This window comes from Pseudomonas sp. IT-P4 (assembly GCF_949767755.1).
GTDB lineage: Bacteria > Pseudomonadota > Gammaproteobacteria > Pseudomonadales > Pseudomonadaceae > Aquipseudomonas > Aquipseudomonas monachiensis.
Genome location: NZ_CATKPX010000025.1, coordinates 1 through 57,671 on the forward strand (window position 1 = coordinate 1; position 57,671 = coordinate 57,671).

The 57,671-nt window shown below is 59.2% G+C and carries 51 protein-coding genes (1 of these 51 running past the window's edge); 30 read left to right on the top strand and 21 right to left on the bottom strand.

Annotated elements, in window-relative coordinates; all coding sequences use genetic code 11:
* The coding region (locus ACM6IT_RS09850; protein WP_414917900.1) for a beta strand repeat-containing protein at positions 1-3,499 on the top strand (3,499 nt) is incomplete at its 5' end.
* A 108-nt stretch (positions 3,500-3,607) separates the two neighbouring features.
* Here ACM6IT_RS09850 and lapD read toward each other — a convergent pair.
* The 4 genes from lapD to ACM6IT_RS09870 all read right to left on the bottom strand — a co-directional run bounded on the left by lapD (position 3,608) and on the right by ACM6IT_RS09870 (position 7,373).
* Positions 3,608-5,548, bottom strand: coding sequence for a cyclic di-GMP receptor LapD (gene lapD / locus ACM6IT_RS09855; protein ID WP_414917901.1), 1,941 nt, complete (start codon positions 5,546-5,548; stop codon positions 3,608-3,610).
* Positions 5,549-5,570: 22 nt separating this feature from the next.
* Entirely contained in the window at positions 5,571-6,278 is a 708-nt protein-coding gene (gene lapG, locus ACM6IT_RS09860; protein WP_414917902.1) for a cysteine protease LapG, read from the bottom strand.
* A gap of 101 nt (positions 6,279-6,379) precedes the next feature.
* Positions 6,380-6,775 carry a YbaN family protein gene (locus ACM6IT_RS09865; RefSeq protein ID WP_056721448.1) on the bottom strand — a complete coding sequence of 132 codons (396 nt, stop codon included), beginning with the start codon at positions 6,773-6,775 and terminating at the stop codon, positions 6,380-6,382.
* A 10-nt stretch (positions 6,776-6,785) separates the two neighbouring features.
* Positions 6,786-7,373, bottom strand: coding sequence for a YecA family protein (locus ACM6IT_RS09870; protein ID WP_056721450.1), 588 nt, complete (start codon positions 7,371-7,373; stop codon positions 6,786-6,788).
* 389 nt (positions 7,374-7,762) lie between these two features.
* On the opposite strand from ACM6IT_RS09870, the gene recQ reads away from it, so the two are divergent.
* The 4 genes from recQ to ACM6IT_RS09890 all read left to right on the top strand — a co-directional run bounded on the left by recQ (position 7,763) and on the right by ACM6IT_RS09890 (position 12,129).
* Positions 7,763-9,889 carry a DNA helicase RecQ gene (recQ, locus tag ACM6IT_RS09875; protein WP_056721452.1) on the top strand — a complete coding sequence of 709 codons (2,127 nt, stop codon included), beginning with the start codon at positions 7,763-7,765 and terminating at the stop codon, positions 9,887-9,889.
* 118 nt (positions 9,890-10,007) lie between these two features.
* Positions 10,008-10,442 (top strand): MarR family transcriptional regulator, encoded by a 435-nt coding sequence (locus ACM6IT_RS09880; protein ID WP_007984163.1) that lies wholly within the window; start codon positions 10,008-10,010, stop codon positions 10,440-10,442.
* 127 nt (positions 10,443-10,569) lie between these two features.
* Positions 10,570-11,808: a FimV family protein gene (locus ACM6IT_RS09885; protein WP_414917903.1), complete on the top strand. Its 1,239-nt coding sequence runs from the start codon at positions 10,570-10,572 to the stop codon at positions 11,806-11,808.
* Positions 11,809-11,841: 33 nt separating this feature from the next.
* Positions 11,842-12,129 carry a SelT/SelW/SelH family protein gene (locus ACM6IT_RS09890; RefSeq protein WP_056721456.1) on the top strand — a complete coding sequence of 96 codons (288 nt, stop codon included), beginning with the start codon at positions 11,842-11,844 and terminating at the stop codon, positions 12,127-12,129.
* Here ACM6IT_RS09890 and ACM6IT_RS09895 read toward each other — a convergent pair.
* The gene (locus ACM6IT_RS09895; RefSeq protein ID WP_414917904.1) at positions 12,123-13,016 is read right to left on the bottom strand and encodes a DMT family transporter; all 894 of its coding nucleotides are present in this window, start codon (positions 13,014-13,016) and stop codon (positions 12,123-12,125) included. The two genes, ACM6IT_RS09890 and ACM6IT_RS09895, sit on opposite strands and share 7 nt — an antisense overlap.
* 162 nt (positions 13,017-13,178) lie before the next feature.
* Positions 13,179-13,937, bottom strand: a complete 759-nt coding sequence (locus ACM6IT_RS09900; protein ID WP_414917905.1) for an AraC family transcriptional regulator — start codon at positions 13,935-13,937, stop codon at positions 13,179-13,181.
* Between the two features lie 134 nt (positions 13,938-14,071).
* On the opposite strand from ACM6IT_RS09900, the gene ACM6IT_RS09905 reads away from it, so the two are divergent.
* Positions 14,072-14,887: a UDP-2,3-diacylglucosamine diphosphatase gene (locus ACM6IT_RS09905; protein ID WP_414913077.1), complete on the top strand. Its 816-nt coding sequence runs from the start codon at positions 14,072-14,074 to the stop codon at positions 14,885-14,887.
* 159 nt (positions 14,888-15,046) lie between these two features.
* Here the strand turns inward: ACM6IT_RS09905 and ACM6IT_RS09910 are convergent, their stop codons facing one another.
* Positions 15,047-15,640: an HD domain-containing protein gene (locus ACM6IT_RS09910; RefSeq protein WP_414913078.1), complete on the bottom strand. Its 594-nt coding sequence runs from the start codon at positions 15,638-15,640 to the stop codon at positions 15,047-15,049.
* Between the two features lie 27 nt (positions 15,641-15,667).
* Complete coding sequence (locus tag ACM6IT_RS09915) at positions 15,668-15,979, bottom strand: DUF962 domain-containing protein (protein ID WP_008051185.1); 312 nt, start codon at positions 15,977-15,979, stop codon at positions 15,668-15,670.
* A gap of 159 nt (positions 15,980-16,138) precedes the next feature.
* On the opposite strand from ACM6IT_RS09915, the gene ACM6IT_RS09920 reads away from it, so the two are divergent.
* Positions 16,139-17,200, top strand: coding sequence for an AraC family transcriptional regulator (locus ACM6IT_RS09920; protein ID WP_082562887.1), 1,062 nt, complete (start codon positions 16,139-16,141; stop codon positions 17,198-17,200).
* On the opposite strand, the gene ACM6IT_RS09925 is transcribed toward ACM6IT_RS09920, so the two are convergent.
* On the bottom strand, positions 17,157-18,611 hold the full coding sequence (locus ACM6IT_RS09925; protein ID WP_056721468.1) for a TrkH family potassium uptake protein: 1,455 nt from the start codon (positions 18,609-18,611) through the stop codon (positions 17,157-17,159). The genes ACM6IT_RS09920 and ACM6IT_RS09925 overlap by 44 nt on opposite strands.
* 120 nt (positions 18,612-18,731) lie before the next feature.
* Between ACM6IT_RS09925 and ACM6IT_RS09930 the strand changes: the two genes are divergently transcribed.
* On the top strand, positions 18,732-19,298 hold the full coding sequence (locus tag ACM6IT_RS09930; protein ID WP_056721470.1) for an NAD(P)H nitroreductase: 567 nt from the start codon (positions 18,732-18,734) through the stop codon (positions 19,296-19,298).
* A 143-nt stretch (positions 19,299-19,441) separates the two neighbouring features.
* Here ACM6IT_RS09930 and ACM6IT_RS09935 read toward each other — a convergent pair whose 3' ends face one another.
* The 6 genes from ACM6IT_RS09935 to ACM6IT_RS09960 form a co-directional block, all read right to left on the bottom strand.
* Positions 19,442-20,785, bottom strand: coding sequence for a sensor histidine kinase (locus ACM6IT_RS09935; RefSeq protein ID WP_056721472.1), 1,344 nt, complete (start codon positions 20,783-20,785; stop codon positions 19,442-19,444).
* 111 nt (positions 20,786-20,896) lie between these two features.
* Positions 20,897-21,346 carry a Spy/CpxP family protein refolding chaperone gene (locus tag ACM6IT_RS09940; protein WP_056721474.1) on the bottom strand — a complete coding sequence of 150 codons (450 nt, stop codon included), beginning with the start codon at positions 21,344-21,346 and terminating at the stop codon, positions 20,897-20,899.
* Positions 21,347-21,479: 133 nt separating this feature from the next.
* Entirely contained in the window at positions 21,480-22,157 is a 678-nt protein-coding gene (locus ACM6IT_RS09945; RefSeq protein ID WP_056721476.1) for a response regulator transcription factor, read from the bottom strand.
* A 7-nt stretch (positions 22,158-22,164) separates the two neighbouring features.
* A complete protein-coding gene (locus tag ACM6IT_RS09950; protein ID WP_056721478.1) occupies positions 22,165-22,578 on the bottom strand; it encodes a hypothetical protein in 414 nt (137 codons plus the stop codon).
* A 122-nt stretch (positions 22,579-22,700) separates the two neighbouring features.
* Complete coding sequence (locus ACM6IT_RS09955; protein WP_056721480.1) at positions 22,701-23,000, bottom strand: YciI family protein; 300 nt, start codon at positions 22,998-23,000, stop codon at positions 22,701-22,703.
* A 1-nt stretch (position 23,001) separates the two neighbouring features.
* Positions 23,002-23,598 (bottom strand): septation protein A, encoded by a 597-nt coding sequence (locus ACM6IT_RS09960; protein ID WP_056721482.1) that lies wholly within the window; start codon positions 23,596-23,598, stop codon positions 23,002-23,004.
* An 87-nt stretch (positions 23,599-23,685) separates the two neighbouring features.
* Here ACM6IT_RS09960 and ACM6IT_RS09965 point away from each other — a divergent pair, with 87 nt between their 5' ends.
* The 7 genes from ACM6IT_RS09965 to arfB all read left to right on the top strand — a co-directional run bounded on the left by ACM6IT_RS09965 (position 23,686) and on the right by arfB (position 31,440).
* Positions 23,686-24,549: a PHP domain-containing protein gene (locus tag ACM6IT_RS09965; protein WP_056721484.1), complete on the top strand. Its 864-nt coding sequence runs from the start codon at positions 23,686-23,688 to the stop codon at positions 24,547-24,549.
* A gap of 13 nt (positions 24,550-24,562) precedes the next feature.
* Complete coding sequence (locus ACM6IT_RS09970; RefSeq protein WP_156385711.1) at positions 24,563-25,192, top strand: L-threonylcarbamoyladenylate synthase; 630 nt, start codon at positions 24,563-24,565, stop codon at positions 25,190-25,192.
* Between the two features lie 60 nt (positions 25,193-25,252).
* Positions 25,253-26,011 carry a segregation and condensation protein A gene (locus tag ACM6IT_RS09975; RefSeq protein WP_173862173.1) on the top strand — a complete coding sequence of 253 codons (759 nt, stop codon included), beginning with the start codon at positions 25,253-25,255 and terminating at the stop codon, positions 26,009-26,011.
* Positions 26,012-26,022: 11 nt separating this feature from the next.
* Entirely contained in the window at positions 26,023-27,012 is a 990-nt protein-coding gene (gene scpB / locus ACM6IT_RS09980) for an SMC-Scp complex subunit ScpB (protein WP_414917906.1), read from the top strand.
* Positions 27,013-27,322: 310 nt separating this feature from the next.
* Positions 27,323-28,543, top strand: coding sequence for a 23S rRNA pseudouridine(2605) synthase RluB (gene rluB, locus ACM6IT_RS09985; protein ID WP_414917907.1), 1,221 nt, complete (start codon positions 27,323-27,325; stop codon positions 28,541-28,543).
* 856 nt (positions 28,544-29,399) lie between these two features.
* Positions 29,400-30,812: an amino acid permease gene (locus ACM6IT_RS09990; RefSeq protein ID WP_414917908.1), complete on the top strand. Its 1,413-nt coding sequence runs from the start codon at positions 29,400-29,402 to the stop codon at positions 30,810-30,812.
* A gap of 214 nt (positions 30,813-31,026) precedes the next feature.
* On the top strand, positions 31,027-31,440 hold the full coding sequence (gene arfB, locus ACM6IT_RS09995) for an alternative ribosome rescue aminoacyl-tRNA hydrolase ArfB (RefSeq protein WP_056721500.1): 414 nt from the start codon (positions 31,027-31,029) through the stop codon (positions 31,438-31,440).
* On the opposite strand, the gene ACM6IT_RS10000 is transcribed toward arfB, so the two are convergent.
* From ACM6IT_RS10000 to phhA, 6 genes are all read right to left on the bottom strand, one after another.
* Positions 31,437-32,636: an MFS transporter gene (locus ACM6IT_RS10000; RefSeq protein ID WP_056721502.1), complete on the bottom strand. Its 1,200-nt coding sequence runs from the start codon at positions 32,634-32,636 to the stop codon at positions 31,437-31,439. The genes arfB and ACM6IT_RS10000 overlap by 4 nt on opposite strands.
* Before the next feature lie 99 nt (positions 32,637-32,735).
* Positions 32,736-32,921, bottom strand: a complete 186-nt coding sequence (locus ACM6IT_RS10005; protein WP_046037768.1) for a hypothetical protein — start codon at positions 32,919-32,921, stop codon at positions 32,736-32,738.
* Positions 32,922-32,992: 71 nt separating this feature from the next.
* Positions 32,993-33,124, bottom strand: a complete 132-nt coding sequence (locus ACM6IT_RS10010; protein WP_256220589.1) for a hypothetical protein — start codon at positions 33,122-33,124, stop codon at positions 32,993-32,995.
* Between the two features lie 276 nt (positions 33,125-33,400).
* Positions 33,401-34,594 (bottom strand): amino acid aminotransferase, encoded by a 1,194-nt coding sequence (locus ACM6IT_RS10015; RefSeq protein ID WP_414913082.1) that lies wholly within the window; start codon positions 34,592-34,594, stop codon positions 33,401-33,403.
* Positions 34,594-34,950, bottom strand: a complete 357-nt coding sequence (locus tag ACM6IT_RS10020) for a 4a-hydroxytetrahydrobiopterin dehydratase (protein ID WP_056721506.1) — start codon at positions 34,948-34,950, stop codon at positions 34,594-34,596. Before ACM6IT_RS10020 ends, ACM6IT_RS10015 begins: the two co-directional genes overlap by 1 nt.
* Positions 34,951-35,054: 104 nt before the next feature.
* The gene (gene phhA / locus ACM6IT_RS10025; RefSeq protein WP_056721507.1) at positions 35,055-35,846 is read right to left on the bottom strand and encodes a phenylalanine 4-monooxygenase; all 792 of its coding nucleotides are present in this window, start codon (positions 35,844-35,846) and stop codon (positions 35,055-35,057) included.
* Positions 35,847-36,263: 417 nt separating this feature from the next.
* Here phhA and ACM6IT_RS10030 point away from each other — a divergent pair, with 417 nt between their 5' ends.
* The 15 genes from ACM6IT_RS10030 to fliD form a co-directional block, all read left to right on the top strand.
* Positions 36,264-37,826 (top strand): sigma-54-dependent transcriptional regulator, encoded by a 1,563-nt coding sequence (locus ACM6IT_RS10030; protein WP_056721509.1) that lies wholly within the window; start codon positions 36,264-36,266, stop codon positions 37,824-37,826.
* Between the two features lie 263 nt (positions 37,827-38,089).
* Positions 38,090-38,830 carry a flagellar basal body rod protein FlgF gene (locus tag ACM6IT_RS10035; RefSeq protein WP_056721511.1) on the top strand — a complete coding sequence of 247 codons (741 nt, stop codon included), beginning with the start codon at positions 38,090-38,092 and terminating at the stop codon, positions 38,828-38,830.
* Positions 38,831-38,875: 45 nt separating this feature from the next.
* Complete coding sequence (gene flgG / locus ACM6IT_RS10040; RefSeq protein WP_056721513.1) at positions 38,876-39,661, top strand: flagellar basal-body rod protein FlgG; 786 nt, start codon at positions 38,876-38,878, stop codon at positions 39,659-39,661.
* A gap of 52 nt (positions 39,662-39,713) precedes the next feature.
* Positions 39,714-40,409, top strand: a complete 696-nt coding sequence (gene flgH, locus ACM6IT_RS10045) for a flagellar basal body L-ring protein FlgH (protein ID WP_414913083.1) — start codon at positions 39,714-39,716, stop codon at positions 40,407-40,409.
* A 27-nt stretch (positions 40,410-40,436) separates the two neighbouring features.
* On the top strand, positions 40,437-41,525 hold the full coding sequence (locus tag ACM6IT_RS10050) for a flagellar basal body P-ring protein FlgI (RefSeq protein ID WP_056721516.1): 1,089 nt from the start codon (positions 40,437-40,439) through the stop codon (positions 41,523-41,525).
* A gap of 11 nt (positions 41,526-41,536) precedes the next feature.
* Positions 41,537-42,826 carry a flagellar assembly peptidoglycan hydrolase FlgJ gene (flgJ, locus tag ACM6IT_RS10055; protein WP_414917909.1) on the top strand — a complete coding sequence of 430 codons (1,290 nt, stop codon included), beginning with the start codon at positions 41,537-41,539 and terminating at the stop codon, positions 42,824-42,826.
* A gap of 23 nt (positions 42,827-42,849) precedes the next feature.
* Positions 42,850-44,907 carry a flagellar hook-associated protein FlgK gene (flgK, locus tag ACM6IT_RS10060; RefSeq protein ID WP_414917910.1) on the top strand — a complete coding sequence of 686 codons (2,058 nt, stop codon included), beginning with the start codon at positions 42,850-42,852 and terminating at the stop codon, positions 44,905-44,907.
* A gap of 13 nt (positions 44,908-44,920) precedes the next feature.
* Positions 44,921-46,480 (top strand): flagellar hook-associated protein 3, encoded by a 1,560-nt coding sequence (locus tag ACM6IT_RS10065; RefSeq protein WP_414913085.1) that lies wholly within the window; start codon positions 44,921-44,923, stop codon positions 46,478-46,480.
* Positions 46,481-46,567: 87 nt separating this feature from the next.
* Positions 46,568-50,137, top strand: a complete 3,570-nt coding sequence (locus tag ACM6IT_RS10070) for a glycosyltransferase (RefSeq protein WP_414917911.1) — start codon at positions 46,568-46,570, stop codon at positions 50,135-50,137.
* A gap of 63 nt (positions 50,138-50,200) precedes the next feature.
* Positions 50,201-53,044 (top strand): glycosyltransferase family 2 protein, encoded by a 2,844-nt coding sequence (locus ACM6IT_RS10075; RefSeq protein ID WP_414917912.1) that lies wholly within the window; start codon positions 50,201-50,203, stop codon positions 53,042-53,044.
* Complete coding sequence (locus ACM6IT_RS10080; protein WP_414917913.1) at positions 53,041-54,798, top strand: methyltransferase domain-containing protein; 1,758 nt, start codon at positions 53,041-53,043, stop codon at positions 54,796-54,798. Before ACM6IT_RS10075 ends, ACM6IT_RS10080 begins: the two co-directional genes overlap by 4 nt.
* A 228-nt stretch (positions 54,799-55,026) precedes the next feature.
* Entirely contained in the window at positions 55,027-55,953 is a 927-nt protein-coding gene (locus ACM6IT_RS10085) for a ketoacyl-ACP synthase III (protein ID WP_414913089.1), read from the top strand.
* Positions 55,954-56,228: 275 nt separating this feature from the next.
* Positions 56,229-57,074: a flagellin domain-containing protein gene (locus ACM6IT_RS10090; RefSeq protein ID WP_414913090.1), complete on the top strand. Its 846-nt coding sequence runs from the start codon at positions 56,229-56,231 to the stop codon at positions 57,072-57,074.
* A 72-nt stretch (positions 57,075-57,146) separates the two neighbouring features.
* On the top strand, positions 57,147-57,515 hold the full coding sequence (locus ACM6IT_RS10095) for a flagellar protein FlaG (protein WP_414913091.1): 369 nt from the start codon (positions 57,147-57,149) through the stop codon (positions 57,513-57,515).
* A gap of 82 nt (positions 57,516-57,597) precedes the next feature.
* Positions 57,598-57,671 carry the 5' end (the start) of a flagellar filament capping protein FliD gene (gene fliD / locus ACM6IT_RS10100; RefSeq protein WP_414913092.1) on the top strand. 1,342 nt of this gene lie beyond the right edge of the window, so the window shows 74 of its 1,416 coding nt (coding positions 1-74); it begins with the start codon at positions 57,598-57,600; its stop codon lies beyond the right edge, outside the window.

Here is a 57,671-nt window from a genome sequence, read left to right on the forward strand (position 1 = left end):
CCTCGACGGCGTGACGACCCTGACCGTGGGCGGCATCGCCGTGGTCACCGCTGGCGTGGCCGCCGGCTTCCCGCAATCGATCACCACACCGCTGGGCAGCACCCTGACCATCACCGGCTTCAACGCGGCGACCGGCGTGGTCAGCTACAGCTACACCTTGGTCGATAACGAAGCCCACCCAACTGCCAATGGTGCCAACTCACTCCCTGAGCAGTTCGCCGTGACCGTGGTCGACGACAACGGCACCACCGCCACGGGTAACCTCGACGTCAGCATCGTCGATGACCTGCCAAGCGCCAAACCTGACTCGTCGTCGGTAGTGGAGGGCGGCAGCGTCAACATCAGTGTGCTGGGCAACGACGTCAGCGGCGCCGATGGTCCGGCGACAGTGGTCGGCGTACGTGCCGGCGGCAATACCTTGACCTCGGCCATTGGTGGGCTGGGTAGCCAGATCAACGGTACCTATGGCTACCTGACCCTCGATGCCAACGGCAACGCGGTGTATCACAGCAACCAGAATTCCGTCGGCGATCTTGGGGCCACGGATACGTTCACCTACACCGTGCGTGATTCCGATGGCGATGAAAGCACCACCACCATCACCATCGACGTCGCCAACAGCACGATCAAGGCCAACCCCGACAGCGACGTGACGGTCTATGAAAAAGCCCTCGACCTGAGTCAGGGCGGGCAGGACCTGGCCGCTGGTACGGTCACCGGCAGTGACCCGGGCAATACGGGCGAAACCGCGTCCGGGACCCTGGTCGGTTCGGTCTCGGGTGCCAGTGGCGCGCTCACCTACACCCTGGTTGGCAGCGCCATCGGCACCTACGGGCAGATCCTGATCAACCCCGACGGTAGCTACACCTACACCCTGACCTCGGCACCGAAAACCTCGCCGAACGCCAACGACGGGCCGAACAGCCTGAGTGAAAGCTTCACCTACAAAGCCACCGATGCGCTGGGTAACAGCAGCACCAGCACCATCGTGGTCAGCATCGTCGATGATGTTCCCAAGGCGGTGGCAACGGATCGCTCGGTGGCGGCGGTGGAGATCGATTCCAACCTGCTGATCGTGCTCGACGTCTCCGGCAGCATGGCCGACCCTTCCGGCGTGTTGGACGCGTCGGGCGCGAGCCTGTCACGGCTGGCCCTGGCCAAGCAGGCCATCAGTGCCTTGCTGGATAAATACGACGACCTGGGCGATGTGAAAGTGCAGCTCGTCACCTTCAGCAGCAGCGCCACCGACATGACCTCGGTGTGGGTGGATGTCGCGACCGCCAAGACACTGCTGGCCGGCCTCACCGCGAACGGCGGCACCAACTACGACGCGGCCGTGGCGACCATGCAGACTGCGTTCAACACCTCGGGCAAACTCACCGGTGCGCAAAACGTCGGCTACTTCTTCTCCGACGGCAAGCCCACCACCGACCAGGAAATCGGCACCGCCGACGAGACCGCGCTGAAAACCTTCCTCGATGCCAACAACATCAAGAACTACGCGATCGGCCTGGGCAGCGGCGTGAGCAACGCCAACCTCAATCCACTGGCCTATGACGGCAGCAGCCATACCGACACCAATGCGGTGGTGGTGACCGACCTCAACCAGCTCAACTCGGTGCTGTCCGGCACGGTGATCGGCGCACCGGTGACCGGTTCACTGCTGGGCGAAGGTGGCACATTCGGCGCCGATGGCGGCTTCATCAAGACCATCACGGTGGATGGCACCACCTACACCTACGATCCAAGCGGCAACAGCAATCAGGGCTTGCTGAGCTTCAGCGGCGGGCTCAACCACGGCACGTTCAACACCGTGGACAACACGTTGAGCATTTCCACCAACAACAGCGGCACCCTGCAGATCAATCTCGATACCGGTGAATACGCCTACATTTCGCAGAAAACCACGTCGGTGTTGATTACCGAAAACATCGGATTCACCGCCAGCGACAACGATGGCGACCTGGCCAGCTCCACCCTGACGGTCAAAGTCATACCGAACGCACCGCCAGTGGCGGCTGATGATAACGTCATCACCAACGTGCTCTCGGGCACTGTCGTGGTGCCGGGCGAACTGTTGCTGGCCAACGACACCGACCCCAACGGCGATCAACTCTCGGCGACACCGACTTCGTTCAACACCGGCTGGATCGCCGGGGACGCGGACTTCACTGGAACCGGCGCGATCAGCTTCGCCGGTCAAAACAACAATCCCGCCAACAAGAGTCTGGCCAACGTGCGCAGCGCCTTTGAGGCCAACGCGGCGACCATGACGGCGCTGCTGGTGGTCAGTGGCTATCTTGGCGCGGCGAACAACTCCAATGGCAACAATGAAGACCTCATCACGGTCAAGCTGAAACAGGGTGAGACGCTCAACCTCGATCACAACCTGGACCCTGGGCACATCACGATGGAGTATTCGCTCAACGGTGGGGGGTTCGTCAGCATCGCCGATGGCGGCACCATCACCGCAAGTGCGGATGGCACTTACCAGATCCACCTGACCAACATCACCAACACCAGTGGCAGCGATACGAATTCGGCGGAAAACTATCAGTTGACCATGACCGTAAACTACGCCGGAGCACAGGCCGTCATCACGGACTACCACGGCACCTACACCGCCAACGACAACCACGGCGGCAGCGACTCGGCCAACCTGACCATCAGCTATCAGGAAGGCCACACCCTTACCGGCACCAGTGGGGATGACGTACTGGTGGCGGGCACGGGCAACAACATTATCAATGCCGGCGACGGCAACGATGTGCTCACTGCCGGTTCCGGCAACAACGAGCTGCATGGCGGCGCCGGCAACGATCTGCTCTTCAGCGGCCAGGGCAATGACATCCTCGATGGCGGCACGGGCATCGACACGGCCAGTTACGCCCATGCCAGCGCCGGGGTGACTGTCGACCTCAGCCTGCTCACTGCGCAGAACACCCTGGGCGCGGGCTCGGACACCCTGACCGGTATCGAAAACCTCACCGGCTCGAACTTCAACGACACCCTGACTGGAGGCAACACCAACAACGTGATCAACGGCGGCCTGGGCAACGATATCCTCAACGGCGGAGGTGGGGATGACTTGCTGATCGGTGGCCTGGGCAACAACACCCTCACCGGCGGGGCGGGGACCGATACCTTCCAGTGGCTCAAGGGCAACAGTGGCCATGACGTGATCACCGATTTCACGCCCGGCACCGACAAGCTCGACCTGTCGCAACTGCTGCAAGGGGAAAACGGCACCACGGCTTCGCTGGATGACTACCTGCACTTCACCGTCATCGGCAGCGGGCCGTCGACAGTGACCAGCATCGACGTCAGCGCCATGGCCGGCGCCGCGCCGAACCAGACCATCGACCTGGCCGGCGTCGACCTGGCCAGCCACTACGGTGTTACGCCGGGGGCGGGTGGGGTGATCGCGGGCGGGCATGACACAGCGACCATTATCAACGGCATGCTCAATGATCATTCGTTGAAGGTGGATACGGTGTGACCTGAAACCTGCCAAAAAACCCGCCACCCCGGGAAGGGGGCGGGTTTTTTTGCCCGGGACAAAGGTCGATGTCCGGTCAGGGGTTACTGACCCTCGATGTACCCATTATCATATCGGCTCTGGCGCCCCGATCAATCGACCCATGGCCCCGAATATTCCCAACTCCCTGATTACCTCCAGTTCCCCACGGGTCTCGACCATTTCCGCAATCAGCGGCAAATCAATGCTGTGGGTCGCGCGGAAGATCGCGTCGATGAACAGCCGCTTGTCAGGCTGCTCGTCGATGTTGCGAATGTAGGCCCCATCGATTTTCAGGTACGCCAGGCCCAATTGGGTCAGGTTGCCGATCTGACTGAAGCGCCCGCCAAAGTGTTGCAGGCCGATTCGGTAACCGGTCTTGAGCAATGAGCTGCAAAGGTTTTGCAGCACTTCGGGGGAAGGTAACTGGCGTTCGTCGATTTCCAGGATCAGCAACGGCGCCAGTTCCGGCAGGGAGTCGAGCAGATCGAGGATTGTTCGCCATTGCACCGGATCGCGCAGGGTGCTCCCGTACAGGCTCAGTGCCAAAGGCCTGCGGTTGACCACCAGGTCGTCCAGCGTGGCTTCGAGCATCGCCAGGTCGAACCGTCCCGACCAGCCGAGACGCTCGATCCACGGCAGGAAATGCCCGGCGGCAATCGCCTCGCCCTGCGGGTCGAGCAGGCGTGCGAGCACTTTGTGATGCAGCACCTGGCGGGTGTCGGTGCATTGCACGACGGGCTGGAAGTACAGCTGCATTTTGCCTTCAGTCAAGGCATCGTCGATCCAGGTGCGCCAGTCGTGCTGGGAGTGATTCGGTGCCGTATCACGATGACTCAAATGGACCCAGGGGCGTTCGGGATGTTGCCGCGACTCCGTCAGCGCCTGATCAAGGCGCAGGAGTACGGTGCTGATCGGCTCACCGGGGCGGTAGGCGACAACGCCCAGATGGGCGACCGGCATGCAATCGCTGGCACCGGTCAGGCGCAGGTTCTCCAGGCTGACGCTGACATCGGCGGCCAGGCGCGCGGCACTTTCAGCATCCAGGCCCGGTGTCAGCAGGCTGAATTCGCCGCCACGATTGCGCGCCGCCAGCCAGGTTCGACGCTCCGGCAATTGAGTCAGGCGCTTGAGCAATTCGCCGACGGCAGTGATCAGCGCGTCAGTCCGTTGGCCACCCAGGCGTTGATTGAGGCCGTTCAGGTCGTTGATTCGCAACATCAGCAAATGGCCATCTCGGCTCTGTTCGCACACGCGTAAATGGTCGGCCAGTTGCTCGTCGAGCAGGCGTCGGTTGGCCAGGCCGGTGAGGCTGTCCAGATAGGATTCGGCCCGCAGTTTTTCGCTGCGCGCAGCCTCCTCGACGAACAGCGCCTTGAGCTTCTCGACCATCTGGTTCATCGCCAGCACCACCCGTTTCAGTTCCGGTGTGCGTGGCAGTTTCGGCAGGCTGATAAACTCGCGTTTGCTGATGGCCTCGGCTTGTCGGACCATGCTGTCGAGTGGGCGAAATTGCCGGCGCAGCATCCATCCTCCAATCACGGCGCTGAACAGCCCGCACAACAGCAACCAGATCAGGCTGCCGAGGGTGCCGTCCCAGAGCTTGGCCAGGGCGAATTGCGGATTGCTCAGCACTTCGACCCGTGCCAGTTGTTCCCAGCCGCGCATGATCAAAGCATCGCCACCTTCCGGGCGCAGGTCGACCAGGTTGACGAACCAGTCAGGCACACCCTTGATTTTCGTCGGTGCAGTGCGTTCCACCAGGGTTTGCTGATCCTTGAGCCTGATGACGCGAATGCTGCTGAAATAGCCGCTGTCGAAAATCGAACTGACCATCAGTTCCATCATTGCCGGGTCATCGACCTGTGCCGTCAGCGACAGCCCCAGCGCGGTGGCCGCGTCCTGGGCGTGGGCACGCAGTTGGCTGAGCGTTTGTTCGCGGGAGCTTTCCAGGCTGGCAAAAAAACTGCCGCTGAATGCCACCAGCAGGAACAGACAGATGGCCAGGAACAACTGTTTACGCAGTGTCATGCTTCGCTCCTTGCCAAGGCGGTTAGCCGTCGCCGATGTCGAACCCTTCGGCCTGCATCTTTTTCAACACTTCCTGCCAGCGCGACAGCTTTTTCGAGTCGCCGCTGCGCTGGCCGCCATTTTTGCCCGGCAGGTACAGGCCTTCGGCGTTGAAGGCGTATACCGGTAGCAAGTCTTTGCGTTGGGAGGCGGGGCGGATATCGCCGATCAGGTTGTCCAGCACCAGTGGGTCACTCGTGGGAGTGCTGTAGAACGTCAGCACCATGTGGGCCTTGTTCTGGCTCAAGGCCTTGACGTAGGTGATGCGCAGTTTTTCGCTGGGAATACCGAGCCGGCGCAGGCTGAAATACTTCGCCAGGGCGTAGTCCTCGCAATCGGCGGCGCCCTTGATCAGGGCTTCGACGGGCGTGGCCCAGTAATCGGTCTGTTGCCAGATGCGCGTGTCGTCCTGGAAGTCCAACTGCTGATCGAAGAAGCGGTTCACCGCGTTGAGCTGCTCGCGTTCGGGAGCGCCGCGTGTACTTTGCAGCATTTGACTCCAGGCCTCGATCCGACTTCGTGCCGCTCCGAGCGGGCCGTATTGTTTTTCAACGGTTTGCAGAATCCGCGCAAAATCCCAGTCGGCCCGGACCCCGTTGAATACGGTCAGTAGCAAACCAGCCAGCAGCAACCCGCCGCCGAGCCGAAGTCGGAGCGTTGGCCATCCTGGACTACGCAGACTGCGGGCCATGTCTGGCTGCTCGAGTGTAGGTGGGTGAAGTTTAGGTGGTGTTTTGGGCGCGGGAGGGCAGGTCGTCGGACGGGGCTTGCCACAAAGGGCCAAGGGCGACTTCAGGATTTATGCAGGGTTTTCTGCTTGAGGATGTAGATGGTCACGAGTACTGCACTGGTCAGCATGAAGCACCGTGCCCAAGGCAGCGGTACCAGGTAGCAGGAGAGCAGGATGCTCGCCCACATCAGGCCAATGGCGTAGACCTTGCCCCTGAGCGGAATGCCGTTGCCATCGAGGTAGTCGCGGATCCACGGGCCAAGCCGTGGATGCTCGACCAGCCATTGATAAAAGCGCGGGGAACTGCGGGCGAAGCAGGCGGCCGCCAGTAGCAGGAAAGGGGTGGTGGGCAATACCGGCAGGAAAATCCCGATCACCCCCAGCGCTACGCTCAGCCAGCCGATGGCCAGCAGCACGTAGCGCAACATCAGGGGGCGGTTGCCTATGGGGTTGTCCATAGGCAGGACCTTAGTGGTGGCGAGGCTTGAGAATCGCCGGTTTTTCGTCTGGTGCGTTGCACAGTAGATACAGCGCGGTCAGGGCTTCCGGGATCTGTACGATCATGTCGTCCATCAGGTTGGCATCTTTGGCGATGTCTTCGAACTCCGGCTGCTCGTCGAACAGGCCCGAACCGACCATGATCGGCAACAGCATTTCGCTGACTTCTTCTTCGGCGCTTTCGAACCAGGCCGCTTCGCGCAGGAATACACCTTCCATGAAGCCGATGCACCAGCCGCGCAGGTCGGAATCATCCGGGTCGTCGCCCAGGTCCAGGTCGCATGGCAGCTCGAACTCTTCATCGGAGGCCAGCTGGCGAGCGATGTGGGCCTTGAGGCCGATCAGCGTGGCTTCGATCTCTTCACGCTGGGCTTCGCCACTGTAATGCGGTTCTTCGGCGAACAGCGCGTCGATCCACTCACGGTCAGGAACGGTTTCGGAACAGATCGACAGCGCGGTGAGGTAGCCGTGGGCGGCCACGTAGTCCAGCGCCTCGTCATGCAGTTCATCAGCGTCGAGGAAGACTTGCAGGCGGGTTAGTTGCTCAGCGAAGGACATTAAAGGACTACCTTGGGGAATGTTCGATGCGGGAATTCTAGGCCTTCTTGAGCACTTGGGCCAGCCGCACGGCATATTTGCCTCCCGACTCCACCGCCTTTCCCGGTAGGAACTGCCGAAGGCTGCGATCTTTTGATCCTGGCTTTAAAAAACAAAATCAAAAGATCGCAGCCTTCGGCAGCTCCTACAGAGAATCATGTCCATTCCCTCTTATCAGCGGTGCCCTTTGCCGGACGGGGCTCGGGTATACTCGCGCGTTTTGTGATGCCCTGCTGGCGTCACGGCTGAAATGTGAAGCGTCATGCAATGCGCACTTACGATTTATCGGTGCAGCGTCGCAGGTTCTGAACCAGCCTTGCAGGGATGTTTCGGTGATTTTTGGAGTTTCTATGCTCGAACAGGCTCAACGCGTCCTCAAGGACATCTTCGGCTACGACAGTTTCCGTGGCCGCCAGGGTGCAATCATTGAGCGCGTGGCCAGTGGCGGCGATGCCCTGGTCCTGATGCCTACCGGTGGCGGCAAGTCCCTGTGCTTCCAGGTCCCGGCGTTGTTGCGCGAAGGCCTGGCCGTGGTGGTCTCGCCGCTGATCGCACTGATGGACGATCAGGTCGCCACCCTCGAAGAGCTGGGCGTGGCCGCCGCCGCGTTGAACTCCACCCTCAGTGCCGAGCAGCAGCGCGACCTCGCCGTCCGCATCCGCCGCGGTGAAGTGAAAATGCTCTACCTGGCGCCGGAACGTCTGGTCCAGCCGCGCATGCTGTCCTTCCTGCAGGGGCTGGACATCGCCCTGTTCGCCATCGACGAAGCACACTGCGTATCGCAATGGGGCCACGATTTCCGCCCGGAATACCTGCAGCTGGGCCAGTTGGCGGAAATGTTTCCCGACGTGCCGCGCATCGCCCTGACCGCCACGGCCGACAAGCGCACCCGGGAAGAAATCGTCACCCGCCTGCACCTGCAAGACGCCGAGCGCTTCCTGTCGAGCTTCGACCGGCCGAACATCTTTTATCGCATCGTGCCCAAGGAACAACCGCGCAAGCAGTTGCTGGCATTCCTCGCCGAGCGTCGTAGCGATGCGGGCATCGTGTATTGCCTGTCGCGCAAGAAAGTCGAGGAAGTCGCCGCGTTCCTCAGCGAGCAAGGCTTCCCGGCGTTGCCATACCACGCCGGCCTGCCCAACGATCTGCGGGCCTACCATCAGAAACGCTTCCTCAACGAGGAAGGCCTGATCATGGTCGCCACCGTGGCGTTCGGCATGGGTATCGACAAGCCCAATGTGCGTTTCGTCGCGCATCTCGATTTGCCGAAATCCCTTGAGGCCTATTACCAGGAAACCGGTCGTGGCGGCCGTGACGGCCTGCCGGCGGATGCCTGGATGGCCTATGGCCTGCAAGACGTGGTGATGCTCAAGCAGATGTTGCAGAACTCCGAAGGCGACGAGCGTCACAAGCGCCTGGAACAGCACAAGCTCGACGCCATGCTCTCGCTCTGCGAAGAAACCCGCTGCCGTCGGCAAACGCTGCTGGCCTACTTCGACGAAGACATGCCCGAGCCTTGCGGTCATTGCGACAACTGCGTCGACGGCGTGCAGACCTGGGATGCCACCGAGCCGGCGCGTCAGGCGCTGTCGGCGATCTACCGCACCGGTCAGCGCTACGGCGTCGGGCACCTGGTGGATGTATTGCTGGGCAAGGACAACGAAAAAGTCCGCAGCTTCGGCCATCAGCACCTGTCGGTGTATGGAGTTGGCAAGACGATGGCGGAGGGCGAATGGCGCTCGCTGTTCCGCCAACTGGTGGCCCGTGGTCTGGCGGACATCGACCTCGAAGGCTACGGCGGCTTGCGCCTGAGCGACAGTTGCCGGCCGCTGCTCAAGGGCGAAGTGACCCTGGAGCTGCGCCGCGATCTCAAGGCGCAAACCGTGGCGAAAAGCAGCAAGAGCCAGGCGAGCCAGCTGGTCCGTGGCGAAGAGCGCGAACAATGGGAAGCCTTGCGCGCCCTGCGTCGCAAGCTCGCCGAAGAACATGGCGTGCCGCCGTACGTCATCTTCCCCGACTCGACCTTGCTGGAGATGCTGCGCAGCCAGCCGACCTCGCTGGCGGAAATGGCCACGGTCAGCGGTGTCGGCGCGCGCAAGCTGGAGCGTTACGGCGAGGCTTTCCTCGAAGTGCTCGGCGGGCAGGTCGAGGCGCCGAAACCGGTGGCCGATGTACGTCACGAACTGATTACATTGGCGCGGGCCGGCATGACACCGGTACAGATCGCCGGTCAGTTGCAGTGCTCGGAAAAGAATGTCTACACCATGCTGGCCGAAGCGATCGGCAAGCAGCAGTTGTCGTTGGAGCAGGCGCTGGATCTTCCTGAAGACCTGATGGGTGAAGTGCAGGACGCCTTCCTCGACGGCGAAGGCGAGTTGCCGCCGGTTTCCGAGATCGCCGCACTGTTCGCAGGCAGGGTGCCGGAAGGGGTGTTGTACTGCGTTCGGGCGGCCTTGCAGTCGGAATTCGAGATTTGAGACATCTGCGTGCTGATGTAACGATTCACTACAGATCAAGCCTTGCCTCAAATCGAGGCTCATGCTTAGCTGACTAATAATTAGTTTTTATTTATTTCAGTCTAATCATGAGTGTTTTATGCCGTTAACCGATCAACACCGCTTTGGCATGCAATTGGCCCAGATGTCCCGTGGCTGGCGTGCCGAACTGGACCGCCGACTGGCGGGCATGGGCTTGTCCCAGGCACGCTGGCTGGTGCTGCTGCACCTGGCCCGTTTCGAAGAAGCACCGACCCAGCGTGAGCTGGCACAAAGCGTCGGCGTCGAAGGCCCGACCCTGGCCCGCTTGCTCGACAGCCTGGAAAGCCAGGGCCTGGTGCAACGCCAGGCAGTGCTGGAAGACCGTCGGGCGAAGAAAATTGTGCTCTGCGCGCCGGCGCGTCCCCTGATCGAACAAATTGAAACCATTGCCACGCAACTGCGTCACGAACTGTTCGAAGGCGTTGATGAGGCGGATTTGAAGGTGTGCATGCGGGTTCACGGGCACATCCTGGGTAACCTTGAAAAGTCTTGAGGCATAACCGAACGCCAGGTTTATGAGAGACCGCATCGGGCAGACTATAAGAACTACTCGGCAATATCGTGTTCGTAACGGATGTACGAACCCGTGCGGATGGTTTCTGTAGATCTCAAGGATGCTCATGCTCAAGTGTTGGCGATTGGTTTTACGCGGTGGTTCTCAGTGGTTGCTGGCCGGGGCTGCTGTCACATACTCAGCATGGGCGCCTGCGCTGGGCCTGGGTGAAATCACCCTGCATTCGGCGCTGAATCAACCGCTGCGTGCAGATATCACACTGGTGGATACCGCCGGCCTGGAGGAAAACCAGCTGTCGGTGAGCCTGGCAACGGCAGACGAGTTCAGCCGTGCCGGGGTCGACCGGGCATTTTTCCTCAACGACCTGAAGTTCACTCCGGTGCTGCGCGGTAATCGCCGCGTGATCCAGGTGACCTCCGCCAAGCCGGTCAATGAACCCTTCCTGAATTTCCTTGTGCAGCTCAATCAGCCGAATGGGCGATTGTTGCGCGAGTACACGGTTTTGATCGATCCGCCGGGTGCGCCAGGGGTTGTTCCCGCCGCCGATGAAGCGGTTTCCATCTCCCCGGCGTCCGCATTTCCCCGTGTTCAACCGGTCCTGGCGCCGTCACCCGTGGTCAAGGCACCGCCAGAAACGGACGTCGCCGTTGTTGATCCCGCTATCGAACAACTGGCCGCCAGCACCCTGCAAAACCACGAGTTGCAAACCACGGTCGATGAGCTCAACGCGAAGCTTCAAGGCCAGGATGAGTTGATCGCCAGCCAGAAAAAACAGTTGGCCGAACTGCACACCCAACTGGCGGAGCTCAAGAAGGTAAAGGCTCAACCCATTGCCTCCGACGCAGTGCCGCCAGCCCCCGCCATTGCTGAAAAAACCGGGTTTGGCCGGCTGCCGATTGCCGGTATGTCGGCCCTGATAGCGTTGCTGGCGCTGGGCTGGTTTGTTCGCCGCCGGCGCCAGCAACATCAGGCCGCAGCTTCAGAGGCGCTGCCGTCGCAGCCGGAACCGCTGGCGGAGCTTTATGCCGAGCCAGTGACGTGGCCCACCGTCAGGCAACCCGTCGCGGTACCGGCCAACGATGAGCTTGAGTGGGTCGACAGCAGTCGTTCCACCTCGGTCGCTGCTGCCGTGGCGGTGGTTCCGGGTTTGGCGATGTCCGGTGAATCCACCATTGATGATGAGTACCGGCTCAACCTGGAGGAGTTTTCCTTGGCGTCGAGTTGGGACCTGATCAGCCCCAGCGGGAACCCGCAGCCGGCTGCTCCGGCCATGATCGAGCCAGAGTTCGAGTTGGAAACGCCATTCGCTCCGCCGTCTCGACAGTCACCGGTCGGGCTATCATAGCGGCGTCGTCAAACTCTGGAGTCAGGCCCCATCATGACCGTCAGCAAACCGGAAATCATCATCACCTATTGCACGCAATGCCAATGGCTGTTGCGTGCGGCCTGGCTGGCCCAGGAACTGCTCAGCACCTTTGGTGATGATTTGGGCAAAGTCTCTCTGGTGCCGGGCACCGGCGGGGTCTTTCATATCTACTGTGACGCCGTACAGATCTGGGAGCGCAAGGCGGACGGAGGCTTCCCCGAAGCCAAGGTACTCAAGCAGCGGGTCCGTGACCAGATCGACCCGGACCGCGACCTGGGGCACAACGACCGCACTCAGTGAGACGCGGCCTCGGCTGCAACGGCCTTCTTGCTTGTGCCACTTGAGAACCGGCTGGACACCACAATCGCCACAATGATCAGCACGCCCCCCAGCAACATGCGCAGGGTCGGGTTTTCGTTGAACAGCAACCAGGCGACGGTGATGCCGTAGACCGGCTCCAGGGCGAACACTACGGCGGCAGTGCGAGCCTTGATCACCGCGAGGCTGGCGACGAACAGGCTGTGGGCTACACCGGTACAGAACACACCTAGCAGGCCGATCCACAGCCAGTCGATGGCGCGCACTTCGCTCAATTGAGGCGCCGCCACCGGCAGCAGGCACAGGGCAACCACCACGTTCTGGCACAGCGCCGCCTGGACCGGCGGGACTCGACCGGAACTGGCACGGTTGGTCAGTGACAGCAGGGCGAACAACAAACCGGAACCCACGGCCCACAGCAGGCCGGTGGTGGCGCCGCTGGCCAGGTCAAAGTCGGGCGTGACCAACACCAGGCCGACACTCACCAGCAGCACCAGCACAATCTCATTGGCGCGAATGCGCTCGCGGAAGATCAGCCCTTCGAGGATCACGGTAAAGGCCGGGAAGCTGGCGAAACCGAGCGTCGCTATCGCCACGCCTGCGACTTTCACGGCAATGAAGAAGCTCACCCAGTGTCCGGCCAGCAACAAGCCGCTGAGCAGCAGTCGACGCCAGTCCACGGCCTCGAGTTTCTGCCAGCGCGTCTGGCTGGCGAACCGTGCAAAAAACGCCAGCGCGAGCACCGCAAAGGCGGCACGGCCGAACACGATGATCGCCGGGGACGCGGCGGCCAGTTTGCCGAACACGCCAGTCAGGCCGAACATCAATGCGCCGATATGCAAGGCGCCAAGGGCGGTACGGGGAGTCATTGCAATCCTTAACAGTAAAATCATGTAGGAGCTGCCGAAGGCTCGGGCCGCGTTCGGACGATCTTTGATCTTGATCTTGAAAAACAACGTCAAGAGATCGCAGCCTTCGGCAGCTCCTACATTGAGCCATGTGGCCCCGTTGTGTCTGTCGGCAAACTCGCGTTATTTGTCGCCAGTCTCGCGCCGCAGTTTTCCGGGCGATGCCCCGAACTCGCGCAGTACCGCCGCCGCGAAGGCACTCTGGGAGCTGTAGCCGGCACGGCTGGCAATTTCGCCGATGGGCAGTGCCGAGTTGCGCAGCAAGCCCACCGCTATGTGCAGGCGTCGGCTGCGGATGTAGTCCATTGGCGTCTGCCCGCATTCGGCCACGAACCGTGCATGCAGACGGGCACTGGAAAGGCCGGCTACCCGGGCCAGGTCGGCCACTTGCAGCGGGTATGCCGCGTACTGATCGATGTGCGCGTTCAGCGCCGCATAGGGCAGACGCCGACCGCCGACGGCTTCGGGCCTGGCGTTGTTGAGACTGGCCAGCAACAGCACCGCGCCTTGTTGAGCGATCAGCGGATCATCCACCGGACTGTTCGCCAGCCAACTGACCAATTGGCTTTGCCCGGCATTCAGGGGCAGGCGCCCGGCGTTGTCGAGCAGGCGTCGGCTGGGCTCGGCGTGATCGCCCAACGACTGGGCAACCCATTGTTCGCTTGGCACATCCAGCACCAGGCAGCGGCTGCCATTGGCGCTGCCACAGGCGTGATGCGCTCCGGAGGGCACCACCACGAAACTCTGCCGGACCACCTGGCTGCCACGCCCGTCGACCTCGAAATCCAGGGCGCCAGAAAGCCCGAACACCAGTTGCGCGTGTTCGTGGCTGTGGACGATCAGGTCGTGGCTGTATTGGCGAAGCGTGAGGATCGGTCTCATCGCGGGTCTCCCGGCTCAGGGCGTCAGTCTACACCGAGCGGGCCTGTAAGCGCTGTCACAGGACTGACTTGACGCTGTCATGGACCATTAACCGGCTCGGGGCAGACTTGGCAAAACTTGCCAGAGGGTTGCCCATGACCAGCGCCGAGCTCGCCAAACCCACCCGTAAGCAACGCGTACGGACTTTATGGATTTCCGACGTGCATTTGGGCACCCGGGATTGCCAGGCTGAACACCTGTCGCGGTTTCTCAAGGGCTACCACGCAGACAAGATCTATCTGGTCGGCGACATCATCGACGGCTGGAAACTGCGCGGCGGCATGTACTGGCCGCAAGCGCACACCAACGTCATCCGTCGCCTGCTGACCATGAGCAAGCGCGGCACGGAGGTGATCTACGTCACCGGCAACCACGACGAATTCCTGCGCCGCTATTCGAAGCTGATCCTGGGCAATATCCAGTTGGTCGACGAAGTCGTGCACGTCACCGCCGACGGCCGGCACCTGCTGGTGATCCATGGCGACCAGTTCGATGTGATCACCCGTTATCATCGCTGGCTGGCGTTTCTCGGTGACTCGGCCTACGAATTCACCCTGACCCTCAACCGCTGGCTCAATCATTGGCGCGCGCGATATGGCTACGGCTACTGGTCGCTGTCGGCCTACCTCAAGCACAAGGTGAAAACCGCGGTCAGCTTTATCAGCGACTTCGAAGAAGCCATCGCCCATGAATGCGTCAAGCGCGAGCTGCACGGTGTGGTGTGCGGGCACATTCACCATGCCGAGATTCGCAAGGTCGGCGAGGTGGACTACCTCAATTGCGGCGACTGGGTGGAATCGTGCACCGCCCTGATCGAGCACTGGGATGGTTCGATCGAGTTGTATCGCCTGGCGGATGCCCAGGCGCGCGAGGCGCAGTTGAAGGCGGCCAGGGTTACGGAGTTGGCTTGATTGATTTGTTTTTTGTGGCGAGGGGGCTTGCCCCCGTTCGGTGGCGAAGCCGCCGTGAACCTAGGAGTGCGATCTATCTGGCGTTCTGCGGTGAATGGCTTTAGGGCTGCTGCGCAGCCCAACGGGGGCAAGCCCCCTCGCCACAACGGTCGCCATAGGTCATGAGGTTGGCGAATGTTCTTCCATCGCCGCCTTGTAGATCGAATTCCTGGGGTGCGCAAACAAGCGCTCCATCATCGGCTCGAAAAAGCTCAACGGCAGCGTGTCGTACACCGGATCAAACGCCGCTGCATCGTATCTGGCGCAGAATTCGACGGTCGCCTGGTACTGCGGATGCTCCTGGAATTGCTCGCGCAGATGCCGGTCCATGCCCAGGTGATGGAAGAAGTAGTAGCCCTGGAAAATCCCGTGCTTTTCCACCATCCACAAGTTCTCGGCGCTGACGAACGGCTTGAGGATCGCCGCCGCGATGTCCGGGTGATTGTAGGAGCCCAGGGTGTCGCCGATATCGTGGAGCAGGGCGCAGACCACGTACTCTTCGTCGCGACCATCGCGCCAGGCGCGGGTGGCGGTTTGCAGGGAGTGGGTCAGGCGATCCACCGGGAAGCCGCCAAAATCACCCTCCAGCAACTTCAGGTGCGCCACGATCCGTACAGGCAATTGTCTTGCGTAGGCACTGAAGTCCGCGGCGATGATCGCCCAGTCCTCCTGAGTGCCGTCCTTCATGTGGGTGAAGCGGGCATTGGCATTCATCGGCAACTCTCTTGTGACGGATGTCAGCTAGAACGGAACGCGCCCCAGGACCATGTCCCGGTACATGACAAAATCGCCGAGCAGGCTATAGAAGGGGTGTTGAAACGTGGCCGGGCGGTTCTTCTCGAAGAAGAAATGCCCGACCCAGGCAAAGCTGTAGCCTGCCAGTGGCAGGGCCCACAACAGCATCCAGGCTCCGCGACCAATGGTCAGCGTCAGAATCAAGATAACCAGGGTCGTGCCGATAAAATGTAAACGGCGACAGGTGCTGTTGCTGTGCTCACTGAGGTAGTAAGGATAGAACTCAGCGAAGCTGTTGAATCGTTTGACGTTTTCCACGACAGCGATCTCTGTGGTTATTGTTCTTGCTGCAAGTTGTTCTGCGGGTAGTTTATTTGAGTCTAGAGTGATCAATGGCATCAGCCACTGACAATAGGCGCCACTTTAGTATCCTTCGGTCAATAGCCGTAGCATGCGGCCACCATGTAAGAAAACGCCATGAGCGAACGAACGACTTCTGCAAGCTGGGCGATGGGGATTGTCAAAGCGCTGGAGATGGACGGCCTGGATTGCCGGGCCCTGTTCAAGCAGCTGGGGCTCGACTACGCGGCACTGGACGATCCGGACGCACGCTTCCCGCAAGATTCCATGACACGGCTGTGGCAGCGCGCGGTCGAGCTGTCCGGCAATCCGGCCATCGGCCTGAACATGGGCAAGGTGGTGCGACCGGCGCAGTTTCATGTGGCCGGTTACGCTTTGATGTCCAGCCAGACTCTCGCCGAAGGCTTTCAGCGTCTGGTGCGCTATCAGCGGATCATTGCCGAAAGTGCCGACCTGAGTTTCAAGCTGCTGGAAGAAGGCTACGCGCTGATTCTGACGGTCCATGGCGATCATCTGCCGCCGACCCGGCAAAGCGCCGAAGCTTCGCTGGCCTGTGCCTTGGCGCTGTGCAGCTGGTTGACCGGGCGTACGTTGCAACCACGCAAAGTGTTGCTGCAGGGTGCCGAACCGGCCAACCTGGAACCCTATAAGCAAGCCTTCCATGCACCGCTGGTGTTCAACGCGCCTTACGATGCGCTGATTTTCGAGCGCGCCGATATGGAAGCGCCGCTGCCAACGGCCAACGAGGCCATGGCGCTGCTGCATGACCGCTTTGCCGGTGAGTACCTGGCGCGATTTTCCGAAAGTCGCGTAACCCACAAGGCGCGGCAGGTGTTGTGCCGCCTGTTGCCCCAAGGCGAGCCCAAGCGCGACACCGTGGCGCAGACGCTGCATCTGTCCCAGCGCACCTTGCAACGGCGCTTGCAGGAAGAGGGCACGAGTTTTCAGGCGCTGCTGGACGATACCCGGCGTGAACTGGCCGAGCAGTACCTGGCGCAACCGAACATGACCTTGCTGGAAATTGCCTACTTGCTGGGGTTTGCCGATCCGAGCAACTTCTTCCGTGCATTTCGGCGCTGGTTCGATGCCACACCCGGTGAGTACCGGATGCGGCTGATGCAATCGGCTGACGCGATCAATGACGCCAAAATGCCGGAATACAAAGCACAAACACCGTAATGATCTCCAGCCGGCCCAGTAGCATGCCGAACGAGAGAATCCACTTGGCGGCATCCGGCAGGGTGGCGAAGTTGCCCGCCGGGCCGATGGTTTCGCCGAGCCCCGGGCCGACACCGGACACCGTACTGGCTGCGCCAGTGAGGGCGGTCATCCAGTCCACGCCGAGCAGCGACAGCAGCAGCGCAATCACGCAGATGGTGATCGCAAAGAAGAACGAAAAGGTCAGGATCGACCGCACGATTTCTTCGTCGAGGCGGTGACCGTTGTACTTCTGCTTGATCACCGCCCGCGGGTGAATCAGCTGGTTAAGGTTGGCCTTGAGCAGGATATAGGCCACCTGGAAGCGGAAAATCTTGATCCCGCCCGCGGTCGATCCGGAGCAACCGCCGACAAACCCCAGGTAGAAGAACAGCATCAACGAGAAATTGCCCCACAGGCTGTAGTCCCCCAGTGCAAAACCGGTGGTGGTCACTACCGACGTCACGTTCAGCGCCACATGCCGCAATGCCTCCAGCCAATGCAGCTGGGTAGTCCACCAATACCAGGTGCCGAGCACCAGCCAGGTCACCAGCAGCATGCCGAGCAGGCCTTGAACCTGTTCATCCTTGATCAGCGCACGACGGTTACCACGCAACGTGGAGACATACAGGGTGAACGGCAGGGCACCGAGAATCATGATGACGATCGCGACCCAATGCACCGCAGGCTCCGGCCACTTGGCCAAGGACTGGTCGGAGGTGGAGAAACCGCCGGTGGAGATCGCCGACATCGCATGGTTGATGGCGTCGAACAGGCTCATCCCGGCCCACCAGAACGCCAGGCTGCCGACAATAGTGATGCCGACGTAAGTCGCAACAATCAGGCGCGCCACCATGTGCGAACGGGGCATGACCTTTTCGGAGCGGTCCGAAGATTCGGTCTGGAACAGTCGCATGCCACCGATGCGCAACAGCGGCAGGATCGCCACTGCCATGCCGATGAAGCCGATGCCGCCGAGCCAGTGCAGCAACGAGCGCCACATCAGGATGCCCGGGGACATAGTGTCCAGGCCGCTGAGTACGGTTGCACCAGTGGCGGTGATGCCGGACATGCTTTCGAAGAATGAATCGGTGTAGCTGATGTGCTGGGTCAGCAGGAACGGCAGCGCGGCGAAGATGCACACCACCAGCCAACTGCTGACGGTGAGTAGGTACATGTCCCGGGGGCGCAGGTGAATGTGTTCCGGGCGCCCCGGAATCACCAGCGCCAAACCGGCGACAAAGGTAATCATGCTGGCCCAGAGGAACGACGGCAGATCGCTGGTGCGGTCGAAAACGACCAGCGTGGCCATGGGCACGACCATGGAGATCGCCAGCGTGATCAGGAAGATGCCGATGATGAAACCAATGATCCGTAAGGTCGGCAACGCCATGAGGTCCGCTCGGCTGATAGTGGAAGGGCGCCATTCTACCTGCGGGGCAGGGCATGTAAACCGGCACTGCTGCGGCAGTTACCGCTAGAATAGCCGCACATATTTTTCAGGAGGTGGCCGATGCAGGCTCTCGACGCTTTGCTCAACCGTGTTTCCGTTCCGCGACTGATTGACCCTGCACCTACCGCCGAGCAGCGCGAGGTGCTGTTTGGCGCCGCCATGCGCGCTCCGGATCACGGTCACTTGCAGCCTTGGCGTTTCCTGACGGTGGAAGGCGCGGCGCGTGAGCAGATGGGCGAGCTGCTGGCTGAAGCTGCGAAACTTTCAGACAGCGAAGTCGGCGAAGCTGCCATCGACAAGGCGCGCAGTGGTCCGTTGCGGGCACCGTTGGTGGTGGTTGTGATTGCTCGCGTGCAGGATCACGTCAAATATCCGAAGTCCGAGCAATTGCTGGCGGCGGGCTGCGCGGCCCACGGGATTTTGCTCGCGGCCTATGCGCAGGGCATTGGCGCGGTGTGGCGTACCGGTGACCTGGCTTACTCGGCCCATGTGGCCAAGGGCTTGGGCCTGGCAGAAGGGGAAGAGGTGATTGCCTTCCTGTATCTGGGCACGCCGCAGAAAGAACCGCGAGTGGCGGAGAAAGTCGATCTCGCCGAATTCGTCAGCGCCTGGCCCGGCAAGGCCTGACACCACACATCAGTGCGGGAGCGGGCTTGCTCGCGAAAGCAGTCTGTCATCCAACATACATGTTGAATAGTTAGCCGCTTTCGCGAGCAAGCCCGCTCCCACATTGGTTTTGTGTCGTTTGATCCTGTCGTGTCGGTCCAGGCTCAGGGCTGCACGACAGCCCCCGGCACCAACGGCAATTCCAGGCTGGCAATGAACCCGCCCTCAGGGTGATTGGCCAGCACCAGGCTGCCGCCATGTCGCTCCGCCGCGCGGCGGGCGATGGCCAGGCCCAGGCCGTGTCCGGCCGCTGTTTGCCCTGGCGCCCGATAGAACGGCTCACCGAGCTGGCTCAAATATTCGGCACTGACCCCCGGTCCGTGATCTCGTACGGTCACGACGATCCGTTCACCCTGACGCAGGGCCTGCATTTCGATCGGCAGGCCATCCACCGGATTGAAACGCTGGGCGTTGCGCAGCAGATTGTCCACGGCCCGTTCGATCATGGTCGGCCAGCCCTTCAGATTCAGTTGCGACTCGGCTTCGAGGTGGACGAGTTGCTCGGGTGAACCGAGTTGCGCATCCTTTTGCAGGCTATTGAGCAAGGCGTTCAGGTCCACCTCTTCGGCACTGGCGTTATCGGAGTCGACCCTCGCCAGTACCAGGATTTCGCTGATCAGCGCTTCCAGCCGGTCGCACTCGCGGGTCAGGCGCGGCCACAGCTGTTCCCGTTCCTGCGGGGTGGCCCGTTCGGCCAGTGCCAGCGCGATACGCAGGCGGGCGAGGGGTGAACGCAGTTCGTGGGACACATCCCGCAGCAGTTGCCGCTGACTGCCAATCAGGCTTTGCAGGCGCGCGCCCATGCGATTGAAGTCGTTGGCCAGGACGCCGAACTCATCGCGGCGGTTGGCCAGCTTGACCAGGCTGTTTTGTTGATAGGTGGTTTGTCCCAGGTCATGCACCGCTCCGCGTAGACGGCTGAGCGGGCGAGTGATGGAAAAGGTCACCAGCAGGCTGAACAGGGTCAGCACCACCAGGGCGATTCCCAGGGCACTGAGCGGCCAGAGCAGGCTCTCTCGGTGCCAGGCATCCAGTTCCGGGTGCGGGATGCGGTAGATGAACAGGAAGGTATCACCGGTTTTTTCGCTGGTGAATTCATCGGTCAGGCGCCGCCATGGCAGGCGTCGGTCCTCGTTGTTCTGGCGCGCCTCAAAGGCCGCCGCGCGTTTCGGGAAGGTACCGCGCACCACCGGATCGCCGCTTTCGTTAAGCACCTGAACGTCGATGTGATACTGGCGTTTGCGTTGCTGGAGAATGTCCTGGGCGGCGTCTTCGCCTTGGCTTTCATAGGTTTGCGTCCACTCTTCGGCCAGCGTGTTGAGACCCGGGTGGCGGCTGAGAATCCAGGCGTCCTGGTTGAGCATGTGTCCGAGCAGGATGGAAAGCCCTGCAACCAGAGCGATGGCCAGCCAGAAGCTGGCCAGGATACGCCAGAACAATGAACGCACAGGAAATCCTCGAACAAACGTCAAGCCATGTGGGAGCAAGCCTGCTCCCACATTTAAATTGCGTGGTGTCAGGCCCAACGGGGTTGAGCCGTTGGGTCCGGGGTTAGCGCATTATTGCGCTTTTTGCGGTTGTTGCGCTTTCCAGGCCTTGAACTCGGCCCACTCGGCGCGACGTTCAGCCTGTTTTTTCTGGATCTCGTCGAATTTCTTCTGTTGATCCGGTTTCAGCAAGGCGCGCACGTCCGCTTCAGCCTTCTTGTGGTTGGCGGCCATCTCGTCCTTCATGGCTTTCTGGTCGGCTGGCGAGAGCTTCTCCAGGTACTTGTCGACCAGTTGCTTACGCTCGTGCATCTGCTCGCCCATGATCTTGCGGATCTGCTCGCGCTGTTCGCGGCTCAGGTCCAGTTCACTGTACGGGCCTTTGCCGTGCATGCCGTGCATCTGGCCGCCGTGGCGCGAACCGTCCATCGACCCATCCATGGGGCCCGCGCCTTCCGGCATGGCCATGGCAACGGTCGGCAGGGCAGCAGCGAACATCAGGGCGATAAGAGTCTTGCGCATGGTGTATCTCCTTGTCTCGTTCCCGGTACGTTCCGGATGAGTGCAGATTACGCAGATCAAGGTCAGCGGCGGTCAGCGGAGGGTAAAGCTTGGGTAAAGATGGTTTTGCGCCGCCCTGACAAACCCGTAGGGGTCAGAGGCTGTAGTAGTAGCCGCGGCTGCGCAGGGCGACGATGCGCGGTCGGCCATCGGGGTGTGGACCGATCTTCTTGCGCAGGTTGCTGACGTGCATGTCCAGGCTGCGGTCGTACAGGGTCAGCTTGCGGCCGAGGGCGATCTGCGCCAGTTCCTGCTTGTCCAGGGGCTCGCCGGGTTGCTTGAGCAAGGCTTCCAGCAGGCGGCTTTCGGAGACAGTGAGGGTAAATTCCTGTTCGTCAATGCTGACCACGCCGCGGACCGGGCTGAAACACAGGTCGCCCAGTTCGATCTGGCTGGACACCGCCGCCGGGTGGCTACGACGCAGGACTGCGCGCAGGCGGGCGGTCAGTTCCCGTGGGTCGCAGGGCTTGGCCAGGTAGTCGTCGGCGCCGAGCTCCAGGCCGAGGATACGGTCCAGGGGCTCGCCCCGGGCGGAGAGCATCAGCACCGGCAAATCCGGGTGATCGCTGCGCAACTGCTTGAGCAGTTCCAGGCCGCTGCCATCGGGCAGCATCACATCCAGCACCACGGCCGCCGGAGCGGTTTCGGCCAGCGCACGACGTGCGCTCTGGCCGTCGTGACAGGCACGTACCTGAAACCCTTCCTGGCTCAGCCAACTGCTCAGGAGCTCACACAGCTCCTGGTCATCATCAATAAGTAACAGCTCGCTCATGACTCACTCAATTTAGCCATTGTCGACGTTTTCGACTTGCTCCACTGGCGAAGATACCGCAGAGCAGAGCCAATAGCGCTACCCCGGCGCCAATGACGAACCATTGTTGCTGGTCGGTCAGCAGGCGCGGCAGGGGACTGCTGGCCTGGGCTTCCTTGAGTTGCAGCTTCAATCGCTGGTTCTCCTGGCGCAACCGGGCCAGCAGCGGGCTTTCGCGTTCGCTATCGGCAGTTTGCAATTGCTTGTTCAGTTCTTCCCGTTGCCGTTCGCTTTCTTTCAAGCGTTGCTGTAACTCGGTGATCTGGCTGCCGGCGCTCAAGGAAAACGGCGTCGAATTACCGCCCTCGACACTTTCCTCACCGTGGGCAGGCGCCCCGATCGACAACGTGACCAACATCAGGCACAACGGACCCTTGCGCATGGCGACTCCTGGTTCCAATACGAGTATTGGGGAAGTTGTCGGCCGGCAAACGAGAATAATGAGCGATTGAGAACGCGATGAACCGATATGGTTCACCGCGTGGGGCAGTTGAAAGAAGAAAGTTACGGAAGGACTTGCTTGAACGGTTTGACCAGAACGTTGGCGTAGACGCCCGCGGCGATGTACGGATCGGCGTCGGCCCAGGCCTGGGCGGCGCTCAGGGAGTCGAATTCGGCAACGATCAGGCTGCCGCTGAAACCCGCCGCGCCCGGATCATTGCTGTCGATCGCCGGGTGTGGGCCGGCCAATACGATGCGACCTTCGCCTTTGAGCACTTGCAGGCGCTCCAGGTGTGCGGGCCGTGCGGCCAGGCGGGCTTCCAGGGAGTTGGCGACGTCTGTGGCAATGATTGCGTAAAGCATGTCAGTCCTCGGTTTTTGGCGTTGTGGTGTCGGCATCGTGCAGATGGCGGGACAGGTAAATGCCCTGGCCGACCAGGAACAGCAGAGTCATGCCCAGGCTGCCGAAGACCTTGAAGTCGACCCAGTAGCTCTGGAAGGTGAACGCGACAAACAGGTTGGCGGCACCGCAAAACAGGAAGAAGGCGATCCAGGCGATGTTCAGGCGCGTCCAGACCGGCTCCGGCAGGGTCAGCGCGTGGCCCATGATGCGCTTGATCAGCAGGCTGTCACCGACGAAGTGGCTGCCGATGAACGCCAGGGCGAACAGCCAGTTGACCACCGGGGCCTTCCATTTCAGGAACGTCTCGCTGTGGAACGCGAGCGTCAGGCTGCCGAAGACCAGGCAGGCGATCAGGGTCAGCCACTGGCTCTTCTCCAGCTTGCGCTGCTTGATGAACAGTGTGCCGTAGACCACCAGGGAACTGACGATCAGCATTGCGGTGGCGCTGTAAATACCGCCTACAGTGAACTCATGACCGGCGATGTCGACAACCCGTGGGTCGATTTTGAAGACGATGAAAAACAGCAGGAGCGGGATGAAATCGATGAATTGTTTCACAGTGGCAGCCAGAAGCAGGATGTGGCGGCATAATAACAAACATATGGGCGCGCGATAGCGCCAGCTGATTTGAGGTTACAAAGCCCTGTGAATGTTGATTTGCACTGCCATAGCACGGCCTCCGATGGCGCCCTGGCGCCTGCGGTTCTGGTGGCGCGGGCGTTCGAGAAAGGCGTGCGAGTCCTGGCCTTGACCGATCACGACACCCTCGAGGGCCTCGACGAGGCCCGGCACGCGGCTACCGCGCTGGGGATGCAACTGGTCAACGGCGTCGAATTGTCCTGCACCTGGGGCGGCGCGACCATTCATGTCCTGGGCTACGGTTTTGACGTGAATGCCGCGCCGTTGGTCGAGGCCATCGCCAGATTGCATGATGGCCGCTGGCTACGCTCCGAGGAAATCAGCCGCAAACTGGCGCTCAAAGGCATGCCAGGGGCGCTGGATGGCGCTCGGGAGATCCAGCAGGAGCTGGGCGACAGCGGTAACGCGCCGGCCCGCCCGCATTTCGCCGACTGGATGGTGCGTGAAGGTTTCGTCAAGGACCGCGCCGAGGCGTTTCGCAAATGGCTGGGTGCCGGCAAGCTGGGCGACGTCAAGCAACACTGGCCGACTTTGGAGGACACCGTCGAAACCCTGCGCGCGGCCAAGGCCTGGGTCAGTCTGGCACACCCATGGCACTATGAATTCACACGCAGCAAGCGCCGTCGTCTGATTGCCGACTATATTCAAGCGGGGGGCCACGCCATCGAAGTGGTCAATGGTTACCAGCCTGCCGAGCAAGTGGGCAGCCTGGCCATCCTGGCCCGCGAGTTCGGTCTGCTGGTCAGCGCCGGCAGTGATTTTCATGGCCCTGGAGGCTGGTCGGAGATCGGTGAATACCGGCCGCTCCCGGAGGATCTGCCGCCGCTATGGTGTCGATTCAAACATGACCCAGTTATTGCCGCCGTCTGAACAGGTAGAGAATGTGAGTCAATTTTTCCAGATTCATCCGGAAAACCCGCAGGCGCGCCTGATCAAACAGGCTGTCGAAATCATCCGCAAGGGCGGGGTGGTGATTTATCCCACGGACTCCTCCTACGCCATAGGTTGCCAGATCGGCGACAAGGTGGCCGTGGAGCGCGTTCGACGCCTGCGACAGCTGGATGAGAAGCACAACTTCGCACTGATCTGCAGCGACCTGTCGCAACTAGGCCTGTTCGCCAAGATCGACACCGGCACGTTCCGCATTCTCAAAGCCCATCTGCCGGGGCCCTATACCTTCATTCTCAACGCCACCCGCGAAGTGCCGCGGCTGTTGTTGCACCCGAAGAAACGTACCATCGGCCTGCGCGTGCCGAGCCACCCGATTGCCCTGGCGCTGCTGGCTGAACTGGGTGAACCGTTGATGAGCGTGACCCTGATCATGCCCGGCGATGAAGACCCGTTGACCGATCCGCACGAAATGCGCCAGTTGCTTGAACACCAGGTCGATCTGATCATCGATGGCGGCTTCGGCGGGATCAAGGCGTCCACGGTGATCAGCCTTGCCGACGGCGAGCCGGAAGTCATTCGCGTTGGTTGCGGCGACCCTGCGCCGTTCATGGTCGAGGCCTAGATGTCTGCAGTAGAACCCGTCGACAGTCAGGCCGGGGCCCAGCAAGAGCTGCCTTTCGCCATGGTCTATGGCCAGGCGGTCATGGAAATGCCGCTGGACCTGTACATCCCGCCGGATGCCCTCGAGGTCTTTCTTGAGGCGTTCGAAGGCCCGCTCGACCTGCTGCTGTACCTGATCCGCAAACAGAACATCAACATTCTCGACATCCCTGTGGCGGAGATCACTCGCCAGTACATGGGCTACGTCGAGTTGATGCAGTCGGTGCGCCTGGAACTGGCCGCCGAGTATTTGGTGATGGCCGCGATGCTGGCCGAGATCAAGTCGCGGATGCTGCTGCCACGGGCCGAAACCGTCGAAGACGAAGAGGACGACCCCCGCGCCGAACTGATCCGCCGCTTGCAGGAGTATGAACGCTTCAAGGCCGCGGCCGAAGGCATCGATGGCCTGAGCCGCGTCGGTCGTGATGTGGTGGTGCCCAAGCTGGACGCCCCTGAAGCCCGGGCACGCAAGCTGTTGCCGGACGTGCGCTTGTCAGAGCTGCTGTTGTCCATGGCCGAAGTCTTGCGCCGTGGCGACATGTTTGAAAGCCACCAGGTCAGCCGCGAGGCGTTGTCGACCCGCGAACGCATGAGTGATGTGCTGGAACGCCTCAAGGGCGGCGGGTTCGTGCCGTTTGTCGAGCTGTTCACCGCTGAAGAAGGGCGCCTGGGGGTGGTGGTGACCTTTATGGCGATCCTTGAATTGGTCAAGGAATCCCTGGTCGAGCTGGTGCAGAATGAGCCATTTGCCGCGATCCACGTGCGAGCCCGAGCCGAATAACGAGTCGAAACATGAACCTGACTGAACCCCGTGATCTGGCACCCTTGCTTGAAGCCTTTCTGTTGGCCTCGGGAAAGCCGCAATCTTTGGAAAGCCTGTTCGAACTCTTCGAGGAGGGTGAGCGCCCGGAACCACCGGTCTTCAAGAAGGCCCTGACGATTCTCGCCAAGTCCTGCGATGGCCGCGCCTTTGAATTGAAGGAAGTGGCCTCGGGGTATCGCCTGCAGATTCGCGAGAAGTTTGCGCCGTGGGTCGGGCGCCTGTGGGAAGAGCGCCCGCAGCGTTACTCTCGGGCGATGCTGGAAACCATGGCGCTGATTGCCTATCGCCAGCCGATCACCCGTGGCGAAATCGAAGACGTGCGGGGCGTGGCGGTCAACAGCAACATCGTCAAGACCTTGATGGAGCGCGAGTGGATCCGCATCGTCGGCTACCGCGACGTGCCCGGTAAACCGGCGATGTTCGCCACCACCAAGGCGTTCCTCGACCACTTCAACCTGAAGAACCTCGACGACCTGCCGCCGCTGGCGGAACTGCGCGAGCTGGAACCGGACCCGGTGCTCGACTTCGACGACGCCCCCGTACCCGCCGGGTTGCAAGAGTTGGCCGATGCCAGCGCCGAGCCGGAAGAACCCAAGGAAGAAACCAGTTTCCACACGCTGTTGCTGGAACTGGACAGCATGGAGGAGGGGATCAAGACCGACTTCGACGATTTGCTGCGTGATGGTGCGCTGCCTGAGTTCGATCCGGAACAGTCGGTCATCGAGCCAGAAGTCGAAGCGGCACAACCCGAGCCTGGGCCGGAAGGCGAGCCTGAGCCGGAGACTGAGCCGGAGCAGGACGACGATATCCTCGGCGTTGCCGAAGCCCGGGAAAAACTCCTGGCCGCCGTTGCCGCCCTTGAACAGCCGAAACCCGAGCCGGAGCTGTCGGACGAAGAGGCCGAAGCCCAGGCCCTGGCTGAAGCCATCGAAGCCGAACGCCGCCAATTCGAAGATTGATACGATTCTTGAGAGCTGTGAAGATCCATTGTGGGAGCGGGCTTGCTCGCGAAGAGGGCGTGTCAGACGACATCTTTGTTGGCTGACCTGACGCATTCGCGAGCAAGTCGGATCGCCGCACCGCCGCTCCCACAGGGGGATTGTGTTCATAGCAAAACAGCGAACCACCGGTCGGCGGAAAAACAAATAACCTTGCCTTGATCAGCTAGTCTCTGATGCGCAAACGCCCTCATGCGCGTATGATTCGCGACCCTTCGGCGATCCCTTCGCCCAAGTACCCAGTTTTCAGACCACACCGGGAGGTGCCCAGATGAGTATCAAAGACCAGCAAGACGACCAGCCAATCGGCCCAGCAGGCGAAAAACTGCAGAAAGTCCTCGCCCGTATCGGCGTCGGCTCGCGCCGTGACGTGGAAGCCTGGATCAGCCACGGCCGCATCAAGGTCAACGGTAAAGACGCCACCCTTGGCCAGCGCGTCGACATGCACGACGCTATCACCATCGATGGCAAGGTGATCAAGCGCGAAGAGGCCGCCGAGTCGGTGCGTCGCGTGATCATGTACAACAAGCCCGACGGCGAGATCTGCACCCGTGTCGACCCGGAAGGCCGTCCGACCGTGTTCGACAAGATGCCGCGCCCTAAAGAGGGACGCTGGATCAACATCGGTCGTCTGGACATCAACACCACCGGTTTGCTGATGTTCACCACCGACGGTGAACTGGCCAACCGCCTGATGCACCCTTCCTACGAAATGGACCGTGAATACGCGGTACGTGTGCGCGGCGAAGTCGATGACGAAATGATCGAGCGCCTGAAGGCTGGTGTTGTCCTCGAAGACGGCCCGGCAAAGTTCACCGACATCAAGCAGGCGCCAGGCGGTGAAGGTTTCAACCACTGGTATCACTGCGTGGTGATGGAAGGTCGCAACCGCGAAGTTCGTCGCCTGTGGGAATCCCAGGGCCTGGTGGTCAGCCGTCTGAAGCGCGTGCGTTTCGGTCCGGTGTTCCTCAACTCCGACCTGCCGATGGGCCGCTGGCGCGAAATGAGCCAGTACGAAGTCGACATCCTGAGTGCCGAGGTTGGCCTGACGCCGGTCGCGATGCCGCAGATGAACGCCAAGAGCAAGGACAAGCTTGACCGGATGCAGCGCAAATCGTCGCGTCCAATGGCCAAGACCGAGCGCGTGCGTACCCTGCGTCCAGCCGCTGGGGCTCCTGCCGCTCCTGTTGCTCCACGGGCAAGCCGTGAGCCGCAGATCGAAGGCGAGCGCCCAGGGCGCAAGCCAGCCGCCCGCCAGGACGGCGAACGCGGGCCGCGCACGCCCCGTCCGGCCAATGGCCGTACCGAGCGGGGCGAAGGTCGTGGTACGCCGGTAGCCGATCGCCCGGCCGACACCAAGCGCCCGGCCAAGCCAGCGCCGAAGCGTCCGGGGATCAAACTGGTCGACGGCGATACCCCATCGGGCAATCGCCGTGGCGCACCGGCCGGTTCGGGCCAGCGTCCAGGCTTTGGTCGTCGCAAGCCTGAGTAATCGGTAAGCGCTTCATAAAAAAACGCCAACCTTCGGGTTGGCGTTTTTTTTGGGTCAGGCTTCAGTGGTGAGGTGTTTTCAATGGCCTCTTTGCGGGCAAGCCTGCTCCCACAGGGGGGGGCGGAGTTGTTTGGTCGAAATGCGATCCATTGTGGGAGCGGGCTTGCCCGCGAAGACGATAGCGGCAACACCACACTCTCCCGAATGGAAACCCGATGTTACGGCCTGTAAAGAAATCCTGACAAAAATCACGGATTAACCCCGTGGAATCGCCATTCCCCGAATGCCGTAAGAAAACGCTTACGCAACAGCGTCTTCCTTCCTCCTTCCAGCCCTCTGGCCCGCTTGTTTCACTGCTCCATGCAGGGTGTTATGCGCGCCATGCCTGTCGTGCAGGTGCATAACAAAAAGGAGGCGCAATGAACGCCGTATTCCATCTCCATCTCTCTGCGAGGGGCGGTTTTCCTGCCTTTCCCGTCGATGATCCGCAAGGGTCTGACCCATTTTTTGCAGCCGCCCGAGCCTCTCGGGGCGGACACAGGCAATCCCGGCCATAGACACGCTTGTCCAGCGGGTCTGGCAGCAGGGGGTTACAGGTGTACAATGCGCCGCGTTTTACCTGTGACCTCCTGCGCATCTGCGCAAACCTCAAGGCTATCCGCCTTGTTCACTCCGTCGCGTCACGAGCGTGTCGGGTTCGATTTCGTCACAGATAAAAACAAACAGGTGACGCATGACCGTTGTAATTACGCTGAACTCCTGGTGCCTGCGCTGGGGTTTGATCGGTGCCGCTTAACGCCTTTCTTGAGCAGCAACGTCTACTGAACATCATCAAACCTTGCGTGAGACCCTTTTCATGAGTGGACAAAACCCGCAATCAGGCGAGCTGAAACGCGGCCTGAAAAATCGCCACATTCAATTGATCGCCCTCGGTGGCGCGATCGGTACCGGCTTGTTCCTCGGTTCGGCCGGGGTACTGAAATCCGCCGGTCCGTCGATGATCCTCGGCTACGCCATCTGCGGCTTCATCGCCTTCATGATCATGCGCCAACTGGGTGAAATGATCGTCGAGGACCCGGTGGCCGGTTCCTTCAGCCACTTCGCGCACAAGTACTGGGGCGGCTTTGCCGGCTTCCTGTCGGGCTGGAACTGCTGGATCCTGTACATTCTGGTGGGCATGTCGGAGCTGACCGCGGTCGGCAAATACATCCACTACTGGGCACCGGACATCCCGACCTGGGCCTCCGCAGCTGCCTTCTTCGTGCTGATCAACGCCATCAACCTGGCCAACGTCAAAGTGTTCGGCGAGGCTGAGTTCTGGTTCGCGATCATCAAGGTCGTGGCGATCGTCGGCATGATTGCCCTGGGCAGCTACCTGCTGGTCAGCGGTAATGGCGGCCCGCATGCAGCGGTCAGCAACCTGTGGTCCCACGGTGGCTTCTTCCCGAACGGCGTCAGCGGTCTGGTGATGGCCATGGCGTTCATCATGTTTTCCTTCGGTGGCCTGGAAATGCTCGGTTTCACCGCTGCCGAAGCCGACAAGCCGAAAACCGTGATCCCGAAAGCCATCAACCAGGTGATCTACCGGATCCTGATTTTCTACATCGGTGCCCTGGTGATCCTGCTGTCGTTGACGCCGTGGGACAGCTTGCTGACCACCCTGAACGCCTCCGGTGATTCCTATAGCGGCAGCCCGTTCGTGCAAGTGTTCTCGATGCTGGGCAGCAACACCGCCGCGCACATCCTCAACTTCGTGGTCCTGACCGCGGCGTTGTCGGTGTACAACAGCGGCACCTACTGCAACAGCCGCATGCTGCTGGGCATGGCCGAGCAGGGCGACGCGCCGAAGGGCCTGGCGAAGATCGACAAGCGCGGCGTGCCAGTGCGTTCGATCCTGGCCTCGGCCGCCGTGACCCTGATCGCGGTACTGCTGAACTACCTGATCCCGCAGAACGCGCTGGAACTGCTGATGTCGTTGGTGGTTGCTACCTTGGTGATCAACTGGGCGATGATCAGCTACTCGCACTTCAAGTTCCGCCAGCACATGAACAAGACCAAACAGACGCCGCTGTTCAAGGCTCTGTGGTACCCGTACGGCAACTACATCTGCCTGGCGTTCGTAGTGTTCGTCCTTGGCGTGATGCTGTTGATTCCGGGGATCCAGACATCGGTGTATGCGATTCCGGTGTGGCTGGTGTTCATGTGGGTCTGCTACGGCATCAAGAACAAGCGCAGTGCGCAACATGCATTGCAGGCAGCAATGAAGTAACTCAGTCGCAGAAACAACGAACCCGGCCAAGTGCCGGGTTTGTTGTTTCTGAGCCATGCGCAACGTAGGAGCTGCCGAAGGCTGCGATCTTTTGATCCTTGCTTTGAAAAGAAAAGTCAAAAGATCGCAGCCTTCGGCAGCTCCTACAGGGTTCGATCGGCAGTCAGTCCATCATTCGCGGTATCCTGCACGTTCTGAATACGGACGCTTTTCCATGCTGGTGATTTCCAACAACGTGCAGCTGCCGGATGCCGAGATCGAGTTGACGGCCATTCGCGCCCAGGGCGCCGGTGGGCAGAATGTCAACAAGGTCTCAAGTGCCGTGCACCTGCGCTTCGACATACCTGCGTCGTCCTTGCCCGAGTTCTACAAGGAACGGCTGCTGGCGCTGCGCGACAGCCGCATCACCAGCGACGGTGTGTTGATCATCAAGGCCCAGCAGTACCGGACGCAGGAGCAGAACCGCGCCGATGCGCTGTTGCGGCTGACCGAGTTGATCCAGAGTGCCACCAAGGTCGAGAAAAAGCGTCGCCCGACCAAGCCGACCCTCGGCTCGAAGACCCGCCGACTCGAGTCAAAGTCCAAGCGTGGCAACATCAAGGCCGGACGTGGCAAGGTCGATTTCTAGCGGGCGTCCCGCGCTTCGCGTTGCTTCGGTGCCTGTCGGTACAGGTAAAGGCTCAGCAGCAAACCGCTGAGTGCAGCGAGGGCGGCGAACAGGAAGATCGATGCAAAACCAAATCCTGCCGCAATCGCACCGGCGAGCGGTCCGGTGATCCCCAGCGACAAGTCGATGAACAGCGAATAGGCGCCGACGGCTGCGCCTCGGCTGGATGCGGGGACAAGGTTGACCGCCTCCACGCCCAGTGCCGGAAATACCAGGGAAAAGCCGAAGCCGCTTAGCGCCGCGCCCGCCAGAGCCCAATGGGCATCCGGTGCCAACCACAGCAACAGCAATCCCAGGGTTTCCACTGACAGGCAGGCAATGGCCACGCGAAAGCCGCCGAGGCGGTTGATCAGGTTGCCGAACAGCAGGCGCGCGCCGATGAAGCTGGCGCCGAACAGGCTCAGGCACAGCACCGCGTTGTCCCAGTGTTGAGTGGCGTAATACAGGGTGATGAAGGTGGCGATTGTGCCAAAACCGATGGAGCCCAGGGCCAGGCCGCAGCCGTGGGGGAAAACCCGCCCGAGTACGTGCATGAACGGCAGGCGCTCACCGGCAACGATCGGCGCGGCTGTTTTCGGCCAGGCCAGCAGCAGACCGAGCACGGCCAGCAAAACAATGCTCACCCCCATGCTCCACAAACCCAGTTGATGGACGAGCAATACGCCCAGGGGCGCGCCGACAGCCAGTGCGCCATAGCTGGCGATACCGTTCCAGGAGATGACCTTGGCCGTGTTCGCCGCGCCGACCCGGCCGATGCCCCAGCCAATCGAGCCCGAGCCCACCAGGCTTTCGGCACTGCCGAGTACCAGGCGGCCGATCAACAGGCAGATCAGGCTCAAGGTCGGCAGGCTCTGGGTCCAGGCCGAGAGCAACATGAACACCCCGCTCAAGCCGCAACCGGCCAGGCCATACATCACAGCCAGCTTGCTGCCCTTGTTGTCGATGATCTTCCCGGCATAGGGGCGGCTGAGCAGGGTGGCCAGGTATTGCACGCTGATCACCAGCCCCGCGATCACCGCGCCGAAGCCCAGGTCGCTGTGGACGTAACCGGGCAATACGGCCAGGGGGATGCCGATGTTCAGGTAGCCGATGAAGGTGAAAAGGACGATGGAGACAACTTGCAGCGTGACCGCCAGGGGGCGCTGGTTTTCGGGCATGGGTAAAGGTCCACGGTAAAGCAGGATAGATAGGCTGCTTATGATAGCGGTGTGGACGGTCACAGGTCGTGAAAAAGTAAAACTATTTGCCGGGCGGCGTCATTCAGGTTTGGCGGGAGCGACCAATTGCGTGGTGACCAGGGCGGCCAGCGCATTTTCCTGGGTGCCGAAGCGGGCGAGCAAGGTGGCTTGTTTCTCGGGGGAGAGGCGGTTCCAGATCTCGATCATTTTCTCGGCGGTGCCGATCAGGACGCTGGCCTGCGCTTCACTGAATTCATCGGTCATGGTCAGGCTCATTTCAGGCAGTGTGGAAAGCGCATGGTAGCGCTTTCCACACGGTCTGTGCGGCGGGTGTTTCAGTCTTCTCTGTCAGCCTGGCGGCTGTCAGTGGCTTCTTTCGGCTCGGGCTGTTGGGCTCCGGCTTGCTGCGTGGTCGTCTGCTCAGGTTCGTGCAGGCTTGGGAAGGGGAGATTAGGAATCTCGTGCATGGTTGCGCTCCTCGCTAAGTCTGTTGATAGATCTGGTAGATCCGCGCTTTTTAAAAAGCTTGGGCAGGATACAGCACTGAAAATGACAAACGGACTTTTATATCCATTTGTTTCGACGGATGGGATTGTCTAGACATGACTGGAGGAGGGGGCAACACACAGCAAAATATGGGAGCGGCGGTGCGACGATTCGACTTGCTCGCGAAAGCGTTTTAACAGCCAGCATTTAAGTCGACTGATCCGCCGCTTTCGCGAGCAAGCCCGCTCCCACAAGGGTCATGCGCAGACTTTGGCAATCGCCTCGGCCAGCAGATCCAGGCGCGTGGCATCAATCCCCGCCACGTTGGCCCGGCCCGAACTGACCATGTACACGCTGTGATGATCCCGCAGGTTCTTCACTTGCTCAGGCGACAGGCCGGTGTAGGAGAACATCCCGCGTTGCATGCCAATGTGCGCAAAACGCTCGCGCAAACCGTGAGGCTCCAGTGCTTCCACCAGACCGCTGCGCAGTTGGGCGATACGCAGGCGCATGGCTTCCACTTCGTCAGCCCAGAGGTTTTTCAACTCTGTGTCACCGAGGATGGTCGCGACCACGGCAGCGCCGTGATCCGGCGGCGTCGACCACAGGTTGCGGGCGATGTTGGCCAGCTGGCTGCGGATGTCGGTGAGCTTGTCGGCGGTTTTCGCGCAGACAATCAGCGCGCCGGTACGGTCGCGGTACAGGCCGAAGTTCTTCGAGCACGAACTGGTGATCAACAGTTCCGGCAACTCGGCGGCGAACAACCGGGTCGACCAGGCATCCTGTTCCAGCCCGTCGCCGAATCCTTGATAGGCGAAGTCGATCAGTGGCAGCAGTTCGCGCTTGCGTACGACCTCCAGCACCCGCTGCCAGTCATCCCGGGACAGGTCGAAACCGGTCGGGTTGTGGCAGCAGGCGTGCAGCAACACCACGTCACCCTTGGGCGCTTCATTGAGCGCCGCCAGCATGCCGTCGACATCGAGACGGTTGTCACTGCCCACGTACGGGTAGTGGCTGACCTTGACCTTGGCTGCCGCGAAAATCGTTTCGTGGATTGGCCAGGTCGGGTTGCTCAACCATACGCCGCGCCCCGGCAGGCATTGGGCGATGAAGTCCGCGCTCAGGCGCAAAGCCCCGGTGCCGCCCGGCGTCTGGGTGGCGCCGGCGCGTTGTGCGCTGATCAGTTTCGAGTCGGCACCCAGCACCAGCTCATTGATCGCTTTGCCGAACGCCGGTTCGCCGTGACCACCGATGTAGGTCTTGGTGGACTGGCGATCCACCAGGCGCTGCTCGGCCAGCTTCACCGACTGGAGAATCGGCGTCAGGCCCTGGGCGTCCTTGTAGACCCCCACGCCCAGATCGAACTTGCGCGGATTCGGGTCCTGCGCATAGGCCTCCATCAGGCCCAGGATCGGGTCGCCAGGCACTCGACCGATGGCGTCGAAATGCATTACTTGCGCCCCTCGGCATTCTTCGCCACTTCGTCAGTGCGCGCGGCCATGATGAAGTCGTTGCGGTGCAGGCCCTTGATCGAGTGGCTCCACCAGGTCACGGTCACTTTGCCCCACTCGGTCAGCAGGCCTGGGTGGTGGCCTTCGGCCTCGGAGATTTCACCGACGGCGTTGGTGAACGCCAGGGCGTGCTTGAAGTTCTTGAACAGGAAGACCTTTTCCAGCTGCATGATGCTGTCGCGTACTTCGATGTTCCAGTCCGGGATCTGCTTGATCAGGATCGGCAATTCTTCGTCGCTGACTTGTGGGGCGTCGGCGCGGCAGGCTTCGCAATGGGCTTGAGTTAATGCGGTCATGATGTGTTCCTGAAATCGAATGTTGGAAAATCGGCCCTCAGTGCTACCACGCTAATCCAAAGCGATGGTTTCTGACAGGCTCACTTGATTTTAAAAGCGGCGGATCACGCGGCTTTTGGTTTTGGCGGAAATTTCGGTGCGTGCAGACCCATCTGCATCGCTTGCTTGACCATGCCCATGATGTCTTCATGAGCGAGGTCGAACAGACGCTTGAGATTTGGCAATGCGAAGTACACTGGCTGCAGGATGTCGATGCGGTAGGGCGTGCGCATGCATTCCAGCGGATCGAACGCCTGATGCTCAGGCTCGTCCGACAGGCAATACACGGTCTCTTTCGGAGAAGACAGAATGCCGCCGCCGTAGATGCGCTGGCCTTGCGGGGTGTCGACCAGACCGAACTCGATGGTCATCCAGTACAGGCGCGCCAGGTACACGCGTTCTTCCTTGGTCGCCTCGAGGCCGAGCTTGCCGTAGGTGTGGGTGAATTCAGCGAACCACGGGTTGGTCAGCAGCGGGCAGTGACCGAAGATCTCGTGGAAAATGTCCGGCTCTTGCAGGTAGTCCAGTTCTTCGCGGGTGCGAATAAAGGTCGCCACTGGAAACTGCTTGCTGGCCAGCAATTCGAAAAAGGTCTGGAAGGGAATCAGTGCGGGAACCCGGGCAACCTGCCAGCCGGTGGTTTCACCGAGGACCTTGTTGATTTCGCCGAGTTGAGGAATGCGGTCGTGGGGCAGTCCGAGTTTTTCGATACCGTCCAGGTACTCCTGGCACGCACGCCCTTCGATCACTTTCAGTTGACGGGTGATCAGCGTGTTCCACACCGCGTGTTCTTCGGCGGGGTAGTCGATAAAACCTTGCGCATCGGGCTCGCGAGCCACGTATTGCGTCTGCTTCATGCTGCTCTCCTGCTAGGGGATTTCGTTCTTGTTATGTACTGCTATGGACCTAGAAATACCCCAAGGATTGCATTGTTGCAGCAGGTGAGCAGCGACACGCGTAGGAAAAAACCGTAAATTTCGTAAAGTTTTCGTTACGAATTGGTCGCGATCGCGCAGCTATTGAGATTTCCCGGTTTGAAAAACGCTTTGCCTGTCACATAATCTTGACGACTATCTGAGCGACTCGAAAGAAAAATGCGATCGAGCGCGCACCGCAATACCCCTGTGGGAGCGGGCTTGCTCGCGAAAGCGCTGGCACGTCCAACATTGATGTATCAGGCAGGCCGCCTTCGCGAGCAAGTCGAATCGTCGCACCGCCATTCCCACAGGGTTTGCGTTGATACCAACCTTATTCATCGCTTTTCGGGTCTTTATATGCGTATCAAAGTCCACTGCCAGAACCGCATCGGCATCCTGCGCGACATTCTCAACCTGTTGGTGGAGTACGGGATCAACGTGGCCCGCGGTGAGGTGGGCGGTGAGCATGGCAACGCCATCTACCTGCATTGCCCGAACCTGATCAACATTCAGTTCCAGGCCTTGCGTCCGAAATTTGAAGCGATTGCCGGGGTGTTTGGCGTCAAGCGTGTAGGACTGATGCCCAGCGAGCGTCGGCACATGGAGCTCAATGCACTGCTTGGTGCGCTGGAATTCCCTGTGTTGTCGATCGACATGGGCGGTTCCATCGTCGCGGCCAACCGGGCAGCGGCGCAGTTGCTCGGGGTGCGGGTCGACGAAGTGCCGGGGATTCCCCTGTCGCGCTACGCCGAGGATTTCGATTTGCCGGAACTGGTGCGTGCCAACAAGTCGCGGATCAACGGGTTGCGGGTCAAGGTCAAGGGCGATGTGTTCCTGGCCGACATCGCGCCGCTGCAATCGGAGCATGACGACAGCGAGGCCATGGCTGGCGCGGTGCTGACGCTGCACCGCGCCGACCGGGTGGGCGAGCGCATCTACAACGTGCGCAAGCAGGAGCTGCGTGGTTTCGACAGCATCTTCCAAAGCTCGAAAGTCATGGCCGCCGTGGTGCGCGAAGCCCGGCGCATGGCGCCGCTGGATGCGCCGCTGTTAATAGAAGGGGAGACTGGCACCGGCAAGGAATTGCTGGCGCGGGCCTGCCATCTGGCCAGTCCTCGTGGGCAATCGCCGTTGATGGCGCTCAACTGCGCCGGTCTGCCGGAGTCCATGGCCGAGACGGAATTGTTCGGTTACGGCCCCGGTGCATTCGAAGGGGCGCGGGCCGAAGGCAAGCTCGGGCTGCTGGAACTGACGGCGGGCGGTACGCTGTTTCTCGATGGCGTCGGGGAGATGAGCCCGCGCTTGCAGGTGAAATTGCTGCGCTTCCTGCAGGACGGCTGCTTTCGCCGTGTAGGCAGTGATGAAGAGGTCTACCTCGACGTGCGAGTGATCTGCGCGACCCAGGTCGACCTGTCCGAATTGTGCGCTCGCGGCGAGTTCCGCCAGGACCTCTATCACCGCTTGAATGTGTTGTCGCTGCACATCCCGCCGTTGCGCGAATGCCTCGACGGTTTGACGCCGCTGGTGGAGCACTTCCTCGACCAGGCCAGCCGGCAGATTGGTTGCCCGCTGCCGAAACTGGCCCCGGCGGCCATGGAGCGGCTCAGTCATTACCATTGGCCGGGTAACGTACGGCAACTGGAGAACGTGCTGTTCCAGGCGGTTTCCCTGTGCGACGGCGGCACGGTCAAGGCCGAGCACATTCGTTTGCCGGACTATGGCGTGCGTCAGCCCCTTGGCGACTTTTCGCTGGAAGGAGGGCTGGACGAGATCGTTGGGCGTTTCGAGAAGGCGGTGCTGGAGCGGCTGTATTCCGAGCATCCGAGCAGTCGGCAACTGGGCAAGCGCCTGGGGGTTTCGCATACCACCATTGCCAACAAGTTGCGTGAGTATGAGGTGGGTAAGGACAACAGCATTTAAGATCAAAAGATCGCAGCCTTCGGCAGCTCCTACGTCGAACCCTGTAGGAGCTGCCGAAGGCTGCGATCTTTTGATCCGTTGCCGCGAAGCGGCATGACACCGCCGGTTTTTCGTCTCTGATACAAATCACCATTCCCTTCTGATTCCTCAAAGTCCCCTGTTTGCCGGGCCTCGCGCTGCCAAAAACAAGTTGGTCTGCAAATTGCTTATGGCTCAGCAGTACAGCAGTGGACGGCAAACGTCCGGCAGGCAGAGGAACAATTGTGGACAAGTACCTTTATGTGGCAATGACCGGCGCCAGCCAGAATGCACTGGCGCAAAAGGCTCATGCCAACAACCTCGCGAACATCTCCACCAACGGTTTCCAGAAAGACCTGGAGCAAGCCCGTTCGATGCCGGTGTTCGGTGACAGCTTTCCGGCGCGTGCGTTTGCCATGTCCGAACGCCCGGGCACGGATTTCTCCCCTGGTTCACTGGTGGAAACCGGTCGCGACCTCGACGTTGCCGTGCAAGGCAACGGCTGGATTGCCGTGCAGACGCCCGATGGCACTGAAAGCTACGTGCGCACCGGCAGCCTGAACGTTGACGCCCTGGGCGTGTTGCGCGCCGGCAACGGCATGCCGGTCATAGGCAATGGCGGGCCGATTGCCGTACCGCCGGAGCAGCAGATCGAAGTCGGCGAGGATGGCACCATCAGCATCCGCGCGTTGGGCGAAGGTCCCCGGGTGATGGCGGAAGTCGACCGCATCAAGCTGGTCAACCCGGACCTCAAGAACATGACCAAGGGTCTGGATGGTTCGATCCATACCAAGGACGGCCAACCGGCGCAGGCCGATGCCAACGTCAAGCTGGTGTCCGGTTTCCTCGAGTCGAGCAACGTCAATGCCGTGGAAGAGATGACCTCGGTACTGGCCTTGGCCAAGCAGTTCGAGCTGCACATCAAGATGATGAACACCGCCAAAGACGATGACCAGGCCATGGCTCGGGTCTTGCAGATCAGCTAATTACCAGAACGTCGCGCCGTAAAACAGGCGCACGAGGAGAATCGAATGCTTCCGGCTCTATGGGTTGCCAAGACAGGTCTGTCCGCCCAGGACACCAACCTGACGACCATTTCCAACAACCTGGCCAACGTGTCGACCACGGGTTTCAAACGTGACCGCGCCGAGTTCCAGGATCTGCTCTACCAGATCAAGCGCCAGCCTGGCGCCCAGTCGACCCAGGACAGCGAACTGCCGTCGGGCCTGCAACTGGGTACCGGTGTGCGCATCGTCGGCACCCAGAAAAACTTCACCGCCGGTAGCCTGCAAACCACCGAGCAGCCGCTGGACATGGCCATCGACGGTCGCGGTTTCTTCCAGATCCTGCAACCGGACGGCACCACGTCCTATACCCGTGACGGTACGTTCCACCTGGACTCCAACGGCCAGATCGTCAATGCCAGCGGCTTTGCCCTGGAGCCGGCCATTGTCATTCCGAACGAAGCGCAGACCTTCACGGTCGGCCGCGACGGCACCGTGTCCATCACCGTTGCCGGCAACCCGGCAGCCCAGGTGATCGGCAACCTGCAAACCGCCGACTTCATCAACCCGGCCGGCCTGCAGGCCGTGGGCAACAACCTGTTCCTGGAAACCGCCGCCAGCGGCGCGCCGCAAGTCGGCACTCCGGGCCTGAACGGTTTCGGCTCCACGCTGCAGAACACCCTGGAAACGTCCAACGTCAGCACCGTTGAGGAGATGGTCAACATGATCACCACCCAGCGCGCCTACGAGATGAACTCCAAGGTGATCTCCACCGCCGACCAGATGCTCTCGTTCGTAACGCAGAATCTGTAATCAAGTCTATGTGGCGGCCATTGGGCCGCCTGCAACACCGTGAGGTAGGGTCATGAATCGCTATGTATCTGTTCTGGCACTGAGTGGGATCACCGCGCTCGCAGGTTGCGTGCCTGCGACGCCCAAGCCCAATGACCCTTACTACGCTCCGGTGTTGCCGCGCACGCCGTTGCCGGCGGCCGCGAACAATGGCTCGATCTATCAGGCCGGTTTCGAACAGAATCTGTACACCGACCGCAAGGCGTTCCGGATCGGTGACATCATCACCATCACCCTGAACGAAAGGACCCAGGCCAGCAAAAACGCCAACTCGCAAATTGGCAAGAACAGCAAGGCCAACATCGGCCTGAGTTCGCTGTTCGGCAGCAGCGCCACCACCAACAACCCGTTCGGCGATGGCGACCTGAGCCTGAGTGCCAGCTACGAAGGTGACCGCGCGACCAAGGGTGACAGCAAGGCGGCTCAGGGCAACACCCTGACCGGTTCGATCACGGTCACCGTCGCCGATGTGTTGCCCAACGGCATCATCGCGGTACGCGGCGAAAAGTGGATGACCCTCAACACCGGCGATGAGCTGGTGCGGATTGCCGGCCTGGTTCGCGCCGATGACATCGCCACCGACAATACCGTGCCGTCGACCCGTGTCGCCGATGCGCGCATCACCTACTCGGGCACCGGTTCGTTTGCCGATGCGAGTCAGCCGGGCTGGTTCGACCGTTTCTTCCTCAGCCCGCTGTTCCCTTTCTAGGTGGCTACGTTGAATTTCAGAAGTCTCATGATGGCTGCGTTCCTGATGTCCGCAGCGTTCAACGTTCAAGCCGAGCGCCTGAAGGACATCGCCAGCATTTCCGGCGTGCGTTCCAACCAATTGATCGGCTACGGCCTGGTGGTCGGGCTAAACGGCACCGGCGACCAGACGACGCAGACCCCGTTCACCCTGCAGACCTTCAACAACATGCTCTCGCAGTTCGGCATCAAGGTGCCGCCGGGTTCGGGCAACGTGCAGTTGAAGAACGTCGCGGCGGTGTCGATCAGTGCCGATTTGCCGGCGTTCGCCAAGCCGGGTCAGCAGGTCGATATCACTGTTTCATCCATCGGTAACTCCAAGAGCCTGCGTGGCGGCACCTTGCTGTTGACGCCACTCAAGGGTATCGACGGTAACGTCTATGCGGTGGCCCAGGGCAACCTGGTGGTCGGCGGTTTCGATGCGGAAGGGCGAGACGGCTCGAAGATTACCGTCAACGTTCCGTCGGCCGGTCGCATCCCCGGTGGTGCGTCGGTGGAGCGTTCGGTGCCGAGCGGTTTCAACCAGGGCAACAGCCTGACGCTGAACCTCAACCGTTCTGACTTCACCACCGCCAAGCGCATCGTCGACAAGATCAACAACATGCTCGGCCCTGGCGTGGCCCAGGCCATCGACGGCGGTTCGATTCGCGTGACCGCGCCGCTCGATCCGAGCCAGCGCGTCGATTACCTGTCGATCCTGGAAAATCTCGAAGTCGATCCGGGCCAGGCGGTGGCCAAAGTCATCATCAACTCCCGTACCGGCACCATCGTGATCGGCCAGAACGTCAAGGTTTCCCCGGCCGCCGTGACCCACGGCAGCCTGACCGTGACCATTACCGAAGACCCGATCGTCAGCCAGCCCGGCCCTCTGTCCAATGGCACGACGGCGGTGGTACCCCGTTCGAAGGTCAACGCCCAGCAGGAAGCCAAGCCGATGTTCAAGTTTGGCCCCGGCACCACCCTCGACGAAATCGTGCGGGCGGTGAACCAGGTTGGCGCGGCACCGGGTGACTTGATGGCGATCCTCGAAGCGCTGAAGCAGGCCGGCGCCCTGCAAGCCGATCTGATCGTGATCTGAGGACGGCCATCGTGGATATGCGCAAGAGCGGTCTGGTCAGCAGCAGCGATTCGGGCTCCTATTCGGACCTCAATCGCCTGAATCAGCTCAAGGTCGGCGACAAGAACAGCGACGGCAATATGCGCAAGGTGGCGCAGGAGTTCGAATCGCTGTTCCTCGGTGAGATGCTCAAGTCCATGCGCTCGGCAACCGAAGCGCTGGGGCAGGACAACCCGATGAACACGCCGGCGGCCAAGCAGTACCAGGAAATGTACGATCAGCAGCTGGCCGTTTCCATGTCCCGCGAGGGCGGTGGTATTGGTTTGGCGGACGTGCTGATGCGCCAGATGTCGAAGAACAAGCCGTTGGCGCCGGGCGAGGCGGCCGCTGCATCGCTGGCCAAGCAAGAGGCTGCCAAGGCCGCCATGCAGACACCGGTGGCGGCCGGCACGGTGGCAATCAATGGCCCGTTGTCGCGGGTCAATGGCCAGCGTCCGTTGTGGGCTTCGCGCTCAATCCATACGCCACAAGAGGCGGGCGAGGGTGCTCATCGCAATGACATGGCGCTGATCAATCAGCGACGCCTGGCACTGCCACCGAAACTGGCTGACCGGCTGTTGGCCGGGCTGGTGCCTTCGGCGACGACCGCTGCCACCACGATGCTCAACCGGACAGCCTTGCCAGAGCGCACGACGAACACCGGCACGGGGCCGCTGTACAACGGCGACTGGCTGGCGACCGCGCAACAATCCTCCTCTGGAGGCATGCAGATCTACGGTCGCGCCATGGCGCAGATTCCGCTGGCGCCGGCGAAGAAAGCCTTCAGTTCCGCCGACCAGTTCGTCAACACCATGTTGCCGATGGCCAAGGAGGCCGCCGCACGGATTGGGGTCGATCCACGTTACCTGGTGGCTCAGGCGGCCCTGGAAACCGGCTGGGGCAAGTCGGTAATGCGTGCCCAGGACGGCAGCAGCAGCCACAACCTGTTCGGCATCAAGGCCGGCAATAGTTGGCAGGGCAATTCGGCGCGGGCGATCACCAGCGAATTCAGGAACGGGCAGATGGTCAAGGAGACGGCCGAGTTCCGCTCCTACGACTCCTACAAGGACAGTTTCCACGACCTTGTAACTTTGTTGCAGACCAACAATCGCTATCAAGATGTCGTGAAGTCGGCCGATAACCCAGAACAGTTTGTACGCGAGTTGCAGAGAGCCGGTTACGCAACCGATCCGAACTACGCGAGCAAGATTTCGCAGATAGCCAGGCAGATGACGAGTTACCAGAACTACGCTGCGGCGGGCGTTTCCACTACGCCTTTATAGGCACAAGGTATAAGGTCTGAATCATGAGTTTGCTCAATATCGGGATGTCGGGGCTGAGTGCTGGCCATAACTCGTTGGTGACGACTGGCAACAACATTGCCAACGTCGACACCGCCGGGTACTCGCGCCAGCAAACCGTGCAGGGCACCAAGGGGGCGATTCAGTACGGCAATGTCTACGTCGGCACCGGCACGACGCTGGCCGATGTGCGCCGGGTATACAACAGCTACCTCGATGCACAGTTGCAGACCACAACGTCGCTCAACAGTGATTCGGCGGCGTACCTTGGGCAAGTCACGCCACTCGATACCTTGCTGTCTGACAGTGGCACCGGTCTCAATGGTGCCTTGACCAAATTCTTCGCCTCGGTACAGAACGTCAATGCCAAACCGGGCGACGACGCCTCCCGCCAGTTGTTGCTCAGCGATGCCCAAGCCCTGAGCAATCGTTTCAATTCAGTGTCCAGTCAGTTGAAGTCGCAGAACGCGAACATCAACGGCAACCTGACGAACATGGCTGATCAGGTCAACAAACTGGCTACTACCGTGGCGCAGTTGAACAAGAAGATCAGCGAAATTTCCAGCACCGGCGGCTCGCCGAACGAACTGCTCGACGCTCGCAACGAAACCATGCGCCAGCTTTCGACCTTCACCGGTGCACAATATGTTGAGCGCGAGGGCAACGTAGATATCTATCTGGGCAGCGGTCAGCCGCTGGTGATTGGCGATACGGTTAACAAGCTGGAGGCTGTCCCAGGTAAAGATGATCCGGGACGTTTGTCGCTGCAGCTCAATCGTGGTTCGAGCACCATCGACATCACCTCGATCATGACCGGTGGTGAAATCGGCGGCCTGCTGCGTTATCGCAGCGAAGTACTCGATCCGGCCATGAACGAGTTGGGGCGCGTGGCGCTGGTCGTCGCCGATCAGATGAACAGTGTCCAGGCTCAGGGCATCGACAAGAACGGTGATTTCGGTTCGAACCTGTTCAACAGCATCAACAGTGCCGCGCAGATGTCTCAGCGCAGTATCGCTTCTACCGGCAACAGTGCCGGTTCCGGTAACTTCGATGTGAGCATCGAGGACACCGGCAAGCTGACCATCAATGATTACAAGGTCACGTTCACGAGCGCTACCGACTTCACCGTTCAGCGTCTGCCGGATAACACATCGATGGGTAGCTTCAGCACGGCGACCACGCCTGCGCCGGTGATAGATGGGTTCTCGATGTCGTTCAACGGTGGCGCAGCCAAGGGCGATACCTTCAAATTCACCCCGACACGTAATGCGGCAACCAGCATAAAGACCGAGATGACGGACTCCAAGCGTCTGGCGATCGCCGCGCCATTGGGCGCAGCGATCGCGGCGGGTGGTAGCGGTACGTTGACCATTCCGGCCAGTGGTCAGCCGACCCTGACCACGAAATTTGATATCTACGACTCGGCCACCACCACTGCGATGCAGAACGGCCTGAAAAACTCCATGCCGACCAAGGTCGTGTTTGGCGATGTTTCCGCCGACGGCACCAGCCAGACTTACCAGTTCCTGGATGCCAAAGGTGGCGTTATCAGCAGCGGCACTATCAAGCCGGGTGAAAACAACACCCTGAGTCTGACGGTACCGCTCAAGGACGCTACCGGTGCACCGATCCCGCCTGCACCTGCCACTCAGTACACCGTCAGCTTCGACATGGCCGTTGCCGGCTCCCCGGGCAAAGGCACCGCCATCAACGTCTCGCTCAGCCAGCCAGGCACGCTGGACAACCGTAGCGGCACGGCGCTGGCGAATTTGCAGACCAAGCAAACCGTGGACACAGGGTCGGCGAGCAAGGGCATTTCCCTGAACGATGCTTACGGCAAACTGGTTGAGGGTGTCGGCTCCAAGGCAGCCCAAGGCAAGCTGGACAGTGCTGCGACCGGCGCCATCCTGGCCAATGCCAAGGGCGCTCGTGACTCGCTTTCAGGTGTCGATCTCGACGAGGAAACCGGCAACCTGGTCAAGTATCAACAGTATTACACCGCCTCTTCGCAGATCATCAAGGCTGCGCAGGAAACCTTCAGCGTACTGATCAACAGTCTTTAAGGAGTCGTAGCTAATGCGCATTTCTACCGCCCAGTTTTACGAGTCCTCGGCAGCAAACTATCAAAAGAACTTTGCCAACGTCGTTAAAAGCAGCGAAGAGGTCAGCAGCCTCGTTCGTGTAAATACCGCCGCTGACGATCCGGTTGGCGCATCGCGTTTGCTGCAATTGGGGCAGCAAGCTTCGATGCTTGATCAGTACAAGACCAACACCAGTACCATCAAGGCGACGCTGGGTCAGGCCGAATCGGTGATGACCAGCATCAACAACGTGTTGCAACGTGCCAAGGAGCTGGCAATCGGTGCCAATAATGCCAGCTACACCGATGCGGACCGCCAGGCCAATGCCTCGGAGCTGGGTCAGATTGAAGCGCAATTGCTGAGCCTGATGAACAGCCAGGACGAAAACGGCAAATACATTTTTGCCGGTTCCAAGGGCAATACCGTACCGTTTACCCACAACTCGGATGGCACCTACAGCTACAACGGTGATCAGGTGACCCTGGATCTGCCGGTGGGTGATGGCATGTCGATGGCCAGTAATATCACGGGTTGGGATGTGTTCCAACAGGCGATCAACACCAGCCGCAGCCAGGTTACTCCCTCGGTGAATGATGGTCTGGCGAATCTGTCCAACGGGCAAGTGACGTCGAACGTGGCGTACAACAATAAATTCCGTGGCGGCGAGCCTTACACCATTGAATATGTCAGCGGTACCCAACTGAAAATTACCGATGGGGCTGGTAACGACAGAACTTCCGAGCTTTCGAATGGCGGAGTGGTCGGCACTGGCGTGAACCAGACCGTGAGCTTCCGCGGCGTGGATCTGACCCTGAGCGTCAACCTGCCGGCCGGTACCAGCTCTTCGGCACTCATCGGTCGTACGTTCAAACTGGCGGCCAAACCAGACACCTTCAACGTGGCACGCAGCCCGGGCAACCCGTCACAAACCCAGGTGACCGGCACCAACGTGACGGATCCGGCTGCCTATAAAGCCAGCTTTCCGAGTGGTTCGGCCGTTCTGAAGTTCACCAGCGCCACCGATTTCGACTTGTACGCGGCACCGATTGCCGCGGACAGCAGCCCAGTCTCCAGCGGCACGATGGTCGGCAACGTGGCGACCGCGTCGGGTGTGAGTTTCACGTTGAACGACACCGCGACTGACCCATTGGAAGCTGGCGATCAGTTCAACGTGGCGGTCAATACCCACGAAACCCAGAACATTCTGGATACCGTGAACCAGCTGAAAAACGCACTGAATACTCCAACCGACGGTGATGCCGTTGCCACCCAAAAGCAATTGTCGGCAATGACGTCGGGTATGGCCAACCTGGCCAGTGGTATTGACCAGGTGTCCGTCGGTTTGAGTTCGGTCGGTGGTCGCGGTTCGGCGCTGGATACTCAAAGCGACACTAATCAGGCATTGGTGTTGGCAAACTCTCAGACGCAATCGGCGATTCGTGATTCCGATTCGGCGGAAGTGATGACGCGGCTCACCTTGCAGCAGACCATGTTGCAAGCATCGCAGTTGGCGTTCAGCAAAATCTCCCAGTTGGGGCTGTTTAATAAGGTTTGAGGATATTTGAGGTCGTACCACTAACTCGGTGTGCTCTAGTTTATGTTCGCTTGAAATTGGCGAGCTTTTTTGTCAAGGACATAAGTCGTGAAGTTATATCCACTCGTCACTATCGTCATACCTGCTTTCTACTCGCGTTTTTTTGAGATGGCGATACAGAGTGCGGTAGATCAGACTTATGAAAACCTGGAGATCATCGTCTGCGATGATAGTGATGATGATGAGATCGAGCAGATGGTCATGGCCAGGATTCATGCGGGCCAGTCTGGCATACGTTATCTGCGTAATTCGCAACGTCTTGGATTCGCCGACAATCTTCAGCGGTGCGTGGACAATGCCCAGGGTGAGTTCATCAAGGTGTTGTGTGACGATGATCTACTGCTCGCGCATTGCGTGAGCGATCAGGCCCTTGCTCTGAATAGCTGCGCGGAGTCTAAACTTGTAATTTCTCCGCGTTTGTTCTCTGATGAAAATAATTACATCCTGCCGCATCGATTGCAGAACATCGCGCTACCACTTGGTGACAGTTTACTCAAGGGACAGGACATTCTGGCATTCCTGGACGGCCAAGCTGTCAGTTTTCTCGGTAACTTTTCATCCGCCTTGATGCGTACTAGTGATTTACGAGACCTGCTACCAGCGCTGACTCAGCCAGGCCAGGGTTTCCTGGCAATCCTGGATCTGGTGATGTTTGTTTGCCTGCTACGTCGGGCTGATTTGATCATGCTCCATAGGACTGGCTCCGTAGAGCGATTGCATCCAAATCGTTTGAGCAGGCAGGTTGATACCCTGCTTCAAGCAAAAAACGAATGGAGTTGGCTCATGCAGATGCTTTCGTCGCGTACGGGGGAAGACGCACCTGCAGACGGCTGGGTACGCTTTGTCGATCTCATCGACACCCAAATTTCACCCCGGCAATGGAAAGAGTTACCGATCCAGAGAATATTGGGTACGTGGCAAACCCGACTGTCTTCAAGGGTCGGCAGTGATTGTGAGAGTTACGATGAGCTTTATCAGCAATGGCTCTCCTGCCGGAAGCTTTCTGACGTTCAGCGCCGCTTGTTGCCACAGACCATCGCCGCCTGGCCTGCCAGGCCACGAATCATTTTGGTCGTGCTTGACCCTGAGGGAAACGACAGCGATGTGCGGTCTACCCTGGCTAGTCTAGCCGGCCAACTGTATACAGCATCAACCGTTGTGGTGTTTTCCAATACCTTTGTCGAACATAACGGACACCTGATCACTGGCAAATTTCAAAAAGATTGGCCCTCTCAGGTCAATGAATTGCCAGCTCAGTTAGCTGGCGATTGGATCTATCTGCTGCGAGCTGGCGACGTCTTGAGCGAATCGGCATTGCTGGTACTGGCGGAGCGTATTGCTACCATACCGAATCTGGCCTGTGTGTACAGCGATGAGGGCGAGCTAAAGGAGGGGCGCTCTTTCGAGCCGGTGTTCAAGCCCGATTTCAATCTGGACTTGCTTCGAAGCTACCCTTACGTAGGGCGATCCCTCGCGTTCTCTTGCCAGACACTCGTGGAGCTTGGCGGTTTTAATACCGATTTTGGTGAGCTTGCGCCCCATGATCTGCTTTGGCGAATTGTGGAGACAGCTGGGCTGGCGGCCATCGAACACATCGCCGAGGTTCAGGTCGAATCAATATTTACTTTCGCCCAGTGGGTTTCATCTTCTGAAGTCACCGAACAAAACTCACGAGTGTTATCTGCACACCTTCAACGACTGGGTGTCGCCCATCAGCTCAACAGGGAAGGGCAGCCTTGGCTCAATCGGGTCGACTATCTGCTTGATCAACAACCCATGGTTTCGATTATTGTCTCCAGTGGTGAGGATCTCGAAACCTTGCAGGTCTGTGTCGAAGGGCTCATTGAACATACAGCTTATACCCGCTACGAAATACTGATCGTCAGCGGGCAAAAGTCCACGATTGAAATGCATAACTGGCTCGAGGCCATGTCGCATCTGGCGCCTTCCATGCTCAGGGTGCTGCACACTCCCGGACCGGATACATTCGCGGGTGCCGTTAACTTTGCTGCCGGGCAGGCGCGGGGTGATTTTATTTTGCTGCTGTCGCCCACATTACGTGTACTCAATGGCAACTGGCTGAATGAATTGTTGAATCATACAGTACGCCCCGAAGTCGGTGTTGTCGGGCCCAAGGTGGTCAGTGTCGAGGGAAAAACTGTCGGCATGGGGGCTGTATTGGCATTGGACTCATGCGCAACGGCGGCGTTTGAAGGCATCGACGCGCACAGCCCTGGTTACATGCAGCGCTTGCAGGTAGTGCAAAACTGGAGTGCTGTCAGCTGCGCCTGCCTGATGGTTCGCAAAGAGGTTTTTCAGAGTGTCGGTGGACTGGATGAACACTCGTTTGGTGTCGCCCTTGCTGGCGTCGACTTTTGTCTGAAAGTCGGTTCTCAGGGTTATCTGGTGGTCAGCACCCCCTATGCAACGGTGCTTGGTTCCCCTGCTTCATATCTTACGATCACTGGGAACTCTGCGAAGGACCTGGAGGAACGGGATGCGCTTTATCGCCGATGGCTTCCCACATTTGTCAAAGATCCCGCCTACAGCCCCGTTCTGAATCCTGCCAAAGCCAATTTTGCACTGGATCCTGGGGTGATAAGTGGTTGGGCCCCGTTTCGCTCACGTTCACTTCCCTTCGTTCTTGGGTTGCCAGTGAACGCTTCTGCTGTAGGGCATTATCGCGTCGTGCAGCCATTTTTACAGCTTGAGTCGGCAGGTCACATAACCGGGCGCTGTAGCTATGAGACTCCGGGTGTCATGGGTTTTGAGCGGATGAAACCGGATATCGTGATCTTTCAACTGCGTCACACGGCGTCAGCCGTGGATGATATGGCGCGGTTAAAAAGATTTTCCGATGCCAGGAGTATCTTCGAAATTGACGATTACATCCTTGATGTGCCGAAGAAGAATATTCACGCAAGGGACAAGCCCGCTGATGTCCGGGAACAGTTGCAGCGAGGTATTGCGCAATGTGAGCGAGTCATCGTTACCACTAATGCTTTGGCCAATGCATTGAGCGACATGCATCACGATATCCGGGTCGTTCCCAATATGCTCGCGCAGCATCTCTGGAGCGGCGTGCGCAGTATGCGCGGAACGTCGAGCAAGCCACGAGTCGGCTGGGGAGGAGGCACCAGCCATACCGGAGATCTGGAAATCATCGCTGAAGTGGTGCGAGAGCTGGCAGATGAAGTCGAGTGGGTGTTTTTTGGTATGTGCCCCGACGCGTTACGACCTTACATTCATGAATTCCATCCTTGCGTACGCCTTGATGCCTATCCGCAGAAGCTGGCCAGTCTGAATCTCGATCTGGCGCTTGCTCCGTTGGAGTTCCATTTGTTCAATGACTGCAAGAGCAATCTGCGCTTGTTGGAGTACGGCGCGTGCGGTTACCCCGTTGTCTGCTCCGATACAGAAGCTTACCGCGGTTATCTGCCGTGCACGCGCGTGCGCACCAACAGTACTCAGGAATGGCTTGAAGCTATTCGCATGCATTTGAATGATCCCCAGGGCAGCTACCGCATGGGAGATGAGTTGCGGACTGTTGTTCTGCGTGACTTTGTACTTAGTCAAAACAATCTTCAGCCATGGGTTAATGCCTGGCTGGTTAACTGATCATCAGTTCAACTTGGCGATCTGTCAGGTTCGACATTGAATTTCTGAATTAAGGGTTCTGCTATGGGTGAAGAGTCAATGGCAGCTGCGTCGACGCTAAATGACGTCACAATCATCCTGCTGGGACGTTCCGGATCAAATTATTTGCAAAGAGCAGGCGGGTATTATCGTTCCCGAATCTCCAATGTGATGACGGTGAGTATGGATGTGGCGGGTAAGCCAACATCCCGATCAACCGCAAAAAATTGGAAGCCTGCGCTTATTGCCAGCTTGCGGGCTGTTGTTACGCCGTATGTCGTACTGGCTTCAGAAAGCGACTTTCTGTTGTTCGATGCACTAGAGGAAAACATAGGTTTTTTGAATACGCATCTGCAGTATTCGCTTAGCCAAGGCTATGTGCTTGGTTATCGACCTGATAATGGCTGCACTGGCTTTTACAAGCAGGGCGCGGCACTTGTGAAGTATAACGACGCGCAGTCCTCACTTGATCGGATCAGCCGGTTCACGGCATGCGGGATCGAAGCCTGGCGAGCAGTCGTCAGAACACAAGTCTTGTTACAGGTCGCTCAGGATCTGCCGAACGAGCTTGCATTTGAAGGGGCAATGGCAGCTCTGTCGTTCGGGCTGCTGGCCGAGCACAGCGCCGCGATCCTGCCTGTGACCCATGGCCTGGTTGAATACACCGCCGACGCAACAATTGCCGATAACCTTGATGTTGAGCGTGCTCGCCTCACACCGGTTGTCCGTCAATGGGACGCAGATCGTTGGCAATTGTGCAATACGGAAGCGGGAAGCAAAGTCCTCGAAGGATTCGTCAGGGTTTTTCTGAGCGTTCGCACTGCGCCGCTGCTGTTTACTTCCCGTTGGACCAGTGTGTCGCAAAAGCCACAGTGGAGTTTTGAAAGCCGCCAGTTCGTCGAGATGCCTTATTACGACTTGGGGTTGTTCAATTCGCTGGAGCAGTTGGAGTGCATTGTCCACGCCAGGCCAGCCGGGTCGCAACACATCCATGCTCTGGAAGGCGTATGGGTGCGCCAGCGTGAGCTAATGGCCGTACACCTGAACGATACGCCCGATAGTCTGCGGCTGCGTTATCAGCAGGCGTTCTCGCTCGGTATGTTTAACAGGCAAGTCATCGAGCGATTAATCGCATCACTTGATGCAGTACAGGACACGTTACAGGCACAGCAGATCAACACTTGGCACCAGCGGTTGATCGCATCAGGTGCTGTGCACGTTGAGCATCTGCTTGAGCAAACCCCATCCGGTCAGATACTTGAAGCTATCCAATGCGCAGCACCTGACGATGCCAGCACAGCGCGGGTTCTCAAACATCTGGAAAAGCATCCATCGCCTCAAGTTACATTTCTGCTCATTGATCTACAGGGCAATGACGAGGCCCTGCAAAGAACCTTCGATAGTTTGATTGCCAGCGGTTTACGTACGTTCAAGATCGTGGTTTTGCGCGACGGTAAGCTAGCGACAATTACCACGATCGAAGATACGGTGCATTTTGTAAAAGTCTCCGAAGACAACCTGATTGCACGTTTGAACCAGTTGGTTGGCCAGCTTTGCACTGAATGGCTGATGGTACTTGATGCAGGGGATGTTCTGGCCCGTGGCGGTCTTCTGCGCCTGCATACCGAGCTGCCTGGCGCGAGCGAGTGTCGGGCGATCTCGGCGAATGAAATTCATCGCGATGTTGATGGTCGGCTGGTCAGTCTGGTGCGCCCGGGAACCAATCTTGAACTGCTACGAAGCCGTCCGGATTTGATGTCTAAACATTGGCTGGTTCGTCGTCAGGAAGTTATGAATCTTGGCGGTTACAGCAATGCCTGTCCGGAGACGTTTGAGTTCGACCTGTTGCTTAGAATGATTGAACGTCAGGGCTTGGCCGGCTTGGCCCATATGGACGAATACCTGGTTATCAGCGACAGCCCCGGCGACTCGATGAATGCAGAGGCGATCGAGACATTGAAGCGCCATCTGGCAATTTTGGGTTATAGCGCGCAGGTCGATCTCGTGGCGGGCAAAACGTTAAATATCGATTATCGTCACTACCAGACTCCGCAAGTCAGCATTTTGTTGGCTGCGGAGAATGATCTCCAGGCACTCAAAGAGTGTCTTGGGCGTGTAACCCAGCGCACCCGCTACCAGCATTACGAAGTCATTGTCGTCGCAGATTCCGCCTGCCCCGAGGAAATCCGCAGCTATTTGTCCAGATTCGAAGGTAATGGTGGACGGATCAAAGTGCTTTGGAGCCCGCAAGTTCTGTCACGGGCCGAGCTCTTCAACCAAGCTTGCCAGTACGCGTCGGGCGAATATCTGGTGCTGTTGTCCAGTCGTAGTCATATCGCGACACCGGCTTGGATCGAATGGATGTTGAAACAGGCTCTGCGCCCGGAAGTCGGGATTGTCGGGTGCAAGATGCAGGATGTCGATGGATTCATCAGTCATGCCGGATACGATCTCGTTGCCACGACAAGGGTCGTCTCCCCGTGGGTCGGGCTTTCGCACACGGCATTGGAACCAGCTCTGGGAGTCGGTAGTGAGCGTAGTTGCCAGGCGGTTTCGAGCGACTGCCTGATGGTACGTAAATCCATATTCAAGCAGGTGGGAGGCCTTGAGTACTTTGAGCGCAGCTCCGTCGCCGGTGATTTGGATTTCTGTCTGAAAGTGGCTCAGGCGGGCTGGTCCACAGTTTGGGCTCCGCAGGCGCAGGTGATTAATCCGGGTGTACTGGCCGATGAACTGGCACGCGCAGCCGTTGTGTCCGAGCGCTGGCCCGGCGCTTTTACGGCTCGTACGGAGGTCGAGGGGAAGTATGGTATCGATGTTTCGAGAACCGTATCAGATCGACAATCGCCCGAATTGACTTGGCTTGCAGCCCTGGAGGATGGCCAGTGATCGATGGCAAAGTAGTTGGCTGTGGCATCACCACGTTCAATCGTCCAGAGCAGTTGCAACGGTTGTACCGGTCGTTACCGTCGGGAATCATTGATCATGTGGTTGTGGTCAACGATGGCCGACCCTATGAGCCCGATTTTGGCGATGAAGCTTATATCTTCATTCAGAATGAACAGAACCTGGGTGTGGCCAAATCAAAGAATAAAGCCATTGAACATCTGCTCAAGGTGGGGGCGGAGCATATTTTTTTGATTGAGGACGATATATTCGTTCAAGACTCGACAGTGTTCGAGCGTTACATCGAGGTGTCTCGCGCCACGGGTATTCAGCACCTCAACTTCAGCCAGCATGGATTGATGAACAAGGCATCGGACGGTAGCCCGAATCCACGTGTCACCATCACGTACGAGGGAGGCTTGCAGGTTCCGTTTTATCCCCATTGTGTAGGAGCGTTCTCTTATTATTCCAAGCGTTGTCTGTTGGACGCAGGAGGAATGGATGAGGGTTTTTACAACGCCTTCGAGCATGTCGAGCACACGCTCAGGATCATTCAGTCCGGGCAGCATCCAGCGTTCTGGTATTTTGCAGACATCCCCGCTTCGGCCAGCTATCTGGGGGATGAAGCCTGGAGTGTCGAACAGTCGACCATTTCATCCAGGGTCGATCGTGACCTGATTGCCCGTAACGCAACCGCCTACTTCCAGGAAAAACACGGCGTTGTACCAGTGGCTTTGCCATTGGCCACAACCGAGGAGTTTATTGCAGGCCTGCAGAATATCCTTGCACGATACGGCTGGTCTCGGCAGGGCAAGGCTGCGCCTGCCATCAGCAGCGAACGAGGAATGGCACTGGCTCACAAGTATTGTGTAGGCAGTGGGATAGAACTCGGCGCAGCGGCACACAACGCATTCTATTTGCCGCAGTGCCTGAATGTTGCGCCGAGTGACGGTGTCAATTATGTGCATGAGCGCGACTTGGCGGACTATCTCAAGTACAAGCAGGCTCAGGTTGATCGGACTGGAGAGATGATCAATGTGGACCTGGTGGGTGACTTTCAGTCCATTCACTGTAGTGATCAGGCTTTCGACTATCTCATTAGCTCCCATGTGATCGAGCATGCGCCCAATGTGCTGGCTGCCTATGTTGAGTCGCAGCGAGTATTGAAAGACTTTGGTGTGTTCTTTTGTATTTTTCCCAAGCGAGTGGCGGCAAAAAGTGATGCCACACGCGCATTGAGCACATTGCCTGCGATGATAGAGGCGTTCCAGATGGGCATCGATGTTCATTCGATGCCTGAGAACGACTGGCGAGAGCACTATCAAGTGTTCTCGTTGCAAAGCATGTTGCGGGTGATCAACCACCTCAACAATAGCGGTTTGGGCAGCTGGTACATCGAATGTGTGGAGGAAACCGACAGCAAGGTCGGCAATGGGCATACTATTGTATTGCGCAAATTCGAAGGACTCGCCGGATCCCGTTGGCCTGAGGAGACGGCGTTTGCCAATGAGTTCAGTCGTCTGTGGGAGGCCGGGCAGTTGGGTGAGGCTTTGGCGATGCTAAAGGTATCCTTGTCCTATGAGTTTTTCGATGCGGTAAAATTGCATCTTGCCGCCCATCTCAGTCGAGAGTTGGGAGATATGCATGAGGCGGTTGAGTTCTTGCGCCAGGCATTGATTGTCGAGCCGGAGAACGAAGAATTCCGCAAGGTCTTTTATGACTGGACAGGCAGCTTTTTCACCAATCCGGTGTTGTAAATACACCTTCTGCCGGTAGCAGCCCGATGTAGGCGGTATAGATCAACAGGAGCAACGAACACCGGGTGATGAGTAAAATATGCGAAATCGTGACTTGGCAGTCGAAACGTGCATCTTTACTCTAATCAGCCGCCGCACCGGCGTCGGGTGTGATCGCAGAGGTGGCCGCCTGCTGCTGTCTAGCCTTGGACGTTCGTGAAAATCCGCCATATCTATCGGGAAGCCACAATGATTGGCATAAAAAGCATAGCGAGTTACGTACCGACCGTCGGTATCGATAACTACGCTCAGGGTGCCAAATTCGCCAAAGATGAAGAATTCATCCTCGGCAAGATCGGTTCGGCGTTCCTGCCGCGCAAAGGCGTTGAGCAGGAAACCTCGGACCTGTGCGTTGAAGCGGTCAACGCATTGTTCGCCAATAACCCGGACCTCAAACGCGAGTCCATTGATGCACTGATCGTTGTCACGCAGAACGGTGATGAAGAAGGGCTGCCGCATACTGCCGCCATTGTTCAGGACAAGCTGGGTCTGCCGACCCATGTGGCCGCGTTCGATATTTCCCTGGGGTGCTCGGGCTACGTTTACGGCATCTACGCCATGAAAGGCTTCATGGAAGCGGCAGGATTAAAGAATGGTTTGCTGATCACTGCAGACCCTTACTCGAAAATTGTCGATCCGGAAGACCGTAATACCACCATGCTGTTCGGTGATGCCGCTACCGCAACGTGGATGACCGAGGGCGCGCCGTGGCAGTTGGGCAAGTCCAAGTTCGGCACCGACGGTTCGGGTGCTCCGCACCTGAAGGTCAGCGACGGCGTGTTTTTCATGAATGGTCGCCAGGTGTTTAACTTTGCCCTGTTGAAGGTGCCTGCGCATCTGCACGAACTGTTGGACGAGTCGCAGTTGCAAGCCAGTGAAATCGATGCATTCTGCATCCACCAGGGCAGTGCGGCCATTGTCGATGCAGTCGCCCGACGCTTTGAAGGCGAGCCAGAGAAATTCATCAAGGACATGGTCGAGACCGGCAATACCGTGTCTTCGAGCATTCCGCTTCTGCTGGAGAAACATGTATTGACCTCGACATGGAGGCGCGTTGCTATCAGTGGGTTCGGCGTAGGCTTGTCCTGGGGGTCGGCGATTCTTTATCGTGGCTGAATCGTTCAGGCTGTCACAAATAGCGCTACCGGCTTTTCGGTAGCGCTATTTTTTTGTCTGGCGCTTTTGCTGGTGGCTTTTTTGACGTCATTTTTTATGGCGCAAGATCGCTAAGCCCTTGTTTTACAGGGGGTGGCAGTCTGCTAGTAATTTTTTTTAAAAAACCCCTCAAGCAACCTGCCTTGACGACGATAACTATTACGAAGGTTCTCTAGGCCACACCCGGCGGTTGCCAGGGCCGGAAGCCGCAGTACCCAACCAACGAGGAATTCGTCATGGCTTTAACAGTAAACACTAACGTTACATCGTTGAACGTTCAGAAGAACCTGAACAAGGCTTCCGATGCACTGTCGACTTCGATGACCCGTCTGTCTTCCGGTCTGAAAATCAACAGCGCCAAAGACGACGCCGCCGGTCTGCAGATCGCTACCCGCATGACTTCGCAGATCCGTGGTCAGACCATGGCGATCAAAAACGCCAACGACGGGATTTCCATCGCCCAGACTGCTGAAGGCGCGATGCAGGAGCAAACCAACATTCTGCAGCGTATGCGTGAATTGGCCATCCAGTCGCGTAACAGCTCCAACAGTTCCGACGACCGTGATGCGCTGAACAAAGAATTCTCGCAAATGTCGGAAGAGCTGACTCGTATTGCTGACAGCACCCAGCTCAACGGCAAGAATCTGCTGAACACCGCTAGCAACACTATGACCTTCCAGGTTGGTTCTGAAACGAGCTCCGATAACCAAATTTCGATTACTCTGGGTGATCTGAAGGCCACCACTCTGGGTGTTGACAGCGGCACAATTGCGATCTCTGGTGCAGACAGCGACATCCAGGCTAACTTCTCGGCTGCTGTTGACGCGATTGATAGTGCCCTGCAAACCATCAACAGCTCCCGTGCTGACCTCGGTGCTGCACAAAACCGTCTGACCAGCACCATCTCCAACCTGCAGAACATCAACGAAAACGCCAGTGCTGCACTGGGTCGCGTACAAGATACCGACTTCGCTGCTGAAACTGCACAGCTGACCAAGCAACAAACCCTGCAACAAGCTTCCACCGCAGTTCTGGCTCAGGCCAACCAACTGCCATCCGCTGTACTGAAACTGCTTCAGTAATAGCCCGGTGAGTTTTGGCGGGGGAGTGCGAATGTCGCGCTCTCTCGCTTTTTACTTTAAGAGGTGATGGACATGGATATGAACGTCAAGCTGAACTTGTCTTATCCTGCGTCCCAGCAGGCGACGACGACCGTTGCCGATAAGCCTGCACGGAAACCTCTCGCGGAAACTGCACCAGTGGTTACCGTCAAGGATGAAGGTAAAAACGACCGGTCCGAACAGGAAAAACTGAAGATGGCCGTTCAGGAAATTGAAAAATTTGTTCAGTCGGTCAAACGGAACCTTGAATTCTCGATTGACGAGCCTTCAGGCAAGGTTGTTGTAAAGGTCATTGCCAGTGACTCCGGTGAGGTGGTTCGTCAAATCCCCAACGAAGAAGTCCTGAAGTTGGCCAGTAGTTTGAATGATGCAAGCAGCCTGTTGTTCAGCGTTAAAGTCTGACAGTTGGCACAAATATTGTTGCTATGTTCTTTTGGGCGTTGTAGTGGTCAAAAGACCGGCGAGACACTGAAGGGAGTTTCACATGGCGAGTCCAATTCTACCGGGTCTTGGCTTAGGGTCCGGCCTTGATACCTCTGCTATTGTCAAGGCACTGGT

What these genes read in the sequence shown, in the direction of transcription:
- lapD (WP_414917901.1), bottom strand. Translation starts at nt 5,548, where the DNA reads ATGACACTGCGTAAACAGTTGTTCCTGGCCATCTGTCTGTTCCTGCTG.
- lapG (WP_414917902.1), bottom strand. Translation starts at nt 6,278, where the DNA reads ATGGCCCGCAGTCTGCGTAGTCCAGGATGGCCAACGCTCCGACTTCGG.
- ACM6IT_RS09865 (WP_056721448.1), bottom strand. Translation starts at nt 6,775, where the DNA reads ATGGACAACCCCATAGGCAACCGCCCCCTGATGTTGCGCTACGTGCTG.
- ACM6IT_RS09870 (WP_056721450.1), bottom strand. Translation starts at nt 7,373, where the DNA reads ATGTCCTTCGCTGAGCAACTAACCCGCCTGCAAGTCTTCCTCGACGCT.
- recQ (WP_056721452.1), top strand. Translation starts at nt 7,763, where the DNA reads ATGCTCGAACAGGCTCAACGCGTCCTCAAGGACATCTTCGGCTACGAC.
- ACM6IT_RS09880 (WP_007984163.1), top strand. Translation starts at nt 10,008, where the DNA reads ATGCCGTTAACCGATCAACACCGCTTTGGCATGCAATTGGCCCAGATG.
- ACM6IT_RS09885 (WP_414917903.1), top strand. Translation starts at nt 10,570, where the DNA reads ATGCTCAAGTGTTGGCGATTGGTTTTACGCGGTGGTTCTCAGTGGTTG.
- ACM6IT_RS09890 (WP_056721456.1), top strand. Translation starts at nt 11,842, where the DNA reads ATGACCGTCAGCAAACCGGAAATCATCATCACCTATTGCACGCAATGC.
- ACM6IT_RS09895 (WP_414917904.1), bottom strand. Translation starts at nt 13,016, where the DNA reads ATGACTCCCCGTACCGCCCTTGGCGCCTTGCATATCGGCGCATTGATG.
- ACM6IT_RS09900 (WP_414917905.1), bottom strand. Translation starts at nt 13,937, where the DNA reads ATGAGACCGATCCTCACGCTTCGCCAATACAGCCACGACCTGATCGTC.
- ACM6IT_RS09905 (WP_414913077.1), top strand. Translation starts at nt 14,072, where the DNA reads ATGACCAGCGCCGAGCTCGCCAAACCCACCCGTAAGCAACGCGTACGG.
- ACM6IT_RS09910 (WP_414913078.1), bottom strand. Translation starts at nt 15,640, where the DNA reads ATGAATGCCAATGCCCGCTTCACCCACATGAAGGACGGCACTCAGGAG.
- ACM6IT_RS09920 (WP_082562887.1), top strand. Translation starts at nt 16,139, where the DNA reads ATGAGCGAACGAACGACTTCTGCAAGCTGGGCGATGGGGATTGTCAAA.
- ACM6IT_RS09925 (WP_056721468.1), bottom strand. Translation starts at nt 18,611, where the DNA reads ATGGCGTTGCCGACCTTACGGATCATTGGTTTCATCATCGGCATCTTC.
- ACM6IT_RS09930 (WP_056721470.1), top strand. Translation starts at nt 18,732, where the DNA reads ATGCAGGCTCTCGACGCTTTGCTCAACCGTGTTTCCGTTCCGCGACTG.
- ACM6IT_RS09940 (WP_056721474.1), bottom strand. Translation starts at nt 21,346, where the DNA reads ATGCGCAAGACTCTTATCGCCCTGATGTTCGCTGCTGCCCTGCCGACC.
- ACM6IT_RS09945 (WP_056721476.1), bottom strand. Translation starts at nt 22,157, where the DNA reads ATGAGCGAGCTGTTACTTATTGATGATGACCAGGAGCTGTGTGAGCTC.
- ACM6IT_RS09950 (WP_056721478.1), bottom strand. Translation starts at nt 22,578, where the DNA reads ATGCGCAAGGGTCCGTTGTGCCTGATGTTGGTCACGTTGTCGATCGGG.
- ACM6IT_RS09955 (WP_056721480.1), bottom strand. Translation starts at nt 23,000, where the DNA reads ATGCTTTACGCAATCATTGCCACAGACGTCGCCAACTCCCTGGAAGCC.
- ACM6IT_RS09975 (WP_173862173.1), top strand. Translation starts at nt 25,253, where the DNA reads ATGGTCTATGGCCAGGCGGTCATGGAAATGCCGCTGGACCTGTACATC.
- scpB (WP_414917906.1), top strand. Translation starts at nt 26,023, where the DNA reads ATGAACCTGACTGAACCCCGTGATCTGGCACCCTTGCTTGAAGCCTTT.
- rluB (WP_414917907.1), top strand. Translation starts at nt 27,323, where the DNA reads ATGAGTATCAAAGACCAGCAAGACGACCAGCCAATCGGCCCAGCAGGC.
- ACM6IT_RS09990 (WP_414917908.1), top strand. Translation starts at nt 29,400, where the DNA reads ATGAGTGGACAAAACCCGCAATCAGGCGAGCTGAAACGCGGCCTGAAA.
- arfB (WP_056721500.1), top strand. Translation starts at nt 31,027, where the DNA reads ATGCTGGTGATTTCCAACAACGTGCAGCTGCCGGATGCCGAGATCGAG.
- ACM6IT_RS10000 (WP_056721502.1), bottom strand. Translation starts at nt 32,636, where the DNA reads ATGCCCGAAAACCAGCGCCCCCTGGCGGTCACGCTGCAAGTTGTCTCC.
- ACM6IT_RS10005 (WP_046037768.1), bottom strand. Translation starts at nt 32,921, where the DNA reads ATGACCGATGAATTCAGTGAAGCGCAGGCCAGCGTCCTGATCGGCACC.
- ACM6IT_RS10010 (WP_256220589.1), bottom strand. Translation starts at nt 33,124, where the DNA reads ATGCACGAGATTCCTAATCTCCCCTTCCCAAGCCTGCACGAACCTGAG.
- ACM6IT_RS10015 (WP_414913082.1), bottom strand. Translation starts at nt 34,594, where the DNA reads ATGCATTTCGACGCCATCGGTCGAGTGCCTGGCGACCCGATCCTGGGC.
- ACM6IT_RS10020 (WP_056721506.1), bottom strand. Translation starts at nt 34,950, where the DNA reads ATGACCGCATTAACTCAAGCCCATTGCGAAGCCTGCCGCGCCGACGCC.
- phhA (WP_056721507.1), bottom strand. Translation starts at nt 35,846, where the DNA reads ATGAAGCAGACGCAATACGTGGCTCGCGAGCCCGATGCGCAAGGTTTT.
- ACM6IT_RS10030 (WP_056721509.1), top strand. Translation starts at nt 36,264, where the DNA reads ATGCGTATCAAAGTCCACTGCCAGAACCGCATCGGCATCCTGCGCGAC.
- flgG (WP_056721513.1), top strand. Translation starts at nt 38,876, where the DNA reads ATGCTTCCGGCTCTATGGGTTGCCAAGACAGGTCTGTCCGCCCAGGAC.
- flgH (WP_414913083.1), top strand. Translation starts at nt 39,714, where the DNA reads ATGAATCGCTATGTATCTGTTCTGGCACTGAGTGGGATCACCGCGCTC.
- ACM6IT_RS10050 (WP_056721516.1), top strand. Translation starts at nt 40,437, where the DNA reads ATGATGGCTGCGTTCCTGATGTCCGCAGCGTTCAACGTTCAAGCCGAG.
- flgK (WP_414917910.1), top strand. Translation starts at nt 42,850, where the DNA reads ATGAGTTTGCTCAATATCGGGATGTCGGGGCTGAGTGCTGGCCATAAC.
- ACM6IT_RS10065 (WP_414913085.1), top strand. Translation starts at nt 44,921, where the DNA reads ATGCGCATTTCTACCGCCCAGTTTTACGAGTCCTCGGCAGCAAACTAT.
- ACM6IT_RS10075 (WP_414917912.1), top strand. Translation starts at nt 50,201, where the DNA reads ATGGGTGAAGAGTCAATGGCAGCTGCGTCGACGCTAAATGACGTCACA.
- ACM6IT_RS10085 (WP_414913089.1), top strand. Translation starts at nt 55,027, where the DNA reads ATGATTGGCATAAAAAGCATAGCGAGTTACGTACCGACCGTCGGTATC.
- ACM6IT_RS10090 (WP_414913090.1), top strand. Translation starts at nt 56,229, where the DNA reads ATGGCTTTAACAGTAAACACTAACGTTACATCGTTGAACGTTCAGAAG.
- ACM6IT_RS10095 (WP_414913091.1), top strand. Translation starts at nt 57,147, where the DNA reads ATGGATATGAACGTCAAGCTGAACTTGTCTTATCCTGCGTCCCAGCAG.